The following is a 44092-nucleotide window of genomic DNA, read 5'->3' as shown; positions in this document are numbered from 1 at the left end:
TTAAGTATAATTCTGTGGTTGTACAAAAGAAGTACGAAAGATGCATATTAAATGATAGCTATGGAGAAACTTTATCAATACCTGCCCCGCGAACTGGTCACCTTCGTACTGGTGACCCTCTTCTCCCTGCTCATCGGGCTTTCGCAACGGCGCATCAGCCTGAAGCACGAAGGCGAGACTACGCTCTTCGGAACCGACCGCACGTTTACTTTCATCGGTATTCTGGGTTATCTGCTTTATATCCTCGACCCCGTGGACTATCGTCTGTTTATGGGTGGTGGGGCTGTGCTGGGTGTGCTATTGGCACTGAACTATTACGTCAAGCAGACGCAGTACCGCGTATTCGGGGTGACGACCATCGTCATCGCCCTTATCACCTATTGCATTGCCCCCATCGTGGCCACGCAGCCTTCGTGGTTCTACATCATGGTGGTGGTCACCGTGTTGCTGTTCACCGAACTGAAACATACCTTTACCGAGCTGGCACAGCGCATGAAGAACGACGAAATGATTACGTTGGCCAAGTTCCTCGCCATCAGTGGTATCATACTGCCGATGCTGCCCGATGAACCTCTGATTCCGGGCATTAAGCTGACGCCTTACAGCATCTGGCTGGCTACGGTGGTGGTGTCGGGCATTTCCTACCTTTCGTACCTGTTGCGGCGCTATGTGTTCCGCGAGTCGGGCATCTTGGTGTCGGGCATCATCGGCGGACTATACAGCAGTACGGCTACCATTTCGGTGCTGGCCCGCAAGAGTCGGGGAGCTTCGGCACAGGAGGCACCCGAGTATGTAGCTGCCATGCTGCTGGCGGTGAGCATGATGTTTCTGCGTTTCCTCATCCTGATAGGCATCTTCAGCCGCGAAACGCTACTGACCATCTATCCCTACCTGCTGGGCATGTCGGTCGTGTCGGCTGGGGCGGCATGGTATCTGCACCTGCGCCGCAAGCGTACGAATGAAGCCGGGCAGAGCGAGGAGGAAGAAGACAGCCGCAACCCGCTTGAGTTCAAGGTGGCTCTGATTTTTGCGGGGCTGTTTGTGGTGTTTACCGTGCTGACGCACTATACGTTGCTCTATGCCGGTACGGGCGGTCTGACGTTGCTGTCTTTCGTTTCCGGTTTCAGCGACATTACCCCGTTCATCCTGAACCTGCTGCAAGGTACGGGCGGCGTGGCCACGCTTGTCATTACGGCATGCAGCATGCAGGCCATTGTCAGCAACATTGCCGTCAACATGTGTTACGCCCTTTTCTTTGCGGGGCGGGGCAGTGCGCTGCGTGTTTGGATACTGAAAGGCTTCGGTTGCGTGATTGCCGTTAACGTATGTCTGCTCCTGCTTTTCTATCTTATAAAGTAGCTTAAACTATCCCAATGTGCATCATTCTGGAAAATCGGTGCAGAAGCAATTGTACCGGCTGACTTGCGAATTCGTGTAGTTTTGCCTTTTTTAACTCCGAAACTCTCGTAACTATCGGAAAACGTTCTATTTTTGCCCAGTCGTATGTAAGAAGAGAGGCATACGGCCAGAACAATACATCAACAAACAGACAGTAGGTTATTTAAAAAGAGTATGAAAAGCGCTAAACGCATGATGAAGTGCTGTGTACTGCTGTGGATGCTCGTCGGAGTATCGGCCGTAGCAGTGGCACAGGGCACGGCGGCTACTTTCCAGATCAAGGGAGTGCTGCTCGATTCGCTCACCCACGAAGGCGAGCCGTATGCTACCATCCGAGTGGCTAAGAAAGAGAAACCGCAGCAGGCGGTGAAAATGCTGGTGTCGGACATGAAAGGTGAATTCCGCGAGAAGGTGCCCGGCACAGGAAACTTTGTGCTGACCATCACTTCGGTGGGACGCAACCCCATTGTGAAAAACTTTACCGTCAAGGCCGGCGAGAAGCTGGTAGACTTCGGAACCCTCTACGTCACCGATGCCTCGAACGAACTGGGCCAGGTGGAAGTAGTAGCACAGAAGCCGCTGGTGAAGGCCGACATTGACAAAATAGAATACAACGTGAAGGACGACCCCGACTCGGAGACTAACTCGCTGCTCGAAATGCTTCGCAAGGTACCCCTGGTGACCGTGGACGGAGAAGACAACATCAAAGTGAACGGAAGCAGCTCCTTCAAGGTCTACGTGAACGGCAAGCCCAACAACATGATGAGCAACAACCCCACCGAAGTGCTGAAGAGCATGCCCGCCAACACCATCAAGCACATTGAGGTCATCACCAACCCCGGCCCTAAATACGATGCCGAGGGCGTGGGTGGTATCCTGAACATCGTGACTGAGGGTAGCGGATTCGAAGGCTACACGGTGACCGTAAGCGGCAACGTCAGCAACCGCGGCGCCGGAGGCGGACTGTTCGGCACCGTGCAGAAAGGAAAACTGACCGTAAGCGCGCGCTACAACTACAACTATAACGACTCGCCCCGCAGCTATTCGGGCGGTTCGCAGCGTGCCACCGAGGTTTCTGCCGACGTGGCCAACTTGGATTACGACGGAAGCAGCGAAAGCAACTATTCGTTCCAGTCGGGCAGCATGGAAGCCAGTTACGAGATCGACTCGCTGAACCTGATTTCGGCCTCTTTCGGCCTGTGGGGCGGCGGCAGCAACAGCAACGGTGGTAGTGCCTATCGCGGATTCTCGCCGCTGGACAACCACCTGCTCTACCAGTATGGCATCGGCAGCCGGAGCGAGTCGTCGTGGTACTCCATCGACGGAGGTATCGACTATCAGAAGTTGTCGCGTACGGTGGCAGGCCGCATGCTGACGTTCTCGTACAAAATCAATACCCGCCCGCAAACCTCGGACGCTTACTCCGAATACGGCATTGCCTTCGGCGAAACCGACTGGGCCGACTACCTGCGACGCTTGCAGGACCAGCACACCGACGGCAGTCAGAACACTACCGAACATACCTTCCAGGCCGACTACACTACGCCCATCGGCAAGCTGCACACCATAGAGACGGGCGTGAAGTACATCCTGCGCAACAACGCTTCGGACAACGACCGCTATCTGCGCACGGCTGCCGAAATCAACTCGGATTATCAGTTCGACGAGGAGTACAGCATGCACTACCGTCATCGCAACGACATTCTGGCTGCCTACCTGGGCTACGGACTGAAGTGGGAAAAGCTTTCGGGCCGTCTGGGCGTGCGCTACGAACATACCATCGAAGACGTGGAATACCTGCTGGGCCGTGGCGACGACTTCCGCAAGAACTACGACGACGTAGTGCCTTCTGCCTCGCTGGGGTGGAAGTTGAGCGACCTGTCGAACCTGCGCCTGGGCTACAACATGCGCATCTATCGTCCGAGCATCAGTTATCTGAATCCTTACCTCGACGATATGAACCCCTCCAACCTCCGTCGGGGTAATCCCGAGCTGGAGAGCGAGCATAGCCATGCTTTCGACCTCAGCTACAGCAACTTCACACAGAAGTTCAACATCAATCTGACTGCCCGCTATTCGTTTACGAACAACAGCATCAACTCCGTCACCAGTCTGGTGTCCGAGGACGATATTCCCGGGCTGGACGAAAGCAAGAAGACGGGCAAAGACGTGCTCTACACCACCTACCGGAACATCGGCAAGAACCGTAACTTCAGTCTGAGCGGCTATATCAACTGGAACGCCACGAAGAATACGCGTATCTACACCAACCTGTATGGCAACTACGTCGACGTGAAAGGCGCACAGGGACTGCAGAACAGCGGTTGGAGCTTCTTCGGCTACGGCGGAGCGCAGCAGACCTTCAAGTACGACTGGCGATTGAGTCTGAATGTCTTCGGCCAGACTCCGTGGATTATGTTGCAGGGAAAAGGTAGCAGTTACTTCGGCTATAGCCTGAGTCTGAACAAGTCGTTCATGGAACGGCGGTTGTCGCTTTCGGCTTTTGCCAGCAACTTCCTGAAGAAGTACAACCGTAACGAGTCGCACATCGAGGGACAGGGCTTCGTTTACGACACGTGGAACAAATATCCGCAAATGCGCTTCGGTGTCAGCATCAGCTACCGCATCGGCGAACTGAAAGCTACCGTAAAGAAAGCAGCACGCACTATCTCGAACGATGATGTGAAGTCGGGCGAAAGCAGCGGAGCTTCCGGCGGCGGAATGGAGTAAAAACAGACGGTTTACAGGACACTTGTACGGCTCGCGAGCGACACTTGCACGGCTTGCGAGCCGTACTTGTGTTTCTCCCGAGCCACACAAGTGTTGTTCGCGAGCCACACTTGCGTCGCTCAAACCCCTGTCCAGAGGGCTTGTGGCGGGGCTTGCTCCGGTCGTAGACAGGGCGGCGGCATGCCGGCGGAACAGACCTTCGGGTATGGGCAAAAAAAGAAGATGCACCCCGATTGAGGTGCATCTTCTTTTTTCCTTCAGCGAAGGAGTGCGGGTGATAGGACTCGAACCTACACGCCTTGCGGCACCAGATCCTAAGTCTGGCGCGGCTGCCAATTACGCCACACCCGCCGGGGGCTAATTTGGTTTAGCGGGGGCAAAGATAATAAGATTTTCGGTTGTGCCAAACTCTTTGACAAAGATTTTGGCGGTTGCGAGGCATAAACTGCGTCTGTACGATGCCTTCAGGCCGTTTGCAGGAAGGCTTACTGCCCCGACTTCAGCAGCTGGCGGGCCCGTTCGATGATGGTGTCTATGCCTTTGCTCTGGTCTGCTTCGTCCATGTCGATGTGAATGTCGGGGTCGATGCCGAACTCAATCTGTTCCATCTGCGCATTCAGGTGCGGACTGGCCGAGAAACGCACCGCCCAGCCGTTGGGCAACTCCGACGAGAAGGGCAGGCCCGAACCGCCTCCGGTCTTGTCGCCCACGAGGGTGACGCCGGGCAGCACACTCATCGAGTTGACAAAGTCGTTGGTGGCGCTGTAGGCGTGGCGGTTGGTCAGTACCACCGTCTGTTTCTGCCAGCGGATGCTGTTCGAAGGCTCCAGGTAGATAGGTTCGGGGTCGGAGAAATCGTTGTGACCCTTGCCGGTCTTGTGCTGTATGTAGCCCGTCAGTATCCGTTCGTTGGTAAATCGGGCTGCAATGCGGCTGGCATAGGTAAGATTGCCTCCTCCGTTGTTTCGCACGTCGATGATGAGGCCGTTGCAGATGGAGAGGTACGACAGGGCTTCGTCCAGATTGCCGTCGCCCACGCCCGACGAGAAGTCGCCGTAGTAGATGTAGCCGATGTTATCGTCGAGGATGCGGTATTTCATTCCGCCCGAGATGCGGTAGTCGCGTCCTAGGTATTGCTCGATGATGGCTTCGTCGAAATTGCGCGGGTAGTCCAGATACCAGTCCCAGTATCGGGCGGTGTTCGAGGCACTGTACAGGTTGACGTGTCCGTCCTTCAGTTCGGCCAGCATGTTGCCCAGCACTTCGAACAGGCCGTCGTTGCTCATGCCCGGACTGATCAGGGGCTGATACTTGTCGTGGATGGCGTCCCAGTCTATCTGCTTATAGTCGAGGAAGCAGTATTGCTCGTCGATGATTTTCCAAAGGGCTTCGAAGTTGCCCTGCGGGGTATTGTCGAATTCTTCTTCGCGGATGCAGCCGCCTGCCAGCACAAGCAGGGACAGCAGCAGGCTGTATAGGGTATAACGGGTTTTCATAAGGCTTTCGGTTTATTTGTTGCGCATCAGGTAGAGTTCTTTCACGAAGCCCACCATGAATACGTGCGAGTACGTATGTGTGCGGATGTCGTTGATGCTGGACTGTTGTGCGTCCCACAGATAGGCCAGGCGCATTTTGACGCGTCCTACGGGGAAGTCGGCCGTCAGCATCTGCCGCAGCGAGGGCTGGTTGTGCAGCGAGGTGAAGCGAACCACTCCGCCGGCATTGCCCAAGGAGAATATTTCGTAGTACGACTGTCCGTAGTGGGGCGAGAACATCAGACCCATGACGGGCAGGTTCAGCTGGTAACGCAGCGTGATGGGGTAGTTGCGGATGCGCAGGTTCCAGATGGCCATGCCCGATGCGGCCAGGTTGACGTAGGCACGTGCCTGTGCGGGGTTGTTGCCGTTGCGCATGTTGTAGACGAAGCCTCCGTTCAGCTCGCCCGCAGCTCCGGCCAGCAGGCGGAAGTTGTCGGTCAGGCGGAAGTTGTAGTGCAGGGCATAGTTCCAGTTGAGCAGGGCGTTTACGGTGTTGTTATTGTCCGCACGGTTGTGCGTGTAGCCCAGATTGCCTTGGAAGAAGGTCTGGCGCGAGATGTTGCCGTCCAGCCAGTGGGTCATGCGCATGCTTTCGCGTGCGATGCGGAACTCAATGCCCCGATACTCCTGTGGCGACAGGTAGGTATCGAATACGTTGGTGGCCCCCACACCGTACAGTGTTGCGCGGGTGATGAAGCGGCTCTTTGCCGCCGAGTCGGCCTTCAGTGCCTGCACGGCTTGCTGTTCGGGGCTTTGTGCCGCCAGCGTGGTGCAGCCGAGCAGGGTCAGGATTAGGTATAAAAATCTGTGGTTCATCTTATTCTTTAAAGAAATGTCCGGGGCATCCCGCATTTCGTAATTCTTTATTCTTTATTTTCCATTCGCTTCGCTTAAAACCTTTTTTGTTGTTTCAGTAAAGGCATAGTCCTGATTTCCTTAGAAGAGTTTCATCTGTCCCGTTATCTCGTCGATGATGTCGCCTTCGCTCTTGTCGCGGTCGGGGTCCAGGTTTTCGGGCTCTTCGTCGGGAGTGTTGCCGGCGTTGTCGTCGGGCAGTTCGGGCTGACGGGTGGGCTCCAGCTCGTTGATGGTCTCTACGGTGAAGGTCGTCAGACGCTTTCCCTTGGCCTTGAAGCCCTTCACGGCGATGAACTCGTCGGCTTCGACTACCAATGGTTCGCGGAAGCTGTCGTGTCCGCCGAATACTACTTCCAGGCGCGGATAGTATTCGTCGGTCAACAGAATGAGGCGGTTGTTCTTGTTCTCGCCCAGGTAGTTCTGCTTGCGGGTGAAGGGTTCGAAGCAGAAACGTTTGATGTAGGGATAGTTCTGCTGGTCGGCATCGTAGAGGACGGCGGTCCACACCTTGTCGGGACTGAATTTCTCGATGATGCGGATGTTGTCTTCGTAATGGTTGTTGACGTCGAAGTTGGTGGTATAGAAGTCTCCGTTGTTCAGCACCACCAGGATGAGTTCGTCGCTCTGGAATTCGCCCAGGTAGTCGCCTCGCCCGTCGTAGTTCAGGCGCAACACGTCGCTGTCGAACCATACTTTTCGTCCGCCCAGGGTGGAGCCTCCCCGTTGCTTCAGGCTGATTTTGTGCACCGGGTTGCGGGTCAGAATGTTTCCGATGGCCTGCCGTCCCTTGATGCCTATCTTGCTGAAGTCTTCCTCGAAGATGATCTTGCGCAGGCGCGGGTTGGGCTTCAGGGTGACTTTGATGATTTCGGCCTCGCCGTTGGGGTTGGCAGTGAAGTAGGTGATGCGCGAGTCGGGGGTGCCTTGGGTGACGTCGTACTCGCGGTCGCGCACAACGGAGGTCACGGCAAAGCGCTTGATGTAAGTGGTGCCTTCCTTGCCGTCGCGGTAGCACAGGTTGTAGATGGTGCGCTTGTCGTTCTTCTTGAACACGTTGGCATAGAGTATGTTCTTGCCCACGAACTTCTTGTCGGCCACGGGGGTGACAAGGTAGCGTCCGTCGCGGAAGAAGATGATGACGTCGTCCAAGTTGGAGCAGTTGGCCAGGAACTCGTCTTTCTTCAGACTGGTTCCGATGAAGCCCTCCTCGCGGTTGATGTATAGTTTTTCGTTGGCCTCGACTACTTTGGCCGAGTCTATGGTGTCGAAGTTGCGCAGCTCGGTGCGGCGGGGGAAGTTCTTGCCGTACTTGTTTTGCAGCATGCGGAACCAGTCGACGGTGTATTCCACGATGTTGTCCAGGTGGCGGTCAATCTCTTCGATGTCGGCTTTCATGCGGGCGATGGCTTCTTCGGCCTTGTCGGAGTTGAACTTAAGGATGCGCGCCATCTTGATTTCCATCAGTCGCAGGATGTCGTCCTTGGTCACCTCGCGTACGAAGGTGGGGTAATAGGGCGTCAGGCGCAGGTCGATGTGCTCGCAGGCGGCGTCCATGTTCGGGGCCTGTTCGAACTCGCGGTCCTTGTAGATGCGCTCTTCGATAAATACTTTTTCGAGCGAGGCGAAGTGCAGGCTTTCCATGATTTCGCCACGGCGTATCTGGAGTTCGCGGCGAAGCAGGGCCAGGGTGTTGTCCACGGACTTGCGCAGCACGTCGCTCACGGTGAGGAAGTGGGGCTTTTGTCCGTCGATGACGCAGCAGTTGGGCGAGATGCTCACCTCGCAGTCGGTGAAGGCGTACAGGGCGTCGATGGTTTTGTCCGACGACACGCCGGGAGCCAGGTGGACGAGTATCTCGACGTTGCCCGAGGTAAGGTCTTCCACCTTCTTCACCTTGATTTTGCCCTTTTCGCTGGCTTTTACGATGGAGTCGCACACGCTTGCCACGGTTTTGCCGTAGGGAATTTCGCGGATGGCGAGGGTCTTGTTGTCAATCTTCTCGATGCGTGCGCGGATGCGTACGGCACCTCCCCGTTCGCCGTCGTTGTACTTGCTGACGTCGATGCTGCCTCCGGTCTGGAAGTCGGGGTAGAGTTGGAATTCCTCGTGATGCAGGTAGCGGACGGCGGCGTCGCACAGCTCGTTGAAGTTGTGCGGCAGTATCTTCGACGACAGTCCCACGGCGATGCCTTCGACCCCCTGAACCAGCAGCAGCGGGAACTTGACGGGCAGGGTGACGGGTTCGCGGTTGCGTCCGTCGTACGACAGCTTCCACTCGGTGGTCTTGGGGTTGAACACCACGTCGAGGGCGAACTTCGAGAGGCGTGCTTCGATGTAACGGGGGGCAGCGGCACTATCGCCGGTCAGTATGTTTCCCCAGTTACCTTGGCAGTCGATGAGGAGGTCCTTCTGTCCGAGCTGCACCAGCGCGTCGCCGATGGAGGCGTCGCCGTGGGGGTGGAACTGCATGGTGTGCCCCACGATGTTGGCCACCTTGTTGTAGCGGCCGTCTTCCATGCGGCGCATGGAGTGCAGGATGCGGCGTTGCACGGGCTTCAGTCCGTCGAGGATGTGCGGCACGGCGCGTTCCAGTATGACGTACGAGGCGTAGTCCAGAAACCAGTTCTGGTACATGCCGCTCAGCTGGTGTTTCGCGTTGGCATCTTTCGTGTCGGCGGGTTTGTAGTCGGAGTGTTCTTCGCTGCCTGCTTCGTTGAAGTCTTTTTCCAAATCGTCTTTCGGTTCGTCCAAGTTTTCGCTCATATTCTATCGGGGAATTGTCAATGTCGTTACGGAAATTTTTTCTGTTGCAGGCAAAATTACGAAAATTATCGGGATTTTGTGCAGTGAAACCGAAGAATACACCCCTATTTCTCGATTTTTGCCCCCTGTTTCGCAAGTGTTTCTCCCCCCTTTGTTCCACACTTGCACGGCTCGCGAGCAACACTTGTACGGCTCGCGAGCCGTGCAAGTGTCCCACAAATGGAATGCAAGTGTGGCTCGAAGGCCTTGCGTGCATGCCTCTCCGCAGGGGGTAAGGGCAGGAGGCAGAGGCTGAAGGGGTGCGTAAATTTTCAATTATTAAGTCCTTGCACGGTGCTACATATTGGATAAATATCTATCTTTGTGGCGTTTTAAACGAGAATTAGCAATAAAATTAATCGATATTTTAAGAAAATGGCACAAGAAGACGTTTTTAAGAAACTTGTATCACACTGCAAGGAGTATGGTTTTGTGTTCCCCAGCAGCGAAATCTACGACGGGCTGGGAGCCGTGTATGACTACGGACAGAATGGTGTGGAACTGAAAAACAACATCAAGCAATACTGGTGGCAGAGCATGGTGCTGCTCCACGAAAACATCGTGGGCATCGACTCGGCCATCTTCATGCACCCCACAATATGGAAGGCCAGCGGACACGTGGATGCGTTCAACGACCCGCTCATCGACAACCGTGACTCGAAGAAACGTTATCGTGCCGATGTTCTTATCGAAGACCAAATAGCCAAGTACGACGAAAAAATCAATAAGGAAGTGGCTAAGGCTGCCAAGAAGTTTGGCGACGCCTTCGACGAGGCTCAGTTCCGCAGCACCAATGCCCGTGTGCTGGAACATCAGGCCAAGCGCGACGCCCTGCACCAACGCTACTCCGACGCGATGAACGCCGGTCCCGACCTGAACGAATTGCGTCAGATCATCCTCGACGAAGAAATCGTATGCCCCATCAGCGGTACGAAGAACTGGACTGAAGTACGTCAGTTCAACCTGATGTTCTCTACCGAAATGGGTTCGACTGCCGACGGCTCCATGAAGGTATACCTCCGTCCCGAGACAGCACAAGGTATCTTCGTCAACTACCTGAACGTGCAGAAGACGGGCCGTATGAAGATCCCTTTCGGTATCGCCCAGATAGGAAAAGCATTCCGTAACGAGATTGTAGCCCGTCAGTTCATCTTCCGCATGCGCGAGTTCGAACAGATGGAAATGCAGTTCTTCGTAAAACCCGGCACCGAGCTCGAATGGTTCAAGAAGTGGAAAGAAATCCGCCTGAAATGGCACAAGGCTCTGGGCTTTGGCGACGATCACTACCGCTACCACGACCACGAAAAACTGGCTCACTACGCCAACGCCGCTACCGACATCGAATTCCTGATGCCCTTCGGTTTCAAGGAAGTGGAAGGTATCCACAGCCGTACCAACTTCGACCTCTCGCAACACGAGAAGTTCTCGGGCAAGAACATCAAGTACTTCGATCCCGAAACCAACGAAAGCTACACACCGTACGTCATCGAGACTTCAATCGGTGTCGACCGTATGTTCCTCAGCATCATGTCGGCTTCTTATAAGGAAGAGCAGCTCGAAAACGGCGAAAGCCGCGTAGTGCTGAAGTTGCCCGCTGCCCTGGCTCCGGTGAAACTGGCCGTGATGCCGCTTGTCAAGAAAGACGGACTGCCCGAGAAGGCACGCGAGATTATCGACGCACTGAAGTTCCACTTCAACTGCCAGTACGACGAGAAAGACTCCATCGGCAAGCGCTACCGTCGTCAGGATGCCATCGGTACTCCGTACTGCGTCACTGTCGACCATCAGACACTCGAAGACAACTGCGTCACACTGCGCAACCGCGACACGATGCAGCAAGAACGTGTGGCCATCGCCGACCTTGACCGTCTGATTGCCGATCGCGTCAGCATCACTTCACTGCTGAAGACACTGTAATTTTTTAGTTGATAAGTTGACGGGTTGACAAGTGAACAAGGCTACAAAGATGAAGGAGGCAGAGGATGAAAGAATATTCTGCTTATCCGCTTCCCTTGTTAACTCGTTAACTTGTCAACTCCTCAACTTGTTAACATGTCAACTCGTTAACTAAAAATAATCCATATGAACAAATGTCTTTTATACCTATCCCTCTTCCTGTTTCTGTCGGTAGGCTTTGCCGCTTGCGATGAGGTAGAAGAAGTGGGCGAGTACGACAACTGGGAGCCGCGCAATACTGCCTTTATCGACTCTATTCACGCCCTTGCTGCCGACCGTCTGCTGCCCCTGAACGCAGCGCAGGAAGAAGCGGACAAGTTCGAACCGGGCGAAATGTTCGGTTTGGAGACTACGGCAAGCACCACTGCGGGCAAGCAGTATGTGTATTGCAAGAAGATTGTAAAAAATACGGCAGGTGCCGTGCCTGTATATACCAATACCGTAGAGACTCACTATTACGGTACGCTGATTACGGGTGATACCTTTGGTGGTACGTTTGAGGGGTATGCAGCAACTGACTGCGGTGTACTTGATCCTGAGACAAAGGCACCAACAGCTTTTGATAGCCCTACTGCTTATTCGGTAAGTGGTGCTTATTGGGGGACGGGATGGGTGTCGGCCCTTCAGTATATGCATGTAGGTGAACGTTGGATGCTTTATATTCCCTATCAAAGTGGATATGGCACAGGAACTTCTTCCCTTTTAGAAAATTCTGCTTTCACTTATGATTTGCAGTTAGAAAGCATTGAATAAACCTGCTTTCCGTTATAAATAAATTGACGCAGGCTTACACGGAATTGATGCGTACAGGGATTTTCAGATAATCCTTGGCTGATATTCGGTGTAAGCCTGCGTTTTTTGTACGCTGTGGCCGTTTGCATAGTTCCTTCCCCCATTGTACAAAAACTGCCTTAGGCATGAAATCCGATCAGTCCCTCCAGCGGACTTTTTACGACTTGTCCCAGGCGGATGCCCTCGGCTTCGGCAGCCTCGGCCAGCAGCGGTTGGTAATGGAAGGCGATGGAACCCGTGAAGTGGACCTCGTACCGGCGATAGTCGTAGTGCTTCACGTTGCGGCACAGAAAGGCGCGGAAGCTGTCCGTCACCAGACGATGCACGCAAGGTTCCTGCAAGTGTCCGGCCAGGAAGGGCGACAGGCCTGCCAGAAAACGGTTGGGGAACGGACGGCGATAGACGCGGTCGATAATCTCGGCGGGCGTAAGGTCGTACTTCGACAGGAATTCGTCCTTCAGTGCCGCCGGCATCTGCCCTTTCAGCAGGTCGCCCACTAATAGTTTTCCCAGACAGGCACCGCTGCCTTCGTCGCCCAGGATGAAGCCTAAGGGCGATACATTGGCCTCAATTTCGCGACCGTTGTAGAAGCACGAGTTCGAGCCCGTGCCCAGTATGCAGGCAATGCCCGCCTCGTGTCCGCACAAGGCACGTGCAGCGGCCAGCATGTCGGTGCAGACCTCTACGGCATCGGTGCCAAGGCTGCGAGTCAAGGCACGGCGCACGGCCTCTGCCTTATCGTTGATGCAGCCCGCACCGTAGAAGTGCACGCTGTCGGGGCACAACCCGTCCAGCCGGGGCAACAGCTCGCTGGTGATTTCCTGTTCTATTTCCTCCTCTGTCTGAAAGTACGGGTTGATGCCCCGTGTAGTCAGTTGTTTCAGCGGTTTCCCGCCTTCGGCCACGCACCAGTCGGTCTTGGTGGAGCCGCTGTCGGCTAAAAGTATCATATTTTAGTTTTTAAGTTTTTAAGTTTTTTAGTTTATGAGTTCATAAGTTTTTTAAGTTGGTGAGTTTTTAAGTTTATGAGTTCTACCGTTATAAGTAGCGCATCATACCCACTCAAAACTTATAAACTCATAAACTAAAAAACTCAAAAACTTAAAATTTACTGTCTTTTCCCAAATTCCGGTTCTATCTGTTTTCTCACCAGCAGTGCCGCTACGATGCCCGGTACGGTGCAGAGGCAAACCCACACGAAGAAGGTGGAGTAGCCCATCGTTTCCTGCAGCCAGCCGGCGGGCATCCCGGGCAGCATCATGCCCAGCGCCATGAAGCCGGTGCCGATGGCATAGTGTGCCGTCTTGTGTTCGCCTTCGGCTATATATATAAGGTATAGCGTATAGGCGGTGAAGCCGAAGCCGTAACCTAGTTGCTCCACGGCTACGCAAAGTGCCGTGACCCATGCGCTGTCGGGCGTAGCAACGGCCAGCCAGACGTAAAGCAGGTCGGGCAGGTTGATGGCCAGTGCCATGGGCAGCAGCCAGCGACGAAAACCGTGGCGCGACACCAGCAGTCCGCTGACTATACCGCCAACCAGCAACGCCGCCACACCCAGTGTGCCGTATATCATACCCACGGAGGCTGTGTCCAGTCCTAAGCCACCTGCCTCGCGACTGTCCAGCAGGAAGGGCGAAGCTATCTTGACCAGTTGCGACTCGCCCAAGCGATAGGTCAGCAGGAAGAAAAACATCAGACCGATGTGCTTCTTGCGAAAGAAACTGACGAATGTCTGCACAAAGTCCTTCAGCAGCTTGCCGGCCGAAAGTTCGGGACGGCGTACGTCGGTGTCGGGGCGGGGCAGGACGAAGCGGTGGTACAGGGTAATCGCAATGAACAGACCCGCCATGAAGTAGAACGTCAGGCTCCATGCCAGTGGAATGTTCCCGCCCGATGTTTCCAGCCATCCGGCCAGCATCACCAGGATGCCTTGCCCGAAGATATTGGCCAGGCGGTAGAACGTGTTGCGGATGCCCACGAAGAACGACTGTTCGCCCGTGGTCAGTCCCAGCATGTAGAAGCCGTCGGCGGCAATGTCGTGCGTGGCCGAGCCGAAGGCCATCAGCCAGAAGCAGGCCAGTGTAGCCTGTACATAATGGTCGGTGGGGATGAAAAAGGCGATGCCCGCCATCGAGGCAGCTATCAATGCCTGCATGGTGGTTATCCACCAGCGTTTGGTCTTGATGAGGTCCACAAAGGGGCTCCACAGCGGCTTGATGGTCCAGGGCAGGTAGAGCCACGAGGTGTAGAGGGCAATTTCCGTGTTGCTAAGTCCCAGCCGCTTGTACAGGATGACGGCCAAGGTCATCACAGCTACGTATGGCAGCCCTTCGGCAAAGTAGAGGGTGGGGATCCATAGCCAGGGCTTGTGGGGCCTCACCCCCGACCCCTCTCCCAAGGAGAGGGGGGGAGTGGGTGTGTGTTTTTTGTTATTGCTCATAGTTGTTCTTTCTTTCTATATATGTATTCTATTTTAATTCCTCTCTTCCAAATAGAAGGGGAGGAGTAGGTGCATTTTTTATTCTTGTTTATGGTCGCTTTCTCTCTATAAGTATTCTATCCTAATTCCCCTCTCCTTGGGAGAGGGGTTAGGGGTGAGGCTTCTTTTAATAAATATTCTCTATCTCCGTCCCCACATAATAATGCTTCAGTATCTCGTCGTACTTGTAGCCTTGCTCTCCCATCACGGCGGCACCTATCTGGCAGAGACCTACGCCGTGCCCCCATCCGGCTCCGGTCAGGATGAAGCGGGCGGGGATGCCTTCGGGCGACAGGTCTTCGCGATCGACGATAAACGCCGAACTGTAGAGGTGCGAGGGCGAAAGCGTGCGCCGTATCACCAGTTCCTTGCCGATGATGCGCGTCTGCTGCGTGCCCACAATCTTCAGTTGCCAGATGCGTCCGCTGGTGCCGCGGGCTATGGGGACGAGGTCGATGATCTGCCCGTAGTCTACCCCTGAGCGGCGTTGGATGAGGGCCGAAAGCTCCTCTTGCGTGTATTCCACCCGCCAGCGGTAGAAGTCAGTCGTTTCTTGGTCGTAGTGGTTGAGCACCTGCTTCAGGATGTGCTGGTCGGTGGTGTGGCAGAAGGCATCGGGCGTGGACCGAATCCAGCGTTCGGCTTCGGCCTCCACGGTGAGGTCGGGCAGGTCGGGGGCGGGCACCGTCGTATCGCCCTGAGGCACGCGCCAGTCGCGTTGTTTGCGCAGGTAGGGCTGGGGCGTGTCTTCCCAACAGTACTGAAACTCCTCGAACGCGCCGCCGCAGCACTTGGAGTAGCGGGTGTCGCACAAGCGTCCTCCGCTGGTCAGCACCTGTCCGCGTGTGTCGGCTACAGCTTGCCGCGCCTTTTCGGTGATGGGTCGCGTCAGTCCCTGGTAGCGCTGGCAGTGGTCGTCGGCGCAGACGTGGTAGAGCGTGTGATGCCTCACCCCCGACCCCTCTCCCAAGGAGAGGGGGGAAGGGAACATCTGCGCCAGCGCCCAACTCCTCGAAATCACCGCATGCGCCTTCAGCAGTTCTTCCGAGGCGTGGGCACTCATTTCGCTGGAGATGACGCTTACGAGGTAGTCTTCTAGGGGGAGGACGTTGACGGCGGTGAGGCGTTCGTCCTCGATGACGAATTTCAGCAGGCCGCCAAAGGTCTGGTTTTCGCGTCGTTGCCAGTGGAAGTCGATGCCGATGGTGACTTCCTGGAGCTCGAAAGTGCTGTCTGCCGACTCGGCGGGTTGCAGCATCAGGGTGTCGAAGGTCTTGTTCTGCCAGCCGATTTGCCCGTCGGCGTAGCGGACGGTTTGCGGACCCTGCACGTAGCAGGAATAGACCACGCAGCCGCCGACGTAAGTCCCCGTCAGGCGGTAGTGCGTGGAGAGGTTGAAATGGATTTCGGTGCCGGACACGATGCCGACTTCGATTATGGGTTCGTGTGTAATGTGTGGCTCTATCATAAGGTTCCCTCCCAACAAACTTCGTTCAACATTTCTTCTATCTCGTGGCTGCCGATGCGGAGGAAATCTTCTTCGCGCGGCAGGATGAATACGCCGCCCAGATCGACCGACGCGGGACTGCACAGCAGGCGGGCATCGCCTTCGGCAAAGTAGCACGAGGGGCGGTGCTTGCGGCGGGGGAAGACGAAAAGCGTCCATCCGGCGGGCTCGTACAGTGCCAGCAGGTTCAGCATCGGTTCGTCTTCGCCGGGGGCGACGGGCAGGGCGTCGTATACGCGGCGGAACAGCTGTTCGGCATCCGTGGCCGAAGGCGAAGTGATGACCAGCGTGTGGCGCGGTGCGTCGTCGAGCCGTAGCAGCCGGGCTGTGCTGCAGGTGTCTATCTGCGTCTGTCCCAGTGTGCGCCACTGGCTTTCGATGGGCATGAAGCTGCGACTGCCTGCCTGGAAGTGGGCATGGTCGGGGGCGGAGGCGCCGCAGCGGGGGCCGTTGTAGAAGACGGTGTAGTCCGTCAGCAGTCGGGCCAGTTCCAGCATGTCGTCCACCCGCGTGGCTATGCGCTGGGGCGTGTGCTCGTCCTCTACGATGGTCAGGTGGCGGGGGAAGATAGGGAAGGGGTTCAGCAACAGCTGGTAGTGCCCGCGGAAGGGGATGCCTTGCTGCTCGGACGGACGATTGGCGGGACAGAGGAAGCAGCGGCGTTCGCGCAGCGAGCGGTCGTCCACCCGTGCGGCCGACGAAACGATGCGCGCAGGGTTGAACTGCACCCGGTAGCGCACGCCCCGCACGTCCACCTCCTTCAGCTGCACGTGGGCAAGGGCCTCGTAGTTGCGGCGGGCGGTCTCCCAGGTGGCAAGTTGCTGCTCGGTCAGCAGGCGTATGTTTTCGTTCAGAGTGCTCATGAAGTGTATTTCTTAATTTATTGATTTATAGTTGTTTGATCAAATGCCCGAATGCCCCGTGTGGGACACTTGCATTTCATTTGTGGGACACTTGCACGGCTCGCGAGCCACACTTGTGTGGCTCGTGTTCGACACAAGTGTTGCTCGGACGTTCTGCAAGCGCGGCATTTTTCAGGCTTTCCGCTGTCTGTTCAGTGCGATGCGCGCCTGTAGTTCCCAAGTGCGGATGCGGTCTTTGTAGAGGTTGTTGGCGTTTTGCTTCGCAATGTCGAGGGCGGCATCGGAATTGCCCTCCCAGCGGCGGCACAGATAGACCACGTCGTAAACGCGGCCTATGCGGTAGCGGCGCGAGAAGGCGAGTCCCAGGGCATAGTCCTCGCCATAGCTGGTGTTGGGCACCTTTATCGCTCGCAGCACGGGCGTGTAAAAGGCGCGGGGCGCTCCCAAGCCGTTGATGCGCAGGGCGTTGTTGCGGCCATTGTCGGGCGTCCACTCGCGGTGGTCGATGATGCCGGGCGGGATGGGGTTCATCTGGAAGTCGGTCATCAGGTACGTGCCCACCACCATGGCGCACTGTTGCTCGTAGAAGGCGCGCACGAGGGTCGAGAGCGTGTGTTCGTCCTTGTAGACGTCGTCGCTGTCCAGCTGAATGGCGAACTTACCGCACTGGGGATGGTGCACACCCACGTTCCAGCAGCCGCCGATGCCCAGGTCGTCGCGGTCGGGCACGAGGTGGATGAGGCGCGGATCGCCTGCAAATTCGTCGATGGCCTCGGTGGTGCCGTCGGTGGAGTGGTTGTCGATGACAATCAGGTTGAAGCGGAAGTCTGCTTGCTGTGACAGTACCGAGCGGATGGCGTCGCGGATGGTGCGGACACGGTTGCGCACGGGGATGATGACCGATGCTTCGTACTCGAAGTCGCCGGCATCGAAGGCCACGGACTCGAACTCTGGCTTCAGATAGGCACCCACCTCCTTCAGGTGTTCGGTGCAGGCAGCCTCCATCTCAATCTGGCGGTCGCGGTTGCGTGGGTCAACGTAGTCAAATTGCTTCTCGCCGCTCAGGCGGGTGTCGGTCTCCACTTCCGTGTAAAGGTATTCGTTGATGTGTACCAGCTGATGATGTTGCGACAGCTTGAGGCGCAGGTCGTACAGGCCGGCGTAGCGATAGTCGGACGTCATGCGGTCGGCAGCTTCCTTCAGCGCGTCGGTGCGCAGCAGCAGGACGGAGCCGAAGTCGAAGTCATCGCGCAGCGATCCCGGCTGGTAGTCGATGACGGGAGCTGTCTGTCGGCGGCCTTCCTTCAGTTGGTAATGGTCGGCATAGACCATGCCCGCTCCGCTGTCTTCCAGAATGCGTATCATACGCTCCAGGGCGAACATGCCCAGGCAGAGGGCGGTGCCCTTGGTGTAGAGCAGCGTGTAGGGTGCCTGTGCGCTTTGGGCGATGGTTTGCATCACCTGGCTGCTGAAAGGAGCTTCTGTTTCCAGAACGCCGTAACCGTTCCCCAGGTTCGCGGGTACTTTGGGCCCGATGAGGTTGATTTGTGCGACCTGTCCTGTGGCCTTCAGGCCGCTGACGGTCTGTTCTATGTCTTTGTTTCCTGTACTAAGGAGGTAGCAATCGATGTTCATAATCTGTAATAAGTAAAATATGGTGGATAATGGATTATTCTTTATACGTTCTTTCGGGGCAGGCTCACCATCCACAGCCCCAGGCAGGTGAACAGCGCATTGAATATCAGCAGTTCGTAGCTGAACTGGTAGCCGCCGAACCACGTTTCGGAATTGCGCTGCAACACGTAGCACAGTGCGGGCGAGGCAAGAGCCACCAGCGGGATGTAGCGGTCGCGCACCCTGCGTCGGCAGAAGATGCCGAAGGCGAACAGACCGAGGATGGGTCCGTAAGTATAACTGGCCAATGTATAGACAGCGTTGATGACGCTGGTATTGTTCAGCAGGTTGATGGCCACGATGACGATGCCCATCAGCACCGCCATGCCTGCGTGTACCCTGCGGCGCAGGCGGGCGACTTCGGCTTCGGTCTTGCCCTTGATGCCCAGGATGTCTACCGTGAACGAAGTGGTGAGTGCCGTCAGTGCCGAGCCCGCCGCCGAATAGGCCGATGCGGTAAGTCCCACGATGAAGAGGATGCCCACCACGACGGGCAGGTAGCCGCCGGTGGCAATCAGCGGAAACAGTTCGTCGCTCTTCTCCACCCGGATGCCGCGACTTTCGGCAAAGAGGTAGAGCAGCACGCCCAGCATCAGGAACAGCAGGATGACGAAGAACTGCAGCACGGCGCTGGTCAGCAGGTTCTTCTGCGACTCGCGCGAGTTGCGGCAGCTCAGGTTGCGTTGCATCATGTCCTGGTCCAGCCCGTTCATGGCGATGGTGGTGAATACACCTGCCAGAAATTGCTTGAAGAAGTATTGGCGGTTGTTCGGGTCGTCGAAGAAGAAGATGCGCGACATCTCGCTGGACATGACGGCTTCCGCAGCCCCATCCAGCGTGAGCCCGAGCCCTGAAGCCATGTAGCCGATGCAGAGCACGACGGACACAATCAGACAGAGCGTCTTCAGCGAGTCGGTCCAGATGAGCGACTTCACGCCTCCGCGCCAGGTGTAGAGCCACACCAATGCCACGGTCAGGGCGGCATTCAGCACGAAGGGCAGCCCGCAGGGACCAAAGACGAGCAATTGCAGGGTGATGCAGACCAGCATCAGACGCACGGCAGCTCCCAGCATCTTCGAAAGGAAGAAGAACCACGCCCCCGTGCGGTAGGATGCCCGTCCGAAGCGACTCTCCAGGTATTCATAGACCGAAACGAGATTCAGACGATAGAACAGCGGCGTGAGCACGAAGGCTATGATGAACTGCCCCGCAATGAACCCCAACACCATCTGAAGGTAGCCGAAGCCGCTGTCCTTCACCATGCCGGGCACGGAGACGTAGGTGACGCCCGATATGCTGGCGCCGATCATGGCAAACGCCACTACTGGCCACGACGAACGGCGGTTTCCGGTGAAAAAGCCCGCATTGTCGGCTTTGCGTCCCGCCAGGTAGGAGACGGTGAAGAGGATGACAAAATAGGCGGCGAGGGTAAGCAGAACAGATAGGGGAGACATGTGTGTAGTGTTTATTCGTTATACAATAGATAGGGTCGGCGTTGCTCCTTGAACCGTTCCACGTCGGGCATCCAGCGTGCTCTGATTTCTTCGGCACTGCGGCCTTCCTTGATCATCTGGCGCACGTAGGAGGTACCCATCAGCAGTTCGAAGAAGGAGGTGAAGAAGCGGTCGCCGATGTTCAGGTTGCGATAGGCATCGATGACGTAGGTCAGGTTGAGGCCTTCGCAGCGGAGTTCTTCGTCGCCCTTTCCGCTCAGATCTGCGCCGTGGCACCGTTTGCCCAGCAGGGGCGGATTCTTGGCACCGGGCACGCTGCGCGGGGTGAAGCTGTAGGAATAGCCTTTCATATTGGGGTGCCCGTATATCTGGAAAGGTTTGTCTGTTCCGCGACCCAGACTGACCACCGTCCCCTCGAACGGGCAGAGCGAGGGGTAGAGGTAAATGGCTTTCATATTGGGCAGATTGGGCGAGGGCGGTACGGGCAGGTCGTAACGTGTCTGGTGGGTGTAGTTCAGGCAGGGCACTACGGTCAGACGGCAGGTTCGCCCGGCGGGCAGCCAGCCTTCACCGTTCACCATCCGGGCCAGTTCGCCCAGTGTCATGCCGTGTACCACGGGAATAGGCAGCCAGCCTACACCACTTTTGTACTTCATGTCGAGCAGGGGACCATCGACGTAGTGGCCGTTCGGATTGGGACGGTCCAGCACGATGACGGATTTGCCATATTCGGCACAGGCGTCCATCAGGCGGCACAGGGTGATGTAATAGGTATAGAAGCGCAGACCCACGTCCTGAATGTCGGCCAGCAGCACGTCGAACTTCTTCATCGAGGTTGCCGAGGGGCGCTTGTCCTTACCGTCGTATAGGGAGAGGATGGGGACACCCGTGCGGCTGTCCACGCTGCTGCCTACCTTTTCGCCTGCGTCGGCATTGCCGCGGAAACCGTGTTCGGGCGAGAAGACGGCCACTACGCGGATGCTGTCCGCCAGCAGGCAGTCCAACAGATGCTGGTTGCCGCGCAGGCTGGTATGGTTGCCGAAGAGGGCGACACGTTTTCCCCGCAGCAGGGGGTAGTATTCGGAGGTTCGTTCGTTGCCGAGTATAATCCGTTCGCCTTGTGCCCGGACGGGCAGGCAGACTGTGAGCAGGAGCAGACAGCAGAGGGCGGTCAGGGTTTTTATACTTGCGGTTTGTCGGTGAGGTATGTTTTTCTGTTTCATTTTTTCAGTAAGACCTGGTTGTGCCCACAAAGATAATGTTATTTTTCAAGTTTTGTCTTTTGCGGCCTGCATCAATCTTCGTATAATTTGTTTATCTTTCTATTAATAAAGATAGGATGCGGTTTGGTAATATCCTGCCAAAAGCAAGCTTTTGTCTTGCTTCTGTGCTCACCTTTCGCTATCTTTGCCTCGAATGATAAACAATAGGAGGAACGCCGTTATGAAATACCCTATCGGAATGCAGAGCTTTGACCAGATTGTCGAAGGCGGATTTGTTTATGTGGACAAGACCGAACTGATTTACAACCTGACGCACGAAGGCAAGATTTACTTTCTGAGCCGTCCGCGCCGTTTCGGCAAGAGTCTGCTGATATCGACATTAGAGAAGTATTTCGAGGGACGCAAGGAACTGTTTCGCGGACTGGCCATCGAACGGCTGGAAACGGATTGGGAAGTGTATCCGGTGTTCCACGTGGACTTCAACGGGGGAAATTTCTTCAATCCCGGCGAACTGGAGGCCATATTGCAGAGTTACGTGTCCCGATGGGAAAAGAAGTACGGCGTGCAGCCCGAAAGCGATGTGAGCGTGGGCAACCGTTTTGCCCGTGTGCTCGAAGCAGCCCACGAACAGACGGGGCGCCGCTGCGTGGTGCTGATTGACGAGTACGATAAGCCGATACTGGATGTGCTCGATGCCGACACTACGCTGGAAGACCGTCACCGCAATGTGCTGAAAGGTTTCTACTCCGTATTCAAGGCGGCCGACAGTTACTTGCAGTTTGTGCTGCTGACAGGTGTTACCAAGTTTTCGCAGGTCAGTGTGTTCAGCGGTTTCAACCAACCCGATGACATCAGTATGGATGTCCGTTACGAAGCGTTGTGCGGCATCACGCAGGAAGAACTGGAGCGATACTTTGCCGAATCTATTGCTGCTATGGCGGCTGATTACGGTTGTGCGCCCGATGATATGAAGCAGCGGCTAAAACAACAGTACGATGGCTATCACTTCAGCAAAGGTCTGACGGACGTGTACAACCCCTTTAGTCTGCTCAACGCTTTCAGCAAAAAGAGTCTGGACAACTACTGGTTCCGTTCGGGCACCCCCACTTACCTCATCCGCCTGTTGGCCCACTTCAACGAGAACCTGAACGAACTGACGGGCAAATACTACCGCCCCGAAGAGTTCATCGACTACAAGGCCGATGTGGAGCGCCCCCTGCCGATGATATACCAGAGCGGCTACCTGACCATCAAAGGCTATGACATGCGCCTGAACCGCTTCTTGCTCGACTTCCCCAACAACGAGGTGAAAGACGGTTTCCTGACCATGCTGGCCACCTCGTACCTGAAGCCCAAACAACGTGTCGAGGGCTGGACCGGCGATGTGGTACTGGCCATGGAAGACGGCGATACGGAACGCCTCCGCACTCTGTTCACATCTTTTCTGGCCAGCATTCCCTACACCATGCGCCGGAAAGACGACGAGGCCGAGCGCGAACGCTACTTCCAATATACCTTCTACCTGCTGATGCGTCTGATCAGCGTTTACACCGTCTATGTGGAGAAGGTGCAGAGCCAGGGTCGTGTAGATTGCGTGGTGCAGACGCCGATGTTCATTTATGTATTCGAGTTCAAGCTGGACGGCACCGCCGCCGAGGCTATGCGCCAGATCGACTCGAAAGGCTATGCCCTGGAGTATTCGGCCGATCCGCGCCGGGTATTTAAGATTGGCGCCGCCTTCTCGTCCGAGACGGGCACCATCAGCGACTGGGAAGTGCGCTGACCTCCGCCACCTGTTCAGACACCCTTTTTCTGCCCCGCCGAGCGACGCTTGTACGGCTCGTGTGGGACACTTGCATTTCATTTGTGGGACACTTGTACGGCTCGCGAGCCACACTTGTGTTGTTCGCAAGCGACACTTGCGCCGCTCAAACGTCCCTCACGCATCCCCCTGAAAAGCTAACTTCATGTAGGTAGACGGCAGCTTCAGAAAGCCTATTTCTGGGTATTTCACAGCTTCGGCCAAAGCCTTTACTTTGCAACGGACAATCAAAAACTGTTAGTTGCAATGAAAAGAATCGGAATTTTTTATGGTTCCAGTACCGGAACCTGTGAAGAGCTGGCCGGCATGATTGCCGACCGGCTGGGTGTGGACAAGTGCGATGTGCATAGCGCTGACCGGCTTTCGGCCGATCTCGTGGCCCGATACGACGTACTGCTGCTGGGCACCTCGACCTGGGGTGACGGCGAACTGCAAGACGACTGGTACGACGGCATCCGGGTGCTGAATTCGTCCGACCTGACGGGCAAGGATGTGGCCCTGTTCGGCTGTGGCGATTCGGAATCGTATGCCGACACGTTCTGCGACGCGATGGGCCTCTTGTACGAAGGTCTGAAAGGTAGCGGATGCCACTTCATCGGGGGCGGTGTCAGTGCCGACGGTTACATGTTTTCCTCGTCCGTTGCAGTGGTCGACGGTAACTTTGTAGGCCTGGCCCTCGACGAGGTGAACGAGAGCGACCGCACCCCGCAGCGCATCGACGACTGGATTGCCACCTTGAGGCCTCTTCTGGATTAATTGTTCTCTTTACCCTGTAGTACTTATATGACTCTCTCTCCCGACATGCACCCCGGTGATCTGAAGGTTTTTCTCAACCACGTTTACGAGTTCAAGAAAGGCGTGCGCCAGATGGTGCTTTATACCGTCAACCGGCGGTACGAGGCCTTTGCTGTGGCGCGCTTGCAAAGCCAGCACATTGCCTATCTGGTACGCCCGGTTGACGAATCGAAGATTAATCTGTTCTTCGGCAAACCCGAATGCATCCATGCCATTGCCTGCATGGTCGATAAACCGCTGAACCGGCTGACGCCCGAGGAAGACTTCATCCTGGGTGCCATGTTGGGATACGACCTTTGTGCGCAGTGCAAGCGCTACTGCGCCCGTAAATCCCGCCTCTGAGCCTCCTGGATGCACTATAACGCATGTTACATCTGTTGCGACAAATGTTTCATGCAACATTTTTGTCAGCATCCGAAACATCTGTTTCATACCCGGAAGTATGCAATGCCTACATTTGCCCAGCGTTTGAAAACAAGAAATACTTTCGTTTAACAACTAAATTCAGATACCATGAAAAAAGGTATGAAACAAATTTTCCGACAGGCCGGTACAGCCGCAGTGCTTCTGGCTCTGACATGTGGAAGCGCGCTGGCGCAGGAACAGAATGCTTCCTCCAAGAACGATGATTCTTCGAACAGTAAAGAAGAAGGTAACCGTAACGTCATGCTGAATGCCGCCAGTGCCAACGGCCCGCGCGAAATCCAGATCGGACTCCCCTCGGCCGACGTCAACGTACTGGAAAACGGTATCCCCGTCACTTATGCCACCAACCCGCACTCCGTCAACTCTCTGTGGCGCGCCGATGCCAGCCTGAGCCACGTGGGACTGCTGAAAATCTCGGAAACGGCCATCACGACTGGTAACATCGGTTACGCCGTCAACTCTTTCACCCAACTCGGACAAAAAGGATTCAACGGAACACTTAACTATAAGAGCAACCACTTCGGTATGCAGGAGTTCTCGCTCAACCTGAACGGCGACATCGCCAAAGACTGGTACTACAGCGGAAGCATCTATCAGGACTTCGACCCGGGAACGTTCAAAATCAAATCGACTCCTTTCCAGGACCGCACACAGATCTATAAGTTCGCCCTCACCAAGAAGTACAACGAAGGACGCGGCGAACTGACTGCCATCTATCACTACAGCAACAGCCATCCCGTCTACATGTACGCCACTCAGTCGGCTCCCTTCGTCTACGTGGGCGACGGTAGTGTGAAGGAGTTCGGCCAGTTTGCCCTCGGAACTACCTCTTACCTGCCGATGGACAACGAAATGGTATACCGCGACATGCGTACCGGAGAAGTCTGCAAGACCAACCTCTACGACGCCGTGCAGAATAAAGGCAGCGAATTTACCCTGATGAACAACTACACTTGGGACAACGGCCTGAACTGGAAGACCATCATGAAGTACGACCACTCCACCGGTTCGTGCGTCTATCAGACTCCGATGTCGCTCGACCAGAACGAAGCAGGCATCAACTACCTGTACGAAGCAGCCGACGGTAGCATGAAACCCTATACTGGCGACTACGTACAAAGCCGTATGTCGTGTCTGAACCGCGGCTTCATCGACTCCTTCATGTTCACCACCGAGCTGTCGCGCAAAGCTGGTAACAGCACTTGGCGCCTGGGACTGAACGAGTGGTACTACGACATCGACTACGCATCGGCCACTACCATGTATGACCAGTCTGTACCTACCGACGGTAGCTACCCCGTACGCCTCTACAATGCCGACTATGCTACCTACGCCGACCGCACCTATGCCGGAAACGGTTACTACTACGACTTCAACAAGAATGCATCCGAATATTACAAGGGACACGAAAACAAGATAGCCCTTTACTTCACCCACGACTGGGACGTAACCGACCAGCTGAACCTGTACTACGGTGCCCGTCTGGAATATCAGGCCCTGCGTGGCGACAATGCAGCCGTGAAGAATGCCGAGGGTAACTACGTAGGCCGTTTCGCCGACTATTACCTGGGCGCTACTGCTGCCGACGGCACCAAGATTGCCCCCACGCCCATGAGCTACGACTGGCTGAACTACGCCCTGACTGCCGCCGCTACTTATAAGCTGACCGGACAGTTCGGACTGACAGGTGACTTCACTTACATCACCCAGCACCCGAAGATCGAGAACTTTGCTCCCGCCACACTGCCCAATACCGACAAGATTTCCGTTCCCCTGGGACGTGCCGGTATCTACTACAACAACGAGTGGTTGAGCTTGACTTCACTGTTCTCTTACATCTCGAAGACCAACAACAACTCTACGCTGAACCTGCAACACAAGACAGCCGCCGGTCAGACCGAAATCATGGCCGCTCCGCTGACTTACGACATCAAAACGCTGGGTTGGACTACCGACGTGGTAACCCATCCGTTCAAGGGATTTGATTTCCACTTCCTCTTCACCTACCAGAAGCCGACCTATAAGAAGTACGAGACTTCCGTCACCTTCTCCGACGGCTATGTAGGTCAGATCAACGCTACCGGCAACATCGTAGCCGAGATTCCACAGGTCATCGTCGAAATCGACCCCAGCTACATGATCACCAAAGACCTGAAGATCTGGACCAGCTTCCGTTACTTCAGCAAGACATACGCCAACATCAACGACGCCTACTACTTCAACGGCCGCTGGGAAACCTTTGGCGGACTGAACTGGCAGGTGAACAAGAAACTGGCCTTAGGTTGCACCGTAGTCAACTTCCTGAACCAGACAGGTGCTAAAGGCAGCATTGCCGGTGCCGAACTTATCGAAAAGGAAGATGCCGGACAGTATGCCGGACACGTGATGGCAGGTAGCTACATCCGTCCGTTCACCGTAGAATTCAGCGCCAGCCTGAAGTTCTGAAACCCTAAAAGGAATCGGGAAGCCGGAAAGTGAAGGAGACACACAGACCGTCTTTTAAATGAATCATTCCTCCTGCGACGGGAGACGAAGCAATAGGTTAGGCTTCCTGATTCCTGATACTTCCCTTCGGGGAACAACCGATAGAAACACCTCTACAATTCTTTCATCTGGTGGCTCCTTCACTTTAATTTATAAAAGGCAGATAGATTGTTTTCGGATAACATTTTAATTCGTATCTTTAAACGTATAAAACAGATATTGCAACCATGAAACTTAATTTCAATCATCTGACAATGGCTTTGGCAACGGTTGCCGCACTCAGCGCCTGCCAGCCGCAGAACAACGGTATCCGCCTCGAACATCAGGGCGATACACTCACCATCGTTCACATCAGCAATCCCAAGAAATACCTCATCCTCCCCATTCAGGAATCGTGTGCCGAGGGTAAGGTGAAACTCGATACCGGCAGTCCGGCCGACATGGCGATGGACGTGCGTCTGGCTGTAGACAGCGTGGAGTATTACGTGCCTTTCGCCTTGCCGCAGGGAGCCAAAGAAGCCACTGTAACCATTGGTCGCGTGGCCGCTAACGCCATCTGCTGGGATAGCATCCGCCTGGCCGACACTTTCGATACTACCAATACCGATTATTACCGTCCCGTTTATCACCACACGCCGCTTTATGGCTGGATGAACGACGCCAACGGTCTGGTCTACAAAGACGGCGAATATCACCTGTATTTCCAGTACAACCCCTACGGATCGAAGTGGGGCAACATGCACTGGGGACACTCCGTCAGCCGCGACCTCATCCACTGGGAACACCTCGACCCGGCCATCGCACGCGACACGCTGGGACACATCTTCTCGGGTAGCTCCGTGGTTGACAAGAATAACAGCGCCGGCTACGGCAAGGACGCCATGATTGCTTTCTACACCTCGGCCAGCGACGAGCACGGACAGATACAGTGCATGGCCTACAGCAACGACAACGGCCGCACCTACACCAAGTACGAAAAGAACCCCATCCTGACTCCGTTCGACGGACTGAAGGACTTCCGCGACCCGAAAGTCTTCTGGTACGAACCCGCACAGAAGTGGTACATGATTGTTTCCGCCGACAAGAACATGCGTTTCTACTCGTCCACCGACATGAAGAACTGGGAATACCTCAGCCAGTTTGGCGAAGGTTACGGCGTACAACCCAACCAGTTTGAATGTCCCGACTTTGTACAGCTGCCTGTCGATGGCAACAAGGACAACATGAAGTGGGTGATGATTGTCAACATCAACCCCGGTTGCCCCTTCGGCGGTAGTGCTACGGAATATTTCGTAGGTGAGTTTGACGGCAAGGAATTCAAGTGCGACAACGACAAGAGCGTCACCAAGTGGCTCGACTTCGGTAAGGACCACTACGCCACTGTCTGCTTCTCGAACACCGGCGACCGCACCATCGCAGTTCCCTGGATGAGCAACTGGCAGTATGCCAACGTAACTCCCATCCGTCAGTACCGCGGTGCCAACGCCCTGCCTCGCGAGCTTTCACTCTACACCAAGGACGGTGAAATCTACATGGCTGCCAATGCTGTGAAAGAGACCGAAGGCCTGCGCAAAGGCACTACACCTGTCAACGACTTCACCCTGGCCGACGAACATCTGGTCAGCCCGCTGGCTACCGGTGCCGAAGGCGCTTGCGAACTGGAAATGGACATCACCCCGGGCAAAGCACAAACCACAGGCTTCCAACTGCTAAACGATAAAGGCGAAAAGGTAGACATCTACCTCGACATGAAGGCCGGCCGTCTCGTCATGGATCGTACTCAGAGCGGACTGACCGCTTTCGGCGAGAAAGCAGAACCTCACGCCAAAGAGACCGACGATCACCGCAAGACCGAATCAGTGAACTACATCAACGATTTCGCTCTGGGCACCTGGGCACCGCTCTCGTTGTGCGAAGGTAAGACATATCACCTCGATGTGTTCGTAGACAAGTGCTCTGTTGAAATCTTCGTAGACGGTGGCCGCATCGCCATGACCAACCTTGTGTTCCCCACCCAGCCCTACAATGCCCTGCGTTTCTATACTCAGGGAGGTGAGGCCGAAGTGAAGAACCTGAAGATACATCAATTAGGATTGTAACACTAAAAGCCCTTATATCCCATGAAACACCTCATCGCAACGGCGGCACTTGCACTGCTCGCCACCACTACACTGAATGCCAGTGACATGAAACAAATACGCATTTCCACTGACCGCACCGACCTGGTGCTGCAGGTGGGCGACAACGGCCGCCTCTACCAGAGCTACTTTGGTGAACGGCTGCTGAATGAGTCCGACCTGAAAGAACTGGGTTGGAGCGTGCACCCCGCCTCGGACGGCAGTGTCAGCCGCCGCGGGTGGGAGGTGTACAGCGGTTCGGGCAACGAAGACTTCTTCGAACCTGCCCTGGCCGTCACTCACAACGACGGAAATCCTTCCACATGGCTCTACTACGTTTCTTCTTCCTCGCACCCCGTGGAGGGAGGCGTGCAGACCGACATCCAGCTGCGCGACGACAAGTATCCCGTCGACGTGACGCTGCACTACGTGGCCTATCCGAAGGAGAACGTCATCAAGACCTGGAGCGAAATCCGCCATCAGGAGAAGAAGCCTGTTACCTTGTCGGCCTATGCCTCGACCATGCTTTACTTCAGCCGTCCGGCTTACTACCTGACGGAGTTCAGCAGCGACTGGGCCAAGGAAGCGCAGATGAGCACGCAGCCCCTGCTTTTCGGCAAGAAGGTGATCGACACCAAGCTGGGCAGCCGTGCCGCGATGCACACGCATCCCTTCTTCATCGTGGGGCTGGACCAGCCCGCTCAGGAACGGCAGGGCGAAGTGCTGATGGGCACGCTGGCGTGGACAGGCAACTTCCGCTTCACCTTCGAGGTGGACAATGTGGGTAACCTGCGCATCATTCCCGGCATCAATCCGTATGCGTCGGCCTACAAACTGGAACGCGATGAGGTCTTCACTACCCCCGAATTCATCTTTACACTGAGCACTGAAGGTACCGGCCAGGGCAGCCGCGACCTACAGGCCTGGGCACGCAACTACCAGCTGAAGGACGGCAAAGGCACACGCCTGACGCTGCTCAACAACTGGGAGAACACCGCCTTCGACTTCGATCAGGACATCCTGGCCGAACTGATGAAGGAAGCCAAAGACTTGGGTGTAGACATGTTTCTGCTGGACGACGGATGGTTTGGCAACAAGTATCCGCGTAAGGACGACCGTGCCGGACTGGGCGACTGGGAAGTGACGCACGACAAGCTGCCCGGCGGCATCCGTGCCCTGACCGACGCAGCCAAAGAGGCTGGCGTGAAGTTCGGACTGTGGATAGAGCCGGAAATGGTGAATCCCAAAAGCGAACTCTTCGAGCAGCATCCCGACTGGGCCATCCACTATCCCAACCGCGAGACGTACTACTACCGCAACCAGCTGGTACTTGACCTGAGCAACCCGGCCGTGCAGGACTACGTCTACGGCATCGTGGACAAGCTGCTGAAGGAGAACCCCGACATTGCTTACTTCAAGTGGGACTGCAACAGCCCCATCACCAACATCTACTCGCCCTACCTCAAGGCCGAACAGGGACAACTGTACATCGACCATGTACGCGGCGTCTATAACGTGATGAAACGGGTGAAGGACAACTATCCCGACGTGCCCATGATGCTCTGCTCGGGCGGCGGTGCACGTTGCGACTACGAGGCGCTGAAGTATTTCACCGAGTTCTGGTGCAGCGACAATACCGATCCTGTGGAGCGCATTTACATTCAATGGGGTTTCTCGCAGTTCTTCCCGGCCAAGGCCATGTGTGCTCATGTGACGAGCTGGAACAAGGCAGCTTCGGTGAAGTTCCGTACCGATGTGGCTTCGATGTGCAAGCTGGGTTTCGACCTGGGACTGAAGGAGCTGAGTGCCGACGAATTGCTCTACTGCCAGACGGCTGTGGCCAACTGGAAACGTCTGCAACCCGTCATTCTGGACGGTAGTCAGTATCGTCTGGTGTCACCTTACGAAAGCAACCACATGGCAGTAAACTACGTGAGCACGGACAGCCGCAAGGCCGTACTCTTTGCCTACGATGTCTATCCGCGCTATCAGGAGAAACTGCTGCCCGTCCGCTTGCAGGGACTTGACCCGACGAAGCGTTACAAGGTAGAGGAAATCAACCTGATGCCCGGTACACAGTCCACACTGCCTGCCAATGGCAAAGTGCTCTCGGGCGACTATCTGATGAAGGTGGGACTCGACGCTTTCGGCTTCCAGCCGATGCAGAGTCGGGTGGTGGAACTGACGGAGGTAGAATGAATATTTATGAATTAAGGAGTTAAGAAGTGAAGAAGTTAAGCCAATTCCCTATACTTGTCTGTTGTCTTTAAAGCAGAACACAATAATCGTAAGTCAAAGTATTGGCTTAACTCCTTAACTTCTTCATTCCTTTATTCCTTCAACTTCTCTAATTTCTTAAAAACAATGACCGCAAAACAACAAATGAAATACGGAAGGCTGATACCCGTCATGCTTTGCTTTTTCGCCATGGGCTTTGTTGACCTGGTGGGTATCGCTTCCAATTACGTAAAGGCCGACTTGGGGCTGACGGACTCGCAGGCCAATATTTTTCCGTCGCTTGTCTTCTTCTGGTTCCTCATTTTCTCCGTGCCGACGGGGATGCTGATGAACCGCATCGGGCGGAAGCGCACCGTGCTGCTCAGCTTGCTGGTGACTGCCGTGTCGCTGCTGCTGCCGCTCTTTGGCGACGGTTATGGGCTGATGCTCTGTTCCTTCTCGCTGCTGGGCATCGGTAATGCACTGATGCAGACTTCGCTCAACCCGCTGCTGAGCAACATCATCACGGGCGACCGCCTGGCCAGTTCGCTCACCTTCGGACAGTTTGTCAAGGCCATCGCTTCGTTTCTGGCTCCCTACATCGCCATGTGGGGTGCTACGCAGGCCATGCCTACCTTCGGACTGGGCTGGCGTGTGCTGTTCCCCGTCTACATGGTAGTGGCCGTCATTGCCATCCTGTGGCTGTCGTCTACACCCATCGAGGAAGAGAAACCCGACCAGGCATCGGGCTTTGCCGACTGCCTGCGTCTGCTGGGCCGTCCGTTCATTCTGCTGTGCTTCTTAGGCATCGTCTGCCACGTGGGCATCGACGTGGGCACCAACACCACGGCTCCCAAACTGCTGATGGAACGTGTGGGGCTGACGCTCGAAGAGGCGGGATTTGCCACGAGCCTTTACTTCATCTTCCGTACGGCGGGCTGCCTGCTGGGTACGTTCATCCTGCAACATCTGTCGGCACGCCGCTTCCTGGGCATCAGTGTAGCTTGCATGCTGGTGGCAATGGCAGGACTGCTGGTGTCCGACGCGCACTACGTCATCTACGTTTGCATCGCGCTGATCGGTTTCGGCAACTCGAATGTATTCCCCATCATCTTTGCGCAGGCGCTGACGACTGTGCCCGAGAAGAAGAACGAGGTTTCGGGTCTGATGATTATGGGCCTCTTCGGCGGCACGGTGTTCCCGTTGCTGATGGGTGTGGCCAGCGATGCAGTAGGTCAGAGTGGTGCCGTGGCCGTGATGACGGTCGGCGTACTCTATCTGATTGCCTATACGCTGAAGATGAAGAAAGCCTGATTTTAGTAAACAAGTAAACGAGTCAACAAGTAATCAAGAAACAAGTAAACGAGTTAACAAGTCAACAAGTAAACGAGACCACAAGTCCTTGTAGCCTGTAGCCTTGTCAACTCGTCTACTAACTGATTCCCTTGTCAACTCGTCCACCATTTAAAACCAACAACCATGAATAGTCAACCAATCGTAGTCGGAATGGGCGAAGCACTGTGGGACGTGCTGCCCGAAGGAAAAAAACTGGGTGGAGCACCCGCCAACTTTGCCTATCACGTGTCGCAGTTCGGGCTGGAGAGCCGCGTGGTGAGTGCCGTAGGTCAGGACAAACTGGGCGCAGAGATTCTGGAAAACTTCCGCCAGAAACAGCTGTACGGACTTATCGAAACCGTGCCTTACCCCACGGGTACCGTCCAGGTAGAGCTGGATGCCGAGGGCGTGCCCTGCTATGACATCAAGGAAGGCGTGGCCTGGGACAACATCCCCTACACGCAGGCCCTCGAAGGACTCGCCAGTCAGACGCGTGCCGTCTGCTTCGGTTCGCTGGCACAACGCAGCATCGTGTCGCGCCAGACCATCCACCGTTTTCTCGACGCCATGCCCGACGATGCCGATACGCTGCGCATCTTCGACATCAACCTGCGTCAGGGTTTCTATACGAAAGAGATTCTGTGCGATTCGTTCCGCCGCTGCAACATTCTGAAGATTAATGATGAGGAACTGGTCACCGTGAGCCGCATGTTTGGCTATCCCGGCATCGACCTGCAGGACAAGTGCTGGATTCTGCTGGCCAAGTACAACCTGAAGATGCTTATCCTGACCTGTGGCGTCAATGGCAGCTACGTCTTCACGCCCGGTCATGTTTCGTTTGTCGAGACCCCGAAGGTGCAGGTAGCCGACACGGTGGGTGCCGGCGATTCGTTCACCGCCGCCTTCGTGGCTGCCACGCTGAAGGGACTTCCCGTAGCCGAAGCCCATCGCCTGGCCGTCGACACCTCGGCCTACGTCTGCACACAGCAGGGTGCTATGCCCGTGCTGCCCGAGTCGCTGACCAGCCGTCTGGCCTGACCTCCGACATCACTTATTCCCCGTTTGTGGGACACTTGCACGGCTCGCGAGCAACACAAGTACGGCTCGCGAGCCGTGCTTGTGTTTCATAAATGGAATGCAAGTGTCCCACAATGCAGAGAAATGAAGGGCTTTGAACGAAGGCATGATGCCTGCGTACCCGATTATTCCTGTAACAGTTTTCTGACAGTGTCGATAAAGGCTTCGGCTTTGGGCAACAGTTCGTCTATCTCTTCTGCGCTGGAGTAGGCGAAGTCGTCGTAATCGCTGCTGTGCCGCCGTTCGAACAGCAGGGAAAAGCAGCGCCCCATTTCGCGCGACATGCGTCCTGTAGCTACAAAATGCATGCCCAGCATCTGTTTGACGCCGGCGTGAGTGCCCGGATTAATGTTGTGCTTGATGAGCAAGGCCACGGCAGCATAGTAACAGGCATAATACAGGCGGTTGACGGCTGTGTTGTAATACCCTTGTTGCTTCAGAAAAGGAATTTCGGCTAATGTTTCCTCGGCACGCTGAAACCGATAGGCAGCCAGTGCCTCGATGTTCTCCCGACTCAGTTGCTCTTTCATAACACAATTCCCTCCCTCATTACGTTCACGAAAAAAGGTGTGCGGAAGGGACGGTTTTCCCAAAGCTTCTTCAGAAGGACGCGCGCATTGATGGCCACGCCGGTTTCTATCTCGATGTCGTATAGCGGGGCAATGATACGTTCTTCCTCGCTGATGCTCAGCTTGTCGCCGCCTACCAGCACCAGCAGGTCGATGTCGCTGTCGGGGCGGGCGTCACCACGGGCTTCGCTGCCATAGAGTATGGCCTGAGCTTCGGGTGCCACTTGTGCCAGGGCTTCGCGGATGCGTTCTACAATTTGCGGGCGTTTCATATACAATCGATTGATGAAGAAAGTAAGTTCTACATACAAAAGTAGGCATTTGTCTGCCAATTTCCAAGCCTTTCCCCCAATCTTTTCCCGCCCCGTGTCGCTCTTCTGCATTATATTCGTTATATTTGCCTTCTCTAATCCCCAAAAGAAAGGCCATGAAACACAATACCTTCTACCTTTTTACCTTGTGCGCACTGTGTCTGCTGCTGACGGCATGCGGGCGCGAACGGGCCCGTTTCCTGATAGCCGTGTCGCAGTGCAGCGACGACGAATGGCGCACGCAGATGAACAAGGAAATCCGGCGCGAAGCACTCTTCTATCCCGGTGTGGAGGTGGACATCCGCTCGGCGGGTGACGACAACCGGCAGCAGACGGCCGACATCGAACATTTCATCGCCGCCGGAGCCGATCTGATTGTGGTGGCGCCCAACGAAGCCGACGCCCTGGCGCCCGTCGTCGAGAAGGCGCGCGACAAGGGCATCCCCGTGGTGCTGGTGGACCGCCGCATCAACTCCGACCGTTACAATGCCTACATCGGAGCCGACAACTACGAAATGGGCCGACAGATAGGAACCTACATCGTCAGCCGCCTGAAGGGCGAAGGCAACGTTGTGGAACTGACCGGCCTGAAAGGCTCGACCCCGGCGCGCGACCGCCATCGCGGACTGATGGATGCCCTGGCCGATGCTCCGGGCATACACGTCGTGGCCACGGTCGATGCCGGATGGTTCAGACAGTCGGCCGAACAGGCTTTCGACTCCATCCTCGACTGCCAGCCGCACATCGACCTCGTCTTTGCCCACAACGACCGCATGGCCTCCGGTGCCCACGATGCCGCCGTCAGACGCGGACGTGCCGGCGAGATGCTGTTTGTCGGCGTAGATGCCCTCTCGGGCAAGGGTCTGGGCGTGGAAATGGTGTCCGACGGCACACTCGACGCCACCTTTATCTATCCCACCGGTGGCGACCGCGTCATGCAGGTGGCCATGAACATCCTCGAAGGGCGCAGCTATCCGCGCGAGACACTCCTCTCCACCGCCTTGGTCAACCGTCAGAACGCCCGCATCATGCAGATGCAGACCACCCATATCGGTACCCTCGATGCCAAAATCGAGAAGCTCAACAGCCAGCTCGACGCCTTCCTGATGCGCTACTCGGCCCAGCGCATGTTTCTGTACGCCTGCATCGTCATCCTGGTGCTGGTAGGGGCATTGCTTGTCTTCGTAGTGCGCGCCTTCTGGACCAAGAACCGCCTGAACACCGAACTGTCGCAACAGAAGCAGCAGGTGGAGGAACAGCGCGACCAGCTCATCCACCTGTCGCGCCAGCTGGAAGACGCCACGCACGCCAAACTGGCCTTCTTCACCAACGTCTCGCACGACTTCCGCACCCCGCTCACCCTGATTGCCGACCCCGTGGAGCAACTGATGCACAGCCATACCCTGACCGAGCACGAGCACTTCCTGCTGAACATCATCCACAAGAACGTCACCGTGCTGTTGCGTCTGGTCAATCAGGTGCTCGACTTCCGGAAGTTCGAGGACGGCAAACTGCAGCTTCGCCTGAGCCGCTTCGACCTGCGTACGTCGCTGATGGAGTGGACCGACGCCTTCCGCACCCTGTCGTTCCGCAAGCACATACACTTCCGCATCGAGGCCGACCCTGCCGTCGATTACACGGTGACGGCCGACGCCGAGAAGTTGGAACGCATCGTCTATAACCTCCTTTCGAACGCCTTCAAGTTTACGCCCGAGAACGGCAGCATCAGCGTTAGCCTTGCCATGCTGGGGCACGACGACAACTCCTTGCTGCGCCTGCAAGTCACCGACACGGGCGTGGGCATGCCCGCCGAGCACGTGCAGCACATCTTCGACAGCTTCTACCAGATCGACGTCCACCATGCTGGTTCGGGCATCGGGCTGGCCCTGGTGAAAGCCTTTGTCGAGATGCACCACGGCACCATCCGTGTGGACACCACCAAGGGACAGGGCACCTGCTTCACCATCGAAATGCCTGCCCGTCAGACGGGCGAACTCGACCCCGACACCACACGCAACGCCATGCTGGCCAATCTGAAAGAAGGAGCCGTCCTGGCCGCCGACCAGGAGACGCTGCAAGCTGCCGAGTCCGACACCCCTGCCGAGGATAAGGAAACCGTGCTCGTGATAGACGACAATCAGGACATCCGCGACTACGTGCACTCCATCCTGCAGGACGACTACCGTGTAATCGAGGCTGCCAACGGTCAGGAGGGCATTCAGCAGGCCATGAAGTATGTGCCCGACGTCATCATCTGCGACGTGATGATGCCCGTGATGGATGGCATGGAGTGTTGCCGCCGCCTGAAGTCCGAACTGCAGACGTCGCACATCCCCGTGATGATGCTTACCGCCTATGCTGTGGACGAGCAGAAGATAAAAGGCTACGAATGCGGTGCCGACTCGTACATCGCCAAGCCCTTCAGTGCCCGCCTGCTGACTGTGCGCCTGCGCAACCTTATCGAAAACCGTCACCGCCTGCAGAACTTCTTCGCCGATGGCAGCAACACTGCCTTGCAGCAGCCCAAACCCGCGGTCACCGATGTGGACAAGGGCTTTATGGATAAGCTGCGCCGCCTGATCGACGAGCGTCTGTCCGACCCCAATCTCAGCGTAGAGGAGCTGGGCGAACAGATAGGTCTGAGCCGCGTGCAGCTGTACCGCAAGACGAAGGCCCTGTGCGGCTACTCGCCCAACGAGCTGCTGCGCATTGCCCGCCTGAAGCGTGCCGCCTCGCTGCTGGCCTCGACCGAAAAGACCGTGGCCGAGATTACCTACGAAGTAGGCTTCAGTTCGCCCTCGTACTTCACCAAGTGCTATAAGGAGTATTTCGGCGAGATACCGACCGAATTCCTGCGGCGGAAGAACGGTGGGGAGTGAAAATAAAAATGACCCGGATGGTACGCTTGTCGCGGCATCCGGGTCATTTGTTTTATCGCGGTAGGCAGAACACTCTTAGAGGGCGTTCTCCTTGATGAGCCATTCGGCTATCTGAACAGCGTTCAGGGCGGCTCCCTTCTTGATCTGGTCGCCTACAATCCAGAACGTCAGTCCGCAGTCGTTGGTCAGGTCCTTGCGGATGCGGCCTACGTATACGGGGTCTTTGCCTGCCAGGAAGAGGGGCATGGGGTATTCCTTCTCGGCGGGGTTGTCCATCAGCACCAGTCCTTCGCCCTTGCTGAAGGCTTCGCGGGCTTCTTCGACGGAGATGGGGCGTTCGGTCTCTACCCAGATGCTCTCGGAGTGAGAACGGAGGGCGGGTACGCGTACGCAGGTGGCGCTGACCTTGACGTCGGAGTGCATGATTTTACGTGTCTCGTTGTACATCTTCATCTCTTCCTTCGTATAGCCGTTTTCAGTGAACACGTCGATCTGCGGGATGAGGTTGAAGGCAAGCTGGTAGGCGAACTTCTCGACGGTGACGGGCTCTCCGGCCAGTACCTGACGGTATTGTGTGTACAGTTCGTCCATGGCGGCTGCTCCGGCGCCGCTGGCTGCCTGGTAGGTAGACACGTGTACGGTCTTTATGTGTGATAGCTGTTCGATGGCTTTCAGTGCAACGACCATCTGGATGGTGGTGCAGTTGGGGTTGGCGATGATGCCGCGCGGACGGTCTTTGGCGTCGGCGGGGTTTACTTCGGGCACTACGAGGGGCACGTCGGCATCCATACGGAAGGCGCTTGAGTTGTCTATCATCACGGCTCCGTACTTGGTGATGGTTTCGGCGAATTCTTTGGAGGTGCCTGCGCCTGCGGAAGTGAACGCGATGTCCACACCTTTAAAGTCATCGTTGTGTTGCAAGAGTTTGACCTCGATCTGTTTACCGCGGAAGGTGTATTTCGTACCTGCACTGCGTTTCGATCCGAACAGCACTAACTCGTCCAGCGGGAAATTTCTTTCATCGAGCACCCGCAGGAATTCTTGTCCTACGGCTCCGCTTGCTCCAACAATAGCTACTTTCATTTTTCTTTTCTTTTTAATTAATGGGTTAAAAATTGAGCTTTTCGGCCGCAAATTTACTACAAAATGCAGTACGGCATCACACTAAATGAAAACTTTTTTGTTATTTTGCACATGAAAACCTAATATGTGATGCGTATGGATTGGCTCAACTTCAGTTTGGAACTACCTATAACCGACCCCACGTGGATATTTCTGCTGGTGCTGCTTATCATCCTGTTTGCCCCCATGCTGCTCAGCAAGTTGCGCATTCCGCACATCATCGGCATGATTCTGGCGGGGCTGGTCATCGGCGAGCACGGGTTCAACATCCTGGCGCGCGACAGCAGTTTCGAACTTTTCGGCAAGGTGGGCCTGTACTACATCATGTTTCTGGCCGGACTGGAAATGAACATGAGCGACTTCAAGCAGAACCGTAACAAGGCGCTCGTGCTGGGTCTGCTGGCTTTTGTGGTGCCTATCGTCATCGGTTTTGTGGCCAATGTCGCGCTGCTGAAGTATGGTGTGCTGACTTCGGTTCTGCTGGCCAGTATGTATGCGTCGCATACGCTGGTGGCCTATCCCATTGTGATTCGTTACGGCGTGTCGCGCCATCGCAGTGTCAGCATCGCTGTGGGCGGAACGGCTGTCACCGACACCCTGACGCTGCTTGTGCTGGCCGTTGTGGGCGGCATGTTCAAGGGCGAGTCGGACGGACTGTTTTGGCTGTGGCTGGTGGTGAAGGTCATCATTCTGGGTGCGTTTATCATGTGGTCGTTTCCCCGCCTGGGGCGCTGGTTCTTCCGCCGCTACGACGACAACGTGATGCAGTTCATCTTCGTCCTTGCCCTGGTGTTTCTGGGTGCGGGACTGATGGAGTTCGTGGGCATGGAAGGCATCCTCGGCGCATTCCTCGCCGGACTGGTGCTGAACCGCCTCATTCCCCACGTGTCGCCGCTGATGAATCACCTGGAGTTTGTGGGTAACGCCTTGTTCATTCCCTACTTCCTGATAGGCGTCGGCATGCTGATCGACGTCAACGTGCTGTTTGGTCACGTCAATTCGCTGAAGGTGGCGGGCGTGATGATTGTCATGGCCCTGCTGGGCAAGTGGATAGCCTGCTGGCTTACGCAGAAAGCCTATCGGATGACCTCGCTCGAACGCGAACTGATGTACGGCCTTAGTACGGCGCAGGCCGCTGCCACGCTGGCTGCCGTGCTGGTGGGTTACAACATCATCCTGCCCAATGGCGAACGTCTGCTGAACGACGACGTGCTGAACGGCACCATCCTGCTGATTCTGGTCACCTGCATTGTCAGTTCGTTCGTCACCGAGCGTGCCGCGCGCACCGTAGCCATGGACGAAGCCCATCCCGAAGAAGACCGTTCGCGCGAGCCCGAGAAGATTCTTATCCCGATTGCCAATCCCGACACGATAGAAGACCTTATCAACCTGTCGCTGGTGATACGCGACCCCAAGCAGAAAGACAATCTGCTCGCTTTGAACGTAGTAAACGACAGCAACAGCCCCAACGGCTCCGATGTGCGTGGCAAGCGCTATCTGGAGAAAGCCGCCATGATTACTGCTTCGGCCGATGTACGCCTGAAGCAAATCAGTCGCTACGACCTGAACATTGCCGCGGGCATCATCCATACGGCGAAGGAGCACGGAGTGACCGACGTTGTCATCGGTCTGCACCGCAAGATGACCATCGTAGATTCCTTCTTCGGTATGCTGACCGAAAATCTGCTCAAGGGACTGAACCGCGAAGTGATGGTGGCCAAGTTCCTGATCCCCATCAATACACTGCGCCGCATCATTGTGGCCGTACCGCCCAAAGCCGAATACGAGGCGGGCTTCCAGAAGTGGGTAGAACACTTCTGCCGCATGGGCAACACGCTGGGCTGCCGCGTCCACTTCTTCTCGAACGAAGAGACAGCCGTACCCCTGCAAGCCCTCATCAAGAAGAAATACAGCCAGACGCTGACCGACTACTCCCTGCTGGACGACTGGGAAGACCTGCTGATACTGACCGGACAAGTGAACTACGACCACCTGCTGGTCATCATCAGTGCCCGCCGCGGCTCCATCTCGTACGACAGCTCGTTCGAGAAACTGCCCGGACAGCTGAGCCGTTACTTTGCCAACAACAGCCTGATTGTGCTTTACCCCGACCAGCTGGGCGAACCGCAGGATGTACTCTCCTTTTCGAACCCGCGCGGCAACAACGACCCGCAGCACTACGAGAAAGTAGGTCGCTGGTTCTATCGATGGTTTAAAAAGAACAATGCCTAATGACTGACATGAATATACCGAACGCCGCCTCTGCCGGCGACACTCCGTGCCCCGACTGGCAACAGCGCACCCAACTGCTGCTGGGCGAGGAGAAAAGACAGCGACTGGCTCGTGCCCACGTACTGATAGTAGGACTGGGAGGTGTGGGCGCCTATGCCGCCGAGATGATTTGCCGTGCCGGTGTGGGCCGCATGACGATTGTCGATGCCGACACCGTACAGCCCACCAACATCAACCGCCAGCTGCCTGCGCTGCACTCCACCGTGGGCCTGCCGAAAGCCGAAGTGCTGGCTGCCCGCTTCCGCGACATTAATCCCGATGTGCAGCTCAATGTGCTGCCCGTCTTCCTGAAGGACGAGAACATCCCCGCGCTGCTCGACGCCGACCGCTACGACTTTGTGGTCGATGCCATCGACACGCTGGCCCCCAAGTGCTACCTGATAGCCGAAGCCCTGAGACGGCGCATCAAGATTGTATCGAGCATGGGGGCAGGTGCCAAGAGCGACATCACGCAGGTGCGCTTTGCCGACATCTGGGACACCTACCACTGCGGACTGAGCAAGGCCGTGCGCAAGCGCCTGCAAAAGATGGGTATCCGTCATAAGTTGCCCGTCGTGTTCAGCACCGAGCAGGCCGACCCGAACGCCGTCCTCCTGACCGACGACGAGCAGAACAAGAAGTCTACCTGCGGCACGGTGAGTTACATGCCCGCCGTCTTCGGCTGCTATCTGGCCGAGTACGTCATCAGGAGACTCTGAGTGAATTAAGAATGAAAAATGAATAATGAAAAGGCAGGGCCTGCGGAGGCTTGCACAGCCGGCCGCGTCCTGTCAACTGCTGACCCGCATAAATCCATAACGAATGATTCAACTCGAAAACATAACCAAGAGTTTCGGCTCCCTCCAGGTACTCAGGGGCATCGACCTGCAGATTGAGAAAGGCGAAGTAGTAAGCATCGTAGGCCCCAGCGGTGCCGGAAAGACCACCCTGTTGCAAATCATGGGTACGCTCGACGCGCCCGACACGGGTACGGTACGCATTGACGGCACCGAGGTCGGCCGCATGAAGGAGAAAGAACTCTCTGCCTTCCGCAACCGCCGCATCGGCTTCGTCTTCCAGTTCCACCAGCTGTTGCCCGAGTTCACTGCGTTGGAGAACGTCATGATACCCGCCCTGATAGCCGGTCTGGGTCGCCGCGAAGCCCAGTCGTCCGCCCTCGAAATGCTGAATCTGCTGGGACTGGCCGACCGTGCCGCGCATAAGCCCAGCGAACTGTCCGGTGGCGAGAAACAGCGCGTGGCTGTGGCTCGTGCCCTCATCAACCACCCCGCCGTGGTACTGGCCGACGAGCCTTCGGGCAGCCTCGACACACACAACAAGGCCGAACTTCACCAACTTTTCTTCGATCTGCGCGACCGCCTGGGGCAGACGTTCGTCATCGTGACTCACGACGAAAGCCTGGCCCGCATTACCGACCGCACGATTCATCTGAAGGATGGGGCGGTGGTGCAAGATTCTGAGGTCGCGGTGAGCGAGTAATCTTCTTTTCTTTGTGCAAAATCCCCTGAAAACTGCACGAACTTCGTGCAATATTCCCTGATTTCTGCACGAATCGGGTGCAAAATCCGTATGTCCGGCGGTTGAGTCGGGGTTAGTCGAAGCTCAGGTAGTGGCTGAGGCGTTCCAGATCGTCGGGGGTGAACTCTTCGTAGAGGGCGAGGGGTTTGAGGCTCTTCAGCGGGCCGTGCTTGCGGCGATACTCTACGATGGCTTTGGCCTGATAGAAGTTCAGGTAGGGGTGGCGGCGCAGCTGTTCGATGCCGGTGCGGTTGACGTCGAGGCGTTGCAGGGCAGTGGTGTCGATGCGGAACCATGCAGCCAACTGGTGATGGTCGAGGCCTATCTCGCCCAACTGTTCGACGCGGTAGAAGCCGCCCAGCTGCCGGCGATAGTTGCTGATGAGGCGGGCGATGCCGCTCCCTATGCCGGGTATCTTTTTCAGTTCGGTGGTGTCGGCGCGGTTCAGGTCGACGGTGGTGCCGGGGGCATACTTCTGCACTTGCGGACGGGCGGGCAGACTGTCGGTGTGCTGGCGGGCAAGCAGTAACGAGGAAGTTTGCTGTGTGGCGGACGGCGAGTGTACGGGCGGCACGGATGCGGAGCCGTCGCTGTCGGCGGGAGCGATGACGATGTAGGGGCGCAGGGTATCGAACTGTTGCTGCGTCAGCCCATAAATCTTGCGGAAATCTTCGGCCCGGCGGAAACGCCCACCCTTGCTGCGATAGCGTAGTACGTTGCTTACCATCCACTGCGGCAACCCCAGACGGCGCAGGGTGAGCGAGTCGGCCGTATTGGGGTCGAAGGCGACGGGTGTCAGGCGGACGGGTGCTTGTCGGCCCTCGTCCGAGGACGGCGGATAGGCTTCGTCGGGTTGCCCTTGCCTGCCGTTCAGGCTGTCGGCAAAGGAGTGTTGGCCTTCGGCGGTCTGCTGCTCCGGCTGGTTTTCTCCGTCGGGGGCGGTACGGTCGTGACGAAGCATGACGGCCTGAATGGCCGCATACAGCAGTATCACACCGATGCCCAGCAGAACGACGCCCCGCCTCTCGTTGCAGGTGAAGAACTGCCACAGGAGGCCCCATCGTTTCTTATTCTTCCCGTTTGGCCGCATGCAGCAGTTATTTCAGCAGTCCCAGCTCGTTGATGAAGATGAAGGCAATGCCTATCGGGGCAATGTACTTCAGGATGAAGGCCAGCAACAGACCGATCTTGACGGTGCCGTTGTTGGTGAACTCGCCCCGCATAATCTTCTTGTCCAGATACCAGCCACTGAAGAGGGCGATGAAGAATCCGCCCAGCGGCAGCATGATTTTGGCCGTCACGAAGTCGAAGAGGTCGAACAGCGTCAGTCCGAACAGGGTGTATTCCTTGCCCACACCCAGCGACAGCGAACAGAGCGCGCCGAGCACGATACAACCGGCGGTGACCAGACGGGCCGCCTTGCTGCGCGTCATGTTGAACTCTTCGTGCAGATAGGCCGTCACCACCTCGTGCAGCGAGATGGTGGACGTAAGCGCCGCCAGCGCCAGCAGCACGTAGAACATGATGGACAGGATGATGGCCAGCCAAGGCAGTCCGCCAAAGGCTTGCTGGAAGACGTTGGGCAGGGTGATGAACAGCAGGCTGGGACCGGCATCGGGCTGTATGCCCACCGAGAAGGCGGCAGGGAAGATGATGAGGCCCGCCAGTATGGCTACAGCCGTGTCGATGGCCGCCACGTTGAAGGCCGTCTTGGGCAGGTTGGTGTCGCTGCGGAAGTAGGAAGCGTAGGTGCACAGGCATCCCATACCCAGCGAGAGCGAGAAGAAGGCCTGCCCCATGGCACCCAGCAGCACGTTGGCATCGACCTTGCTGAAGTCGGGCTTCAGCAGGAAT

General features: G+C 56.3%; 31 protein-coding genes and 1 tRNA gene (1 of these 32 only partly in view). 16 read left to right on the top strand and 16 right to left on the bottom strand.

What is annotated here, in order from left to right; all coding sequences use genetic code 11:
* Positions 1–60: 60 nt before the first annotated feature.
* Positions 61–1359, top strand: a complete 1299-nt coding sequence (locus tag Q3C19_RS03165) for a DUF4010 domain-containing protein (RefSeq protein ID WP_302727191.1) — start codon at positions 61–63, stop codon at positions 1357–1359.
* 213 nt (positions 1360–1572) lie between these two features.
* Positions 1573–4128 carry a TonB-dependent receptor gene (locus Q3C19_RS03160; RefSeq protein ID WP_277120816.1) on the top strand — a complete coding sequence of 852 codons (2556 nt, stop codon included), beginning with the start codon at positions 1573–1575 and terminating at the stop codon, positions 4126–4128.
* Positions 4129–4397: 269 nt separating this feature from the next.
* Here Q3C19_RS03160 and Q3C19_RS03155 read toward each other — a convergent pair.
* From Q3C19_RS03155 to Q3C19_RS03140, 4 genes are all read right to left on the bottom strand, one after another.
* Positions 4398–4479, bottom strand: a tRNA-Leu gene (locus tag Q3C19_RS03155).
* 134 nt (positions 4480–4613) lie between these two features.
* On the bottom strand, positions 4614–5624 hold the full coding sequence (locus tag Q3C19_RS03150; protein WP_302727188.1) for a S41 family peptidase: 1011 nt from the start codon (positions 5622–5624) through the stop codon (positions 4614–4616).
* A gap of 12 nt (positions 5625–5636) precedes the next feature.
* Positions 5637–6482, bottom strand: coding sequence for a DUF3316 domain-containing protein (locus Q3C19_RS03145; RefSeq protein WP_302727186.1), 846 nt, complete (start codon positions 6480–6482; stop codon positions 5637–5639).
* Between the two features lie 120 nt (positions 6483–6602).
* Complete coding sequence (locus tag Q3C19_RS03140; RefSeq protein ID WP_302727184.1) at positions 6603–9287, bottom strand: DNA gyrase/topoisomerase IV subunit A; 2685 nt, start codon at positions 9285–9287, stop codon at positions 6603–6605.
* A gap of 414 nt (positions 9288–9701) precedes the next feature.
* On the opposite strand from Q3C19_RS03140, the gene Q3C19_RS03135 reads away from it, so the two are divergent.
* Together Q3C19_RS03135 and Q3C19_RS03130 are read left to right on the top strand one after the other, a co-directional pair.
* Positions 9702–11243: a glycine--tRNA ligase gene (locus Q3C19_RS03135; RefSeq protein WP_022163863.1), complete on the top strand. Its 1542-nt coding sequence runs from the start codon at positions 9702–9704 to the stop codon at positions 11241–11243.
* Between the two features lie 165 nt (positions 11244–11408).
* The gene (locus Q3C19_RS03130) at positions 11409–12035 is read left to right on the top strand and encodes an FKBP-type peptidyl-prolyl cis-trans isomerase (protein WP_302727182.1); all 627 of its coding nucleotides are present in this window, start codon (positions 11409–11411) and stop codon (positions 12033–12035) included.
* Between the two features lie 158 nt (positions 12036–12193).
* On the opposite strand, the gene Q3C19_RS03125 is transcribed toward Q3C19_RS03130, so the two are convergent.
* The 7 genes from Q3C19_RS03125 to Q3C19_RS03095 all read right to left on the bottom strand — a co-directional run bounded on the left by Q3C19_RS03125 (position 12194) and on the right by Q3C19_RS03095 (position 21274).
* Positions 12194–13024 carry an ATPase gene (locus Q3C19_RS03125; RefSeq protein ID WP_302727180.1) on the bottom strand — a complete coding sequence of 277 codons (831 nt, stop codon included), beginning with the start codon at positions 13022–13024 and terminating at the stop codon, positions 12194–12196.
* 158 nt (positions 13025–13182) lie between these two features.
* Positions 13183–14514, bottom strand: coding sequence for an AmpG family muropeptide MFS transporter (locus Q3C19_RS03120; RefSeq protein WP_302727178.1), 1332 nt, complete (start codon positions 14512–14514; stop codon positions 13183–13185).
* A gap of 166 nt (positions 14515–14680) precedes the next feature.
* Complete coding sequence (locus Q3C19_RS03115) at positions 14681–16021, bottom strand: SpoIID/LytB domain-containing protein (RefSeq protein WP_302727176.1); 1341 nt, start codon at positions 16019–16021, stop codon at positions 14681–14683.
* The gene (locus Q3C19_RS03110; RefSeq protein WP_302727206.1) at positions 16018–16914 is read right to left on the bottom strand and encodes a DUF4922 domain-containing protein; all 897 of its coding nucleotides are present in this window, start codon (positions 16912–16914) and stop codon (positions 16018–16020) included. Before Q3C19_RS03110 ends, Q3C19_RS03115 begins: the two co-directional genes overlap by 4 nt.
* 180 nt (positions 16915–17094) lie before the next feature.
* Positions 17095–18558 (bottom strand): glycosyltransferase family A protein, encoded by a 1464-nt coding sequence (locus tag Q3C19_RS03105; RefSeq protein ID WP_302727204.1) that lies wholly within the window; start codon positions 18556–18558, stop codon positions 17095–17097.
* A 41-nt stretch (positions 18559–18599) separates the two neighbouring features.
* A complete protein-coding gene (locus Q3C19_RS03100; protein WP_302727174.1) occupies positions 18600–20051 on the bottom strand; it encodes a sodium:solute symporter in 1452 nt (483 codons plus the stop codon).
* Positions 20052–20062: 11 nt separating this feature from the next.
* Positions 20063–21274: a DUF1343 domain-containing protein gene (locus Q3C19_RS03095; RefSeq protein WP_302727172.1), complete on the bottom strand. Its 1212-nt coding sequence runs from the start codon at positions 21272–21274 to the stop codon at positions 20063–20065.
* A gap of 220 nt (positions 21275–21494) precedes the next feature.
* On the opposite strand from Q3C19_RS03095, the gene Q3C19_RS03090 reads away from it, so the two are divergent.
* From Q3C19_RS03090 to Q3C19_RS03055, 8 genes are all read left to right on the top strand, one after another.
* On the top strand, positions 21495–23057 hold the full coding sequence (locus tag Q3C19_RS03090; protein ID WP_071148425.1) for an ATP-binding protein: 1563 nt from the start codon (positions 21495–21497) through the stop codon (positions 23055–23057).
* 285 nt (positions 23058–23342) lie between these two features.
* The gene (locus Q3C19_RS03085) at positions 23343–23852 is read left to right on the top strand and encodes a flavodoxin (protein ID WP_302727169.1); all 510 of its coding nucleotides are present in this window, start codon (positions 23343–23345) and stop codon (positions 23850–23852) included.
* A 27-nt stretch (positions 23853–23879) separates the two neighbouring features.
* Positions 23880–24233 carry a DUF2023 family protein gene (locus Q3C19_RS03080; RefSeq protein ID WP_071148426.1) on the top strand — a complete coding sequence of 118 codons (354 nt, stop codon included), beginning with the start codon at positions 23880–23882 and terminating at the stop codon, positions 24231–24233.
* A gap of 171 nt (positions 24234–24404) precedes the next feature.
* Positions 24405–26762: a TonB-dependent receptor gene (locus Q3C19_RS03075; protein WP_302727167.1), complete on the top strand. Its 2358-nt coding sequence runs from the start codon at positions 24405–24407 to the stop codon at positions 26760–26762.
* 266 nt (positions 26763–27028) lie between these two features.
* A complete protein-coding gene (locus Q3C19_RS03070) occupies positions 27029–28900 on the top strand; it encodes a DUF4980 domain-containing protein (RefSeq protein WP_071148427.1) in 1872 nt (623 codons plus the stop codon).
* 21 nt (positions 28901–28921) lie between these two features.
* Positions 28922–31117, top strand: a complete 2196-nt coding sequence (locus tag Q3C19_RS03065; RefSeq protein WP_302727165.1) for an alpha-galactosidase — start codon at positions 28922–28924, stop codon at positions 31115–31117.
* Between the two features lie 165 nt (positions 31118–31282).
* Positions 31283–32449 carry an MFS transporter gene (locus Q3C19_RS03060; RefSeq protein ID WP_287640848.1) on the top strand — a complete coding sequence of 389 codons (1167 nt, stop codon included), beginning with the start codon at positions 31283–31285 and terminating at the stop codon, positions 32447–32449.
* Positions 32450–32614: 165 nt separating this feature from the next.
* Positions 32615–33508, top strand: coding sequence for a carbohydrate kinase (locus Q3C19_RS03055; RefSeq protein WP_277120536.1), 894 nt, complete (start codon positions 32615–32617; stop codon positions 33506–33508).
* 164 nt (positions 33509–33672) lie between these two features.
* Here the strand turns inward: Q3C19_RS03055 and Q3C19_RS03050 are convergent, their stop codons facing one another.
* Complete coding sequence (locus Q3C19_RS03050) at positions 33673–34077, bottom strand: HEPN domain-containing protein (protein ID WP_302727162.1); 405 nt, start codon at positions 34075–34077, stop codon at positions 33673–33675.
* On the bottom strand, positions 34074–34388 hold the full coding sequence (locus tag Q3C19_RS03045; RefSeq protein WP_277120549.1) for a nucleotidyltransferase domain-containing protein: 315 nt from the start codon (positions 34386–34388) through the stop codon (positions 34074–34076). The genes Q3C19_RS03050 and Q3C19_RS03045 overlap by 4 nt, the downstream gene beginning before the upstream one ends.
* Before the next feature lie 155 nt (positions 34389–34543).
* Between Q3C19_RS03045 and Q3C19_RS03040 the strand changes: the two genes are divergently transcribed.
* Positions 34544–37306 (top strand): substrate-binding domain-containing protein, encoded by a 2763-nt coding sequence (locus Q3C19_RS03040; protein ID WP_302727159.1) that lies wholly within the window; start codon positions 34544–34546, stop codon positions 37304–37306.
* A gap of 75 nt (positions 37307–37381) precedes the next feature.
* Here Q3C19_RS03040 and Q3C19_RS03035 read toward each other — a convergent pair whose 3' ends face one another.
* Positions 37382–38389 carry an aspartate-semialdehyde dehydrogenase gene (locus tag Q3C19_RS03035; RefSeq protein WP_022161865.1) on the bottom strand — a complete coding sequence of 336 codons (1008 nt, stop codon included), beginning with the start codon at positions 38387–38389 and terminating at the stop codon, positions 37382–37384.
* A gap of 135 nt (positions 38390–38524) precedes the next feature.
* Between Q3C19_RS03035 and Q3C19_RS03030 the strand changes: the two genes are divergently transcribed.
* From Q3C19_RS03030 to Q3C19_RS03020, 3 genes are all read left to right on the top strand, one after another.
* On the top strand, positions 38525–40660 hold the full coding sequence (locus Q3C19_RS03030) for a cation:proton antiporter (RefSeq protein ID WP_302727156.1): 2136 nt from the start codon (positions 38525–38527) through the stop codon (positions 40658–40660).
* Positions 40661–40668: 8 nt separating this feature from the next.
* Positions 40669–41418 (top strand): tRNA threonylcarbamoyladenosine dehydratase, encoded by a 750-nt coding sequence (locus Q3C19_RS03025; RefSeq protein WP_288911285.1) that lies wholly within the window; start codon positions 40669–40671, stop codon positions 41416–41418.
* A 103-nt stretch (positions 41419–41521) separates the two neighbouring features.
* Positions 41522–42199, top strand: coding sequence for an ABC transporter ATP-binding protein (locus tag Q3C19_RS03020; RefSeq protein WP_302727154.1), 678 nt, complete (start codon positions 41522–41524; stop codon positions 42197–42199).
* A gap of 112 nt (positions 42200–42311) precedes the next feature.
* Here Q3C19_RS03020 and Q3C19_RS03015 read toward each other — a convergent pair whose 3' ends face one another.
* Both Q3C19_RS03015 and Q3C19_RS03010 read right to left on the bottom strand, forming a co-directional pair.
* Complete coding sequence (locus Q3C19_RS03015; protein ID WP_302727152.1) at positions 42312–43328, bottom strand: helix-hairpin-helix domain-containing protein; 1017 nt, start codon at positions 43326–43328, stop codon at positions 42312–42314.
* Positions 43329–43335: 7 nt separating this feature from the next.
* A protein-coding gene (locus tag Q3C19_RS03010; RefSeq protein WP_302727150.1) for a sodium-dependent transporter crosses the window boundary here: on the bottom strand, positions 43336–44092 show its 3' portion. It continues 605 nt past the right edge of the window; the window shows 757 of its 1362 coding nt (coding positions 606–1362); the start codon falls outside the window, past its right edge — the gene reads right to left on this strand; its stop codon occupies positions 43336–43338.

This window comes from Bacteroides sp. ET489 (genome assembly GCF_030518095.1).
GTDB lineage: Bacteria > Bacteroidota > Bacteroidia > Bacteroidales > Bacteroidaceae > Bacteroides > Bacteroides ndongoniae.
This window is presented reverse-complemented; position numbering and strand designations above follow the sequence as displayed.

Coding starts and splice junctions, on each gene's coding strand:
- Q3C19_RS03120 (WP_302727178.1), bottom strand. CDS start 14,514: ATGAGCAATAACAAAAAACACACACCCACTCCCCCCCTCTCCTTGGGA.
- Q3C19_RS03095 (WP_302727172.1), bottom strand. CDS start 21,274: ATGAAACAGAAAAACATACCTCACCGACAAACCGCAAGTATAAAAACC.
- Q3C19_RS03090 (WP_071148425.1), top strand. CDS start 21,495: ATGAAATACCCTATCGGAATGCAGAGCTTTGACCAGATTGTCGAAGGC.
- Q3C19_RS03065 (WP_302727165.1), top strand. CDS start 28,922: ATGAAACACCTCATCGCAACGGCGGCACTTGCACTGCTCGCCACCACT.
- Q3C19_RS03015 (WP_302727152.1), bottom strand. CDS start 43,328: ATGCGGCCAAACGGGAAGAATAAGAAACGATGGGGCCTCCTGTGGCAG.
- Q3C19_RS03050 (WP_302727162.1), bottom strand. CDS start 34,077: ATGAAAGAGCAACTGAGTCGGGAGAACATCGAGGCACTGGCTGCCTAT.
- Q3C19_RS03150 (WP_302727188.1), bottom strand. CDS start 5,624: ATGAAAACCCGTTATACCCTATACAGCCTGCTGCTGTCCCTGCTTGTG.
- Q3C19_RS03070 (WP_071148427.1), top strand. CDS start 27,029: ATGAAACTTAATTTCAATCATCTGACAATGGCTTTGGCAACGGTTGCC.
- Q3C19_RS03145 (WP_302727186.1), bottom strand. CDS start 6,482: ATGAACCACAGATTTTTATACCTAATCCTGACCCTGCTCGGCTGCACC.
- Q3C19_RS03105 (WP_302727204.1), bottom strand. CDS start 18,558: ATGAACATCGATTGCTACCTCCTTAGTACAGGAAACAAAGACATAGAA.
- Q3C19_RS03165 (WP_302727191.1), top strand. CDS start 61: ATGGAGAAACTTTATCAATACCTGCCCCGCGAACTGGTCACCTTCGTA.
- Q3C19_RS03085 (WP_302727169.1), top strand. CDS start 23,343: ATGAAAAGAATCGGAATTTTTTATGGTTCCAGTACCGGAACCTGTGAA.
- Q3C19_RS03055 (WP_277120536.1), top strand. CDS start 32,615: ATGAATAGTCAACCAATCGTAGTCGGAATGGGCGAAGCACTGTGGGAC.
- Q3C19_RS03025 (WP_288911285.1), top strand. CDS start 40,669: ATGAATATACCGAACGCCGCCTCTGCCGGCGACACTCCGTGCCCCGAC.
- Q3C19_RS03160 (WP_277120816.1), top strand. CDS start 1,573: ATGAAAAGCGCTAAACGCATGATGAAGTGCTGTGTACTGCTGTGGATG.
- Q3C19_RS03100 (WP_302727174.1), bottom strand. CDS start 20,051: ATGTCTCCCCTATCTGTTCTGCTTACCCTCGCCGCCTATTTTGTCATC.
- Q3C19_RS03045 (WP_277120549.1), bottom strand. CDS start 34,388: ATGAAACGCCCGCAAATTGTAGAACGCATCCGCGAAGCCCTGGCACAA.
- Q3C19_RS03080 (WP_071148426.1), top strand. CDS start 23,880: ATGACTCTCTCTCCCGACATGCACCCCGGTGATCTGAAGGTTTTTCTC.
- Q3C19_RS03020 (WP_302727154.1), top strand. CDS start 41,522: ATGATTCAACTCGAAAACATAACCAAGAGTTTCGGCTCCCTCCAGGTA.
- Q3C19_RS03130 (WP_302727182.1), top strand. CDS start 11,409: ATGAACAAATGTCTTTTATACCTATCCCTCTTCCTGTTTCTGTCGGTA.
- Q3C19_RS03075 (WP_302727167.1), top strand. CDS start 24,405: ATGAAAAAAGGTATGAAACAAATTTTCCGACAGGCCGGTACAGCCGCA.
- Q3C19_RS03060 (WP_287640848.1), top strand. CDS start 31,283: ATGACCGCAAAACAACAAATGAAATACGGAAGGCTGATACCCGTCATG.
- Q3C19_RS03115 (WP_302727176.1), bottom strand. CDS start 16,021: ATGATAGAGCCACACATTACACACGAACCCATAATCGAAGTCGGCATC.
- Q3C19_RS03030 (WP_302727156.1), top strand. CDS start 38,525: ATGGATTGGCTCAACTTCAGTTTGGAACTACCTATAACCGACCCCACG.
- Q3C19_RS03140 (WP_302727184.1), bottom strand. CDS start 9,287: ATGAGCGAAAACTTGGACGAACCGAAAGACGATTTGGAAAAAGACTTC.
- Q3C19_RS03135 (WP_022163863.1), top strand. CDS start 9,702: ATGGCACAAGAAGACGTTTTTAAGAAACTTGTATCACACTGCAAGGAG.
- Q3C19_RS03125 (WP_302727180.1), bottom strand. CDS start 13,024: ATGATACTTTTAGCCGACAGCGGCTCCACCAAGACCGACTGGTGCGTG.
- Q3C19_RS03035 (WP_022161865.1), bottom strand. CDS start 38,389: ATGAAAGTAGCTATTGTTGGAGCAAGCGGAGCCGTAGGACAAGAATTC.
- Q3C19_RS03040 (WP_302727159.1), top strand. CDS start 34,544: ATGAAACACAATACCTTCTACCTTTTTACCTTGTGCGCACTGTGTCTG.